The organism is Streptomyces sp. NPDC111606 (assembly GCF_055656945.1).
Window position 1 is genome coordinate 568,620 of the sequence record NZ_JBVKBY010000004.1, and the last position, 57,671, is coordinate 626,290.

The following is a 57,671-nucleotide window of genomic DNA, read 5'->3' on the forward strand; positions in this document are numbered from 1 at the left end:
CCTGGCTGGACGGCATCAACTCCGGGAAGGGCACGGTCCGCCAGTTCGTGGCGGTGCCGCTCGGGCTGGGCGCGACCGTCGAGGGCCAGGTGACGGGCGAGGAGGTCTGGGGCGGCGTACAGCTGCAGTCGTTCCCGCTGAAGGAGCCGCAGCTGGCGAGGTGGCGTCAGGAGGAGAAGGTGCGGGCGGAGCGGGCACGGGCGTTCATGCCAATGCCGTCCGGGGCCTACGGCGCCGCCATGCCCATGGCGGCGGCACCCGCCCAGGGTGCGGTGCCGGCGCCCGCCTCCGCTCCGGCGGGCGGGACGCGCCGGGCCGCCGCGGCGATGGGCCTGGGCGTCGGCGGTTCGATGCGCCAGGAGGTCTACGAGGACGACCGCCCGCTCTCGGACTGGGCCGAGACGCCCGCGGGCCGGGTGTTCGTCCATCTGGTCACGCCCCCGGAGTGGCGCCGCATCACCGGCGAGGCTCCCCCGCCGTCGCCGGTGGACCGGGCCGCTTACACACGCGCGGGGCTGCCCTGGTTCGACTACTACGACCAGGACGCCGAGGATCTCGCCCCCACGGACACGCTGGGGGCGGTGAAGCCGGTCGGCGACTGGCTCGGCGACGACCACGAGCCCTGGCAGGCACCGTCGCCGGGCCAGGTGAAGCCGCTCAAGGACGCGCCGGGAAAGCCTGTGCAGGACGGCGACTGGTAGCCGGGAATCGACAACTCCCGGCTGACAGAGGGCGAGCGGGAGCCAAGCGGAAGCCTCACCCCTCATTGCGCCCTGCGCAACGCGCGTTGCCATTCTTGCGCTGGGCGGCTGATCCACGCCAAGGTTGCTGTCGCGACCACGACGACCGACGACCTGAGGTGTGGACATGGGCAGTGGTGGGCTGAGCAGGCGGCGATTCGTCGGAACCCTCGCGGGATCGGCCGCCGTCGTGACACTCCCGGCGGCCACGGGGTGTGACGACGCGCCCGCCCCCGCGGACACGTCCGGCACCGCGGCTCCCGAAGCCACCGGCCCCGGGACGCGTCCGAGCGCCCAGGCCGAGAGCCGCAAGCCGTCCGGCCCGCGCCCGCTCCACCTCGGCACCTACACCTCCGTCGACGGCGGCGGGGAGGGCATCGGCCTGGCCACGTACGACCCGGAATCGGGCCGAATCACCGGCACCGGCACCATCGCCGGAGTCGGCGACCCGTCGTATCTGGCGGTGCACCCGAACGGCCGGACGCTGTACGCGGTCAACGAGCGTGACGACGGCGCCGTGACCGCCGTCCGCCTTGCCGACCGCAAGATTCTGGGGAGCCGCAGCACCGGCGGCGCGGCGCCCTGCCATCTGTCCGTGCATCCGAGCGGACGCTGGCTGCTGAGCGCCAACTACGGCACGGGCAGCGTGACCGTGCACCCGATCGACGCCTCGGGCGGGCTCGGTGAGCGGACCGACCTCGTCACGCACTCCGCTCCGGCACCCGGTCCGGGCCAGGACGGCCCGCATGCGCACCAGTTCGTCACCAGCCCCGACGGCGGCCATGTGCTCGCCGTCGACCTGGGCACGGACACGGTGTACTCCTACCGCCTCGACCAGAAGGCCGGCACGCTCACCGAGGTCGCGCGGGCGCGGTCCGAGCCGGGTGCGGGCCCGCGGCATCTCACCTTCCACCCGGGCGGACGGTACGCCTATCTGGCCAACGAGGTCGACAACACCGTGGCGGTCTGCGCGTACGACCCCGGCACCGGGCGGCTGAGCATCGGCACGGCGCAGTCCACGGGCACGGGTTCGGGCACCAGCTTTCCGGCGCAGCTCGTGGTGACGCGGAACGGCCGTTACGCCTATCTCGCCAACCGGGGCCACAACAGCCTCACGCGCTATGCGGTGGAGGCGGACGGCGCCCGGCTGAGGCTGCTCGACACGGTGCCGGTGTCCGGGGACTTCCCGCGGCAGATCGCCCTCTCGCCGGACGGCACGCTGCTGTTCACCGCGAACCAGCGGTCGAGCACCGTCAGCGTCTTCCATGTCGACGAGGGCAGCGGTGAACTGAAGCTCGCGGGCGAGCCGTTCGCGTCACCCGTCGCCGTCTGTGCGCTGCCGCTGTAGGGCACGCGGGCAGGAGGCGGCGCTGGCCTGGGCGAGCAGGATGTGCATGCGCTCGGTGAGCTGCGCGACGTCGTCGGCGGGCCGGTGGAACGGCAGCCGTACGTCACCGTGGGAGCTGGCACGCTCGATGCGCAGCGTGAGTCCGTGCCGGTCGACGGCGAGCGGCTGGACGCGGACGGCGCCGTGCAGGCTGTCGGACTCCACGAGGCGGGTGAGCCGTTCGACGGCGTCCGGGTGGCAGTCGGCGAGGTGGGTGAGCAGCCGGGCCTCGGCGGTGGCCAGCGGGTCGGGCGCGGCGTCCGCGAACTCGTCGAGGTCGACGACCACGGGGCCGGTCGGCTGCCGCAGCACCACGCGGGTCGCCTTGAACGCGAGTCTGCCGTCCTCGGGCGTGAACCAGCCGGACATCCACAGCCGGGTGCGGATCCGCTTGCGTACGGGCACGGGCGCGACGTCGGCGAACTCCAGGACGGCGGAGGGCTCTCCGCGGGGCGCACAGATCGCCGCCGTGACGAGCACACTGTCCTCCGGCACCTCCAGCAGGACGCGCCCCTCCTCGGTCACGGTGTGCGCGCCCACGAGCTCCTCCCGGCAGCTCTCCGCGGTCACCCCGCAGGACCACGCGCCCGCCAGCACCGACCGTGCTCGTTCCGCCGCGGAAGGTGCCGCCGTCCAGGCTTGGCTGTCACCCATCCCGTACCTCCTTAGGTAAGCCTCACCTAACCTATCGAAGATCGAGCCGTGCGCCAACCAGCCACGGCGTTCCGGTGCGATCTCTTTGGACGCGCGCGGGGCACTCAGCGGGCGATGACACCCAGCAGGGCGCGGGCGCACAGGTCGCGCACCTGCTCCCGGGAGAGGTCGGAACCGCGCAGCCACTCCAGACAGACGGCTGTGGTGAAGGCCAGCCAGCCGCGCACGGCGAGCCGGACGTCGGGCCGCTTCTCGAAGACCGGGCCGAACTCGGGGTCGGCCGACATCGCCGCCAGGATCTGCTTCTCCTGTGCGGCCAGGGCCTGTTGGTAGACCTTGCGCACGGCCCGGTCGCCGGCCGCGTCGGCGCGATGGAAGGCGCGGTAGCCGTGTGCGTGCGCCTCGACGTACTCCAGATACGTGTCGAGGCTCGCGGCGAGCTGCTCGCGGACCGGGACTCCGGGCACGGCGGCCGTCATCCGCAGCATGCGCTCGCTCTCCCGCTCGACGACGGCCGCGAAGAAGTCACGCTTCGTCGGGAAGTAGTGGTAGAGCAGCCCTCGCGAGACGCCGGCGATCTCGGCGACCTGCTCGATCCACACCTCGTCGTACGGACTCTCCGAGAACAGCCGCGCCCCGACCGCGAGGAGCTGCTCACGGCGCTCCTCCGTGCTGAGCCGGCGGCGGGTGCGCTCGCCCTGGTTCGCGGCCATGCCCGCACTCTACTTGACGTGGGTTCAACAGCGGGATCAGACTGAAACGCGTTATTGAACCCACGTACAACGAGCTCAACGTGCCGCTGGATCAGGGGAGATCGAGGGAGATCGCGTCATGGCGGAGACAACGACCGGGTCCGGACTTCCGAGGGGATTCCGCAGTGCCGAGCACGGCTGGCCGGAGCTGTCCCGCATCCCGCACCCCCCGTACCGGCTCCCGCTGCTCGGCGATGCGCTCGGCGCCGGCCGGCGTACGCCGTTGCAGGATTCCCTGCGCTTCGCGCGGCAGTTGGGGCCGATCTTCCGGCGCAAGGCCTTCGACAAGGAGTTCGTGTTCGTGTGGGGCGCCGGCCTCGCGGCCGACATGGCGGACGAGTCCCGGTTCGCCAAGCATGTGGGGCTCGGCATAGCCAACCTGCGGCCCGTCGTCGGGGACGGCCTGTTCACGGCGTACAACCACGAGCCGAACTGGCAGCTGGCACACGACGTCCTCGCGCCGGGCTTCAGCCGGGAGGCCATGGCGGGCTACCACCCGATGATGCTGGCCGTCGCCGACCGGCTCATGGACTCCTGGGACCGCGCCGCCGACGCGGGCCGGGCGGTGGACGTGCCCGGGGACATGACCAAGCTGACCCTGGAGACCATCGCCCGCACCGGGTTCGGGCACGACTTCGGCTCCTTCGAACGCGCCCGTCCGCATCCCTTCGTGACGGCGATGGTCGGCACGCTCAGCTATGCGCAGCGGCTCAACACCGTGCCGTCGCCCTTCCTGCTGCGGCGTGCCGCACGGCGCAACCAGGCCGACATCGACCACCTCAACCACACGGTCGACGACCTGGTCCGGGCCCGCACGGCGGGTGGCGGCGGGGGCGGGGATCTGCTGGACCGGATGCTGGAGACCACCCATCCGGAGACGGGCGAGCGGCTCTCCGCGCAGAACGTCCGCCGGCAGGTGATCACTTTCCTGGTGGCCGGCCACGAGACCACCTCGGGCGCCCTCTCCTTCGCCCTGCACTATCTGTCCCGGCACCCGGACGTGGCGGCTCGCGCCCGCGCCGAGGTGGACCGCGTCTGGGGCGACACGGCGACGCCGGGCTACGACCAGGTGGCACGGCTGCGGTATGTGCGCCGGATTCTCGACGAGTCGCTGCGGCTGTGGCCGACGGCGCCCGCCTTCGCCCGGGAGGCGCGCGAGGACACCGTGCTCGGCGGCGCCCATCCGATGCGGCGGGGCGCCTGGGCGCTGGTGCTGACGGCGATGCTGCACCGTGATCCGCAGGTGTGGGGCCCGGACGCCGAGCGGTTCGATCCGGACCGCTTCGATCCGCAGGCCGTACGGACGCGTGCGTCGCACACCTTCAAGCCGTTCGGAACGGGGGCGCGGGCGTGCATCGGGCGCCAGTTCGCGCTGCACGAGGCCACGCTGGTGCTGGGTCTGCTGCTGCGCCGGTACGAACTGCCGGCCGACCCGGGGTATCGGCTGCGGGTGACGGAGCGGCTGACGCTGATGCCGGAGGGGTTGCGGCTGCACGTGGAGCGACGGATGCCCGGGACCACGCGCACCGAGCCCGTGCCGTCCGGGACCGTCGAGAGCGTGACGTCAGACGTCCGCTGTCCAGTGCACGGGGCGGCCGACTGACGCGGGCAGCCGTGTGCCGGCGCTGCCCCGGGCCGCGTTGAGCTGGGGCTGGGTCAGGAAGAAGGCGTCCGTCAGATCGGCGTCCGTGAGGTCGGTGTCGCGCAGGTCGGCCCCGATGAGGTCCGCGCCGCGCAGATCGGCGCCGGTCAGGTCGGCGGCGATGAGGTAGGCGCCGCGCAGGTTGGCACCCCGCAGGTCGGCGCCCTTGAGCCGGGCGCCCATCAGGTCCGCGCCCCGGCGGTTCTTCTTGCGGCCGCCGCCGATGCCGGCCCTGGCCAGCTCGCTGGTCTTGAGCAGGAGCACGTTGACGTCCTGGCGGTGCGCGGCCACGTCCAGCGCCGCGAGGTCCTGCGGTGTCCCCCGGGTGAGCTCCTCGGTCCTGTCCAGGATCCGGCGCAGGTCGGCGTGGAGGGGGCGGGCGGCGGACAGGGTGAGTGCCTCGGTGAGGTACCAGAGCAGTTCGTGGAGCTGGCGGACGACCGGGAAGACGTCGAACATCTGCCGGGCGTGCTCACGGGAATCCGTCCGCCAGTCCTGTCCGCCGAAGGTGACCTGCGAGACCTTCTGACCGGCGCCGAAGCAGTCGTAGACGGTGCAGCCGCTGAATCCGGTCTGCCGGAGCCGGTCGTGGATGCCGCACCGGTGATCGTCACGCAGGTTGTGGCAGGGCTTCCCGGCCGCCTTGTCGACCGCGAAGTCGGCGGACGCGGCGAAGGGAAGGGCCACACAGCACAGCCCGAAGCAGCTTGTGCAGTCACCGTGCAGGTCGGCCCGGTCGAACATCTGATCTTGCATACCGTTCAGCATACGGAACGAGACTCAGCAGGTGAGTTGCTGCGTGACTCAGCCGCCGAGGCCCGGCAGATCGAGGCCGCCGAGCCGCTCGGGGTCCGCCAGGATGTACATGTGCGTGATGCGGCCGTCGGCGACGGTGACGCCCATGACCGACTGTGGTCGCCCTTCGGGCGCGTGGACGACCCCGATCTCCCCATTGACCAGCACGAGCTGCGCGTAGCGCGCGAACTGAGCGAACAGCATGGCCTGTTCGGCCACCGGCTTCGCACCGCGCACCACCTTCGACGCCGCCGCACCACGGACCAGCGGCCCGGAGTCCGCGCGCAGCACGACATCCGGGTCGAGGACCGCGAGCAGCGCCTCGAAGTCTCCCGCGCGGGACGCCGCCATGAAGGCCTCGAGGACCTGCCGCTGTCTGCCGAGGTCGGGCTCGGACGACGGAGTCGCGCCCCGCACCCGGCGCCGGGCGCGACTGGCCAGCTGGCGGGTGGCGGCCGAGGTGCGCTCCACGATCGGCGCGATCTCGTCGAAGGGCACCGCGAACATGTCGTGCAGCACGAACGCGATCCGCTCGGCGGGCTCCAGCGCCTCCAGCACCACCAGCAGGGCCAGGCCCACCGCGTCGGCCTGGAGCACCTCCTGCTCCGGGTCGATCGTCGACAGCGGTCTGATCACGGGGTCGGGGACGAACGTGTCGTCCAGGGGCTCTTCGTGGCGCCGCGTGCGCGAACGCAGCATGTCCAGGCAGACCCGGCCGACCACGGTGGTCAGCCAGCCCCCGAGGTTCTCGATGGCGCCCGCGTCGCTGCGGCTCAGCTTCAGCCAGGCCTCCTGGACGGCGTCCTCCGCCTCGGCCAGTGAGCCGAGCATGCGGTAGGCGACCGCCTCGAGACGGCCGCGGTGCTCCTCGAAGCGGCCCGCCAGCGCTTCCGTGCCGTTCACCGTGCCCCCGTCTCCCGCAATCGGTCCGGCGGAACTACCGACCGAACAGTTCGAACGCGACCGCCGGCTTTCCGCCGAACCGCTCCCCCAGCGCCTCGGCGTTCGCGGTGAGGAAGCCGCGGGCGTACGATTCCGGGTCCTCGCTCGTCAGCACCTCGATGTAGGTGCGGTGTTCGAGCAGCGAGCGCACCGCCCGCTCCAGTCCCGCCGTCGCGTCCACCGCATGCGTGGGGGTGCTGGAGCCGGCGACGGCGACCCAGCGCACGCCGCCCCAGGGCTCCAGGCCCTGCTCGATCAGCTCCGGGAAGATCCAGCGGTTGCCCGCGTCGCCGGCCGCGTCCAGCGTCGCGCGGCCGACCGCCACATGGTCCGGGGTGTTCCAGGCGACGCCGCCCCAGGTGTCCCGGTGGTTGAGCGTGATCACCAGCTCGGGCCGGTACCGGCGGATCGCGGCAGCGATGTCGCGGCGCAGGTCGATGCCGTACTCGATCACGCCGTCCTCGTGGTCGAGGAACTCCACCGCCGACACGCCCACGACGGCCGCGCTGGCCCGCTGCTCGCGCTCCCGCAGCGGTGCGCACTTCGCGGGTTCCAGGCTGTCGATGCCGGCCTCACCGCGGGTCGCGAGGACATAGGAGACCTCGCGACCGGCGTCGGTCCAGCCGGCGATCGCCGCCGAGCAGCCGTACTCGAGGTCGTCCGGGTGGGCGACGACGGCGAGCGCGCGCTGCCAGTCGTCCGGCATGGGCTTCAGCTGAGTGATCGTCGGCTCGGTCATGTCCGCACACTAACGCGTGACACCGACATCACGCTTCGTCACGGGTGAGCGCGAGCAGCCGGTCCAGGACGCGGGGGCCGCCGGCCCGTACGCCGTCGTGCTCGAACTCGTCCGTCACCCAGGTCCGCAGGCCACGGATCGTGCGGGCGGTGGCGAGCGAGTGCGCGGTGTCGACGTACATGTCGTCGTGGTAGACGGCGGCCGCGACGGGCACCTCGTTGGCGGCGAGGCGCGCCGAGTCGTACAGGGGCTTCCAGTCGGTGCGGGCGGCGAGGAGTTCGGCGGTCTCGCGCAGCGGGCGCAGCGCCGGGTCACAGTCGAACATCCAGGGGTGGATCGTCTCGCCGGTGAACAGCAGCGGTGCGTCGCCCGCGAGGGTCTTGGCCGCGTCGAACTGCGGGAACTCGGCGCGGACGCGCTCGGCGGACCAGTCGGTGGGGCGCGTGTCCTGGCCGTAGATCGCCTCGTGGACGAGGGCGTACAGCGGGTGGCTCGCGTACGACAGCAGGCCCTGGACCTCCTCCTGGAAGGCGTCCGAGAGGGCGGATCCCTGCGGGGTGCGGACGAAGGCGTCCTCCAGCAGGTAGTGCAGGCGGTGGCTGCCCTCGCTGCCGCCGAGGAGGATGCCGAGGGACTGGAAGGCCTCGGCGGTGAGGCGGTAGCCGTTCGGCAGGACCACGTCGTTCGCGAGGAGGTGGTCGGCGATTCGGCGGGCGCGCTCGACGTCCTGCGGGTAGCGGGCGTAGTGCGCGGCGACCTTGCGCTCGATGCGCGGGTAGGCCGCGCGGTAGACGTCGTCGGCGTGCGCGTCGAGGGAGGGCAGGCCGCCGGTGACGATCGCGGCGGTCAGGCCCTCGGGGGCGGTGGAGAGGTAGTTGACCGTGCAGAAGCCGCCGAAGCTCTGGCCGAGGACGGTCCAGGGGGCGCCGCCGGTCACCTCGCGGCGGATCGCCTCGCAGTCGCGGACGATCGAGTCAGCACGGAAGTGCGTGAGGTAGTCGGCCTGTTCGGCGGGGGTGCCGCGCAGCGGGAGCGTCTGGCGGTTTGCCGGCGCGGAGTGGCCGGTGCCGCGCTGGTCCAGCAGCAGGACGCGGTACTCCTTGAGCGCGCGGCCGAGCCAGGCGCCCTTGCCGACGAAACGGTTCGCCCCGAAGCCGGGGCCGCCCTGGAGGTAGACCAGCCACGGCTGGTCCTGGTGCGCCTTGTCGCTGGCGACCACCTCACGGGCGTAGAGCTCGATCGTCTCGCCCGTCGGGGCGTCGTGGTCGAGGGGCACGGTGAAGTGGCGGTCGGTGAGGACGACGCCGGGCTGGCGATAGCTGACGGTCAACAGGGCTCCCGGGACGGATGGTTTTCGGGCCGCGTCCCAGTTCAACACATGTTCGTCCGCCGACCGAGCCCTGGGATCATGAAATCGTACTGAACGACCGATCAGTGGCCCCGGCTCCGGAGCGCCTCGGGATCAGCGGGCCGACAGGCTGGAACGCCGCACCACCAGCTCGGGCTGGAGTACGACACGCCGGTGCTCGTGGCGCTTCGTCCCGGTCTCCTCCTCCGTCTCCTCCAGCAGCATCTCCGCCGCGAGGGTGCCCATGGTGACCGCGGGCTGCCGTACGGAGGTGAGGGGGACGGCCGCGGCGGCCGCGAACTCGATGTCGTCGTAGCCGACGATCGCGAGGTCGTCGGGGACGCCGACGCCCGCTGCGTACATGGCCTGCAGGACACCCAGGGCGAGCAGGTCGTTGGCGCAGAAGACGGCGGTCGGGCGGTCGGCGAGACCGAGCAGGCGGGCGCCCGCGTCCCGGCCGGCGGCGACGTCGAGCCGCTCGGTGGGCAGCTCGCGCAGGGAGTCGGGGCCGAGGCCGGCCTCCTCGAGGGCGTGCAGGGCGCCGGTGCGGCGGTCGCGAACCTGGTTGAGGCCGGGCGGACCGCTGACGTACGCGATGGAGCGGTGGCCGGCGTCGACGAGATGGCGTACGGCCAGCGCGCCGCCCGCGACGTCGTCGACCGAGACCGAGCACTCGGTGGTGCCCTCGGCCACCCGGTCGACCAGGACGAAGGGGATGTTGTGGCGGCGAAACGTTTCGATGTTGCGTCCGGTGGCGTCGGCCGGGGTCAGCAGGACGCCCCGAACCCGCTGTTCGGCGAAGAGGGACAGGTAGTCGGCCTCCTCGCTCGCGCTCTGCGCGCTGTTGCAGACCATCACGCCGAGCCCGGCGTCACGCGCGGTCCGCTCGGCGCCGCGCGCCACGTCGACGAAGAACGGGTTGCCCATGTCGAGCACGAGCAGCCCCATGATCCGGCTGCGTCCCGCCCGCAGCTGGCGCGCGGACTCGCTGCGGACATAGCCCAGCCGGTCTATCGCGGACTGCACCCGCGCCCGGGTCTCCGTCGCGACCGCGTCCGGACGGTTGATGACGTTGGACACCGTGCCGACGGAGACTCCGGCGGCACGTGCGACGTCCTTGATACCCACCGACTGGGCCATCGGGCAGGGACCTCCAGAAAGACTCGTAAGACGTGGGGCGGCGGGAAGGCCTTCACATTACCGTCATGCCGCCCACATCGGCTGCGATCAGGCAGGCAGGCGGAAGTTGAGGTTACGCAGCGCCGACGGCGTCGTACCGCTGGACTTCTCCTGGTACATGATCGACAGATAGTGGTCCTGAGCCACGCGCGTCTCGTCGATCACGACCTCGCCGAAGGCGTTCAGCCCGGCGGTGACACCGTCGTACAGCACCGTCCAGTCCGTGTATCCGGAGGCCTTGGAGGCACCGGCAATCCGGCAGAACGGGAAGATCGCGTACGCGTTGTCGTACTTGTCCAGGATCAGCTTGGTGCGCTGGCTGGAGTTCAGCGGGACGGGGATCTCGGTCTTCTGCCAAGTGCCCGAGGCGTTCTTGCGGACGTGGAAGGCGCGGCCGTTTGCGGTGCGGTCGGCGACGTAGTTCGTGGTGCACTGCCCGAAGCGGCCGGGGACGTAGCTGATGATCGCGTGCGGCAGGCCCGCGGAGTCGGTGAACTGGCTCTCCTGGTTCATCAGGGAGTGGTCGGGGTTGAGTGCGTCGATCACCAGTCCGCTGTCGGTGACGGCGACCTTGTCGGAGCCGCCGGTCGTGCCGACGACGGCGCCGGCGTCGTTGCGCCAGGTGCGGCCGCCGTCGTCGGAGTAGACGTAGCCGGTGTCGTGGTTGGTGATGCCGCCGCCGTTGCACATCACGGCGCCGTTCTGCTCGCGCCAGGTGAAGAAGGAGTGCAGGCGTCCGCCCCGGTCGTAGTCGATGCCGTGCAGGTACATGTTGCGGGCGGTCGAGGAGCCGTGCTCGCTGGTGTACGTGCCCGTGGAGCTGGACCACTCGCCGAGGTCGGTCCAGGTCGAACCGTCGTACTCGGCGAGGGCGTTGCGGCCGTTGCCGGAGACGGCGACCCGGTAGCTGAGCTGGAGTCCGCCGTCGGGGGTGGAGATGAACTGCGGGTAGGTGAACTGCGAGGTGAGCGCGAGGCCGTCCAGGGTGGACTGAGGTGCGCCGAAGCGGCTCGCGGTCCAGCTCAGGCCCGCCGGGTCGTCCATCAGCCCGGCGACGGACTTGACGTAGGTGAAGCCGTCGCTGTGCGAGTCCATGTTGAGGTGAAGACGGCCGTCGACCTTCGATATCCCCATCGAGATGACGTTGTGGGAGTCGTTGTAGCGCAGGGTGTGGCCCACCTTGACCGTGGACCAGGTGGTGGCGCCGAGCGCGCGGCGGCCGACGACGGCGCCCCGGTCGGCGGTGTACCAGACGGCGTACTGGTAGCCCTTGTAGGTCAGCAGGCCGTTCTTCTGGAAGGCGTTGTTGTTGACCAGGCCGTCGTACGACACGAAGAAGATGGCCTGTGTGTCGAGCGTGGTCGTGCCGGTCAGGGTGAGGGACGGACCGGGGTCGGCGGCGCGGGCCGTGCCGGAGGCGAGGGCGGGGGTCATCACGGCTCCGGCGAGGGCGGCGCCCAGCAGGGTGCGTCTCTTCATCTCGGGGACTCCGTTGTCGGCGAGGAGTGGGGAGAGGTGGGTCAGGCGAGGTGGAACACTTCCGTGAGCGGCTTCATGGCCTCGTCGGGCCGGGCGCCGTCCAGTGATGCGAAGAACGGCGCCATCTCCGCCTGCCAGCGGGCGTTGACGTCGGTGGCTTCCATGCCGGCCACGGCGGCCGCGAAGTCCTCGGTCTCCAGGTAGCCGACGAGCAGGCCGTCGTCGCGCAGGAAGAGCGAGTAGTTCCGCCAGCCGGTGGCCGAGAGCGCTTCGAGCATCTCGGGCCACACGGCCGCGTGCCGCTCGCGGTACTCGTCGAGGCGGTCCGCCCTGACCTTCAGCAGGAAGCACACGCGCTGCATCAACAACCCTCCGGATGTCAGAAGTTGAACTCGTCGATGTTCTTGGCGTCGAACACGGTCGGCTTGCCGAGGCTGATCACGCCGTCCTTGCCAATGGTGTACTCGCCCATGTCGCCGGCCTTGAAGGTCTCGCCCTCCTTGCCGGTGATCTGGCCGGAGACCAGGGCGACGGCGGTACGGGCGGCCAGTTCGCCGAGCTTCGAGGGGTCCCACAGCTCGAACGCCTCGACGGTGCCGTTCTTGACGTACTTGCGCATGTCGTTCGGGGTGCCGAGGCCGGTGAGCTTGACCTTGCCCTTGTACTTGGAGCCGGAGAGGTACTGGGCGGCCGCCTTGATGCCGACCGTCGTCGGGGAGATGATCCCCTTCAGGTTCGGGTACTCCTGGAGCAGGCCCTGAGTCTGCTGGAAGGACTGCTGGGCGTCGTCGTTGCCGTAGGCGATCTTGACGAGCTTGATGTCCTTGTACTTGGGGTCCTTGAGCTCGTCCTTCATGAAGTCGATCCAGGTGTTCTGGTTCGTCGCGGTCTGCGCGGCGGACAGGATCGCGATCTCGCCCTTGTAGTCGATCTGTTCGGCGAGCAGCTGCACCTCGGTGCGGCCGAGGTCCTCGGCGGACGCCTGCGAGACGAAGGCGTTGCGGCAGTCGGCGGTGGTGTCGGAGTCGTAGGTGACGACCTTGATGTCGTTCTTCATGGCCTGCTTCAGCGCGGTGCACAGGGCGCCCGGGTCCTGCGCGGACACGGCCATCGCGTCGACCTGCTGCTGGGTGAGCGTGTTGACGTAGCTCACCTGCCCGGCGGTGTCGGTCGCGCTGGACGGACCGACCTCCTTGTAGCTGGAGCCCAGCTCCTTCAGCGCGGCCTCGCCGCCCTTGTCGGCGGAGGTGAAGTAGGGGTTGTTGACCTGCTTGGGCAGGAAGCCGACGGTCAGGCCCTTCTTCAACTCGGCGTTCGGGTCGGCCTTGCCGGCGGTGGCGGCGGAGGCGCCCTCGTTCTTGACGTCCTCTTTGGTGGTGCCGCCGCAGGCCGTGATGGCGAGAGCGAGAGAAGTGGCGGCGGCGAGGGCCGCGGACGCACGGCGGAGGGATGACTTGCGCATGGTGGGAGTCCTTTACGAGGAAGGGCTGGAGTTACGAGGTCGGTGTCGAGGCGGCTCTACGGCCCGCCCTCGCTACGGAGATCTGCCGTGCGACCCGCGGGCCGAGCACGGAAAGCACGAGCAGGACGCCGGTGACGACGATCTGCGACTGGGCGGAGACGTCCTGGAGGCTCATGACGTTCTGCAACGCCCCCAGCAGGAACACCCCGGCGATGGCACCGCCGAGCGTGCCCTTGCCTCCGTCGAAGTCGATGCCGCCGAGCAGCACCGCGGCCACGACGGAGAGTTCGAGCCCCGTGGCGTTGTCGTAGCGGGCGCTCGCGTAGTGCAGCGCCCAGAAGATGCCGGTGAGGGAGGCCATCAGCCCGGTCACCGTGAACAGGATCAGCTTCTGCCGCTTGACGCGGATACCGGCGAAGCGCGCCGCCTCCTCGCTCGCGCCGGTGGCGAAGACCGACCGCCCGAACGGCGTGGCGTGCAGCGCGACCACGGCGATGGCGAGCAGGACGAGGAAGGGCAGGAACGCGTACGGAATGAACGTGTCGCCGATCCGCCCGGAAGCGAAGTCCAGGTACGGGGACGGGAAGTCGGTCACCGCGTCCGAACCGAGCACGATCTGGGCGATGCCCCGGTAGGCGGCGAGTGTGCCGATCGTGACGGCGAGGGACGGCAGGCCCAGCCTGGTCACCAGGAGCCCGTTGATCAGACCGCACACCACACCGAGCAAGAGGCAGATCGGAATGATCGTCTCGATCGTCATGCCCTGGTTCCACAGCGCACCCATCACGGCGCCCGAGAGACCGGCGGTCGATGCGACCGAAAGATCGATCTCGCCAGAGACGACCAGCAGTGTCATCGGCAGGGCGATCAAAGCGATCGGAAGGGTGTTTCCGATCAGGAACGACAGGTTGAGAGCGTTGCCGAAGCCATCGACCGTGGTGAAGGACAGCAGGAGCACGACGATCAGAAGGGCGCCGACAACCGTGTCCCAGCGAACGGCGCGCGCGAGCGACGAGTCAGCCATGGCGGGCGTTCCTCTTCTTCAGGGCGTTGGCCACGCGCAGCGCGACCACACGGTCCACGGCGATGGCGAGGATGAGCAGGATGCCGTTGATGGCCAGCACCCAGACGGAGCTGACACCGAGGGCGGGCAGGACGCTGTTGATGGAGGTCAGCAGCAGCGCGCCGAGCGCGGCACCGTAGACGCTGCCGGAGCCGCCGGTGAACACGACGCCGCCGACCACGACCGCACTGACGACGGTGAGTTCGTAGCCGTTGCCGGTGCCTGAGTCGACGTTGCCGAACCGGGCCAGGTACAGGGCGCCCGCGAGACCGGCGAGCGCACCACAGAAGGTGTACGCGGCCAGGATCCGCTTGCGCACCGGGATGCCGGCGAGGCGTGCGGCCTCCGGGTTGGAGCCGAGGGCGTACAGTTCGCGGCCGCTGCCGAAGTGCCTGAGGTAGTACGCGGTCGCCACCAGCACGGCGAGGGCGATCAGCGCCAGCCACGGCACCGCGGAGATGCCGCCGGAGCCGAAGTCGACGAAGCCGTCCGGGAGGTCGGCCGCGGTGATCTGGCGGGAGCCGACCCAGATGGAGTCGATGCCGCGGATGATGTAGAGCGTGCCGAGGGTGACGACGAGGGCGGGCACCTGGCCGAGGCTGACGAGCAGGCCGTTCAGCAGGCCGAAGCCGATGCCCATCACGACCGCCAGGAGCACGGCGACGACCGGGTTCCCGCCGCCCTGGAGGTATGTTCCGGCGGCGAAGGCGCTGATGCCGAGCGTCGAGCCGACCGACAGGTCGACGTTCCTCGTGATGACGACCAGGGACTGGCCCGTGGCGACCAGGACGAGGATCGTCGCGTTCAGCAGCAGGTCCTTGATGCCCTGCTCGGTGAGGAACTCGCTGTTGCCCAGCTGGGTGACGACGATCATCACCACGAAGACGACCAGGATGGCGAGTTCACGCATCTTGAAGACGCGGTCGACCAGGCGGGTGCCGCTGGACTTCGGTACGTCGGTGACAGGGGCCTGCTTGGGAGTGATCACCGTCATGCGGCGGCCCTCCCCGTTGCTGCGGCCATCACGGTTTCCTCGCTGGCTTCGGAGCGCGGGATCTCGGCGGTGAGGCGGCCCTCGTGCATCACGAGCACGCGGTCGGCCATGCCGAGGATCTCGGGCAGGTCGGAGGAGATCATCAGGACGGCCACTCCATCGGCGGCCAACTCGCTGAGCAGCCGGTGCACTTCGGCCTTCGTACCGACGTCGATGCCCCGGGTGGGCTCGTCGACGATCAGCACCTCGGGGCCGGTGGCGAGCCACTTGGCGAGGACGACCTTCTGCTGGTTGCCGCCGGACAGGGTGTTGACCGTGTCGGCGATCCGCGCGTACTTGACCTGGAGCTTGACGGCCCAGTCGAGGGAGCGGCTGCGTTCGGCGCCGCGGTTCATCAAGCCGGCCTTGACGGTCGTACGCAGCCCGGTGAGGCCGATGTTGCGCTCGATGGACATGTCCATCACCAGGCCTTGAGCGCGTCGGTCCTCGGGGACGAGGGCGAGGCCGCAGGCCATGGCGGTGGAGGGGGCGCCGTTGGTGAGGGCCTTGCCGCCGACGGAGACCTCGCCCGCGTCCCAGCGGTCGATGCCGAACACGGCCCGCGCGACCTCCGTACGGCCCGCGCCGACGAGCCCCGCGAGACCGACGATCTCACCGCGACGCACGTCGAAGGAGACATCGGTGAAGACGCCCTCGCGGGTCAACCTGCGTACGCTCAGGGCCACTTCGCCCGGCTTCACGTCCTGCTTGGGGTACAGCTCGTCGAGGTCGCGGCCGACCATCCGGCGTACGAGGTCGTCCTCGGTCATGCCGTCCAGCGGCTCGCTCGCGATCCAGGCGCCGTCGCGCAGGGTGGTGACCCGCCGGCAGATCCGGAAGATCTCCTCCAGCCGGTGGGAGATGAAGAGGACGGCGGCACCCTGTTCGCGCAGGGTGCGTACGACGCCGAAGAGCCGGGCGACCTCACTGCCGGTGAGGGCGGCAGTGGGCTCGTCCATGATCAGGACGCGGGCGTCGAAGGAGAGCGCCTTGGCGATCTCGACGATCTGCTGGTCGGCGATGGACAGGCCGCGCGCGGGCCGGTCGGGGTCGAGTTCGACGCCGAGGCGCTGCATCAGGGCGAGGGTCGCGGTGTGCGTGGCCTTGTGGTCGATCCGGCCAAGTGCGCGCCGCGGCTGACGGCCCATGAAGATGTTCTCGGCGATCGACAGGTCGGGGAAGAGCGTCGGCTCCTGGTAGATCACGGCGATACCGGCGTCGCGGGCGTCGCCGGGGCCGTGGAAGACGACGGGCGCGCCGTCGAGCAGCACCTGGCCGGCGTCCGGCCGGTGCACTCCGGCGAGCGTCTTGATCAGGGTCGACTTGCCCGCGCCGTTCTCCCCGGCGAGGGCGTGCACCTCCCCGGGAAACAGCTCCAGGGAGACGTCCCGCAGGGCGCGGACCGCGCCGAAGGACTTCGAGATGTCCCTGAGCGCCAGAACCGGGGCCGGACCCGTGGTGGACGGGTGGGTCATGAGGGCTCCTCGACGACGTCGGCGGGACGGCCCTCCCGACGTCGTGAAAGGTTTCAACTTGGTTGCCGGGACGTTAGGCACGGAGCGCATGTCACGTCAATGGGTCCGTGTCGAAAAACTTTCGATGAACGAAGGTCACGGGCGAGTCACAACAAGAAGCCGTGGCCGTGGGGCTTGACACCCCTTCGGGGGCCTCATACGTTCCCGTCTTGAATCGTTTCACGACGAAGCTTTTCAGATGTCCACCGGCCGACTTCCGTCCCGACGTCACAGGAGCCCTCAGTGACCGAGCTCGCCGCGGTGAAGGCCGCACTCAAGACCCAGGCAGTCGAAACGCCGTCGTGGGCGTACGGGAACTCGGGGACGCGGTTCAAGGTGTTCGCCCAGCAAGGCGTTCCCCGGACCCCGCAGGAGAAGCTCGACGACGCCGCTCAGGTGCACGCGTTCACCGGTGTCGCCCCGACCGTCGCCCTGCACATTCCGTGGGACAAGGTCGACGACTATGCGGCGCTGGCCAAGCACGCCCAGGACCGCGGCGTGAAGCTGGGCGCGATCAACTCCAACACTTTCCAGGACGACGACTACAAGCTGGGCAGCATCTGTCATCCGGACGCGGTGGTGCGGCGCAAGGCCGTCGATCATCTGCTGGAGTGCGTCGACATCATGGACGCGACGGGCTCCGCCGATCTGAAGCTGTGGTTCGCGGACGGCACGAACTATCCCGGTCAGGATGACGTGCGCTCGCGGCAGGACCGCCTGGCCGAGGGTCTGGCGGAGGTGTACGAGCGGCTCGGGGACGGGCAGCGGATGCTGCTGGAGTACAAGTTCTTCGAGCCGGCCTTCTACACGACGGACGTGCCGGACTGGGGAACGGCTTACGCGCACTGCCTGAAGCTCGGACCGAAGGCGCAGGTCGTCGTCGACACCGGGCATCACGCGCCGGGCACCAACATCGAGTTCATCGTCGCGACGCTGCTGCGGGAGGGGAAGCTCGGGGGGTTCGACTTCAACTCGCGCTTCTACGCCGACGACGACCTGATGGTGGGGGCCGCGGATCCGTTCCAGTTGTTCCGGATCATGTACGAGGTGGTGCGTGGGGGCGGGTTCACGTCCGATGTGGCGTTCATGCTCGACCAGTGCCACAACATCGAGGCGAAGATCCCGGCGATCATCCGGTCCGTGATGAACGTGCAGGAGGCCACGGGGAAAGCGCTGCTGGTCGACCGGGCTGCGTTGGCCGAGGCACAGGCCTCCGGTGATGTGCTGGGCGCGAATGCGGTGCTCATGGATGCGTACAACACGGATGTGCGGCCGTTGCTGGCCGAGGTGCGCGAAGAGATGGGGCTCGATGCGGATCCCATGGGTGCGTATCGCCGTTCCGGGTGGGCCGAGAAGGTTGTGGCTGAGCGGGTTGGTGGGCAGCAGGCCGGTTGGGGGGCGTGAGCGTCTGCCGGGTTCTCATTCGTCGCGGTCTGCGGGCCGTTGTGGCTGGTCGCGCAGTTCCCCGCGCCCCTAGGTACGTGCACTCCCCCTCTCTGTATAAGGACTGACGTTCATGGCACCCCATCCCGAAGCCGCCGCCCTCCTCGCCCGGTCCCACCGCCTCGGATCCGACCCCCGGAACACCAACTACGCCGGTGGAAACGCGTCCGCCAAGGGCGTCGACACCGACCCCGTAACCGGCGGTGACGTCGAGCTGATGTGGGTCAAGGGGTCCGGGGGTGACCTCGGCACGCTCAGCGAGAGTGGGCTGGCCGTGCTGCGGCTGGACCGTATGCGGGCGCTCGTCGACGTCTACCCGGGCGTCGAGCGGGAGGACGAGATGGTCGCCGCCTTCGACTATTGCCTGCACGGCAAGGGCGGGGCGGCTCCGTCGATCGACACCGCCATGCACGGGCTCGTGGCGGCCGCGCATGTCGATCATCTGCATCCCGACTCCGGCATCGCTCTCGCCTGTGCCGCCGACGGGGAGAAGCTGACCGCCGAGTGCTTCGGGGACAGCGTGGTGTGGGTGCCGTGGCGGCGGCCCGGGTTTCAGCTGGGGCAGGACATCGCCGCCGTCAAGGAGGCCAATCCGCAGGCCATCGGGTGCGTGCTCGGTGGGCACGGCATCACCGCCTGGGGTGACACCTCCGAGGAGTGCGAGCGGAACTCGCTGCACATCATCCGGACCGCCGAGGCGTTTCTCGCCGAGCGCGGGAAGCCGGAGCCGTTGGGTCCGGTGATCGAGGGGTACGCGGCGCTCGGCGCCGTCGAGCGGCGGGAGCGGGCCGCGGCGCTGGCGCCGGTCATCCGCGGCATCGCCTCGCAGGACCGCCCGCAGGTCGGCCATTTCACCGACGCCGAGGTCGTCCTCGACTTCCTCGCGAGTGCCGAGCACCCGCGGCTCGCCGCGCTCGGCACGTCATGCCCCGATCACTTCCTGCGCACCAAGGTGCGGCCGCTCGTCCTCGATCTGCCGCCCACCGCTCCCCTCGACGAGGCGATCGCCCGGCTCAAGGAGCTGCACACCGCGTACCGCGAGGAGTACGCCGCCTACTACCAGCGGCACGCCCTGCCCGAATCCCCCGCCATGCGCGGCGCCGACCCGGCGATCGTGCTGGTCCCGGGCGTCGGCATGTTCAGCTTCGGCAAGGACAAGCAGACCGCCCGGGTCGCCGGCGAGTTCTATGTCAACGCCATCAATGTGATGCGCGGGGCCGAGGCGGTCTCGACGTACGCGCCCATCGAGGAGTCCGAGAAGTTCCGTATCGAGTACTGGGCGCTGGAGGAGGCCAAGCTTCAGCGGATGCCGAAGCCCAAGGCGCTCGCGACGCGGGTCGCGTTCGTGACCGGCGCCGGCAGTGGGATCGGGAAGGCCATCGCGCACCGGCTCGTCGCCGAGGGCGCGTGTGTGGTGGTCGCCGATCTCCATGCCGAGAACGCCCAGGCCGTCGCCGAGGAGCTGGGCGGGCCCGACAAGGCCGTGGCGGTGGCGGTGGACGTCACGTCCGAGGAGCAGATCGCCGACGCCTTCAAGGCGGCCGTGCTGGCCTTCGGCGGAGTCGATCTCGTCGTCAACAACGCCGGCATCTCCATCTCCAAGCCCCTCCTCGAGACGTCGGCCAAGGACTGGGACCTCCAGCACGACATCATGGCCCGCGGCTCCTTCCTCGTGTCGAGGGAGGCGGCGCGCGTGATGATCGCTCAGGAGCTGGGCGGTGACATCGTCTACATCGCCTCCAAGAACGCCGTGTTCGCCGGGCCCAACAACATCGCCTACTCGGCCACCAAGGCCGACCAGGCCCACCAAGTGCGGCTGCTGGCGGCCGAGTTGGGTGAGTACGGCATCCGCGTCAACGGCATCAACCCGGACGGCGTGGTCCGCGGGTCCGGGATCTTCGCCGGCGGCTGGGGCGCCCGGCGGGCCGCCGTGTACGGGGTCGCGGAGGACAAGCTGGGTGAGTTCTACGCCCAGCGGACCATCCTCAAGCGGGAGGTGCTCCCGGAGCATGTCGCGAACGCCGTCTTCGCGCTCACGGGCGGGGACCTGACCCACACCACGGGACTGCACGTCCCGGTCGACGCCGGCGTCGCGGCCGCCTTCCTGCGGTGAGTGCGCCCGTGAAGTCGTACGCCGCGGTCGACCTCGGCGCGTCCAGCGGGCGTGTCATGGTCGGCCGCGTCGGCGCCGACCGTCTGGAGCTGACCGAGGCGCACCGCTTCCCGAACCGGCCCGTGCGGGTGCCCGAGGGACTGCGCTGGGATGTTCTCGCCCTGTACGCGGGCGTCCTGGAGGGGCTGCGGGCGGCCGGCCAGGTCGACTCCGTCGGCATCGACAGCTGGGCCGTCGACCACGGCCTGCTGGACGCGGACGGGGCGCTGCTCGGCAATCCGGTGCACTACCGGGACTCCCGGACTGAGGGGGTCGCGGAGAAGGTGTGGGCGACCGTCCCGGCGGCGGAGCTGTACGCGGCCACCGGGTTGCAGTACGCGCCCTTCAACACGCTGTATCAGCTGACGGCGGCCCGGGCCTCGGCTCAACTGCAATACGCCGAGCGGCTGTTGCTCGTCCCGGACCTGCTGACGTACTGGCTCACCGGCGAGCAGGGCACCGAGCTCACCAACGCCTCCACCACCCAGCTGATCGATCCCCGCACGCGCGACTGGGCCCACGGCATCGCCGCCCGGCTGGGCATCGACCTGAACCTGTTCGCACCCCTGCGGCAACCCGGCGATCCCGCCGGGGTGTTGCGCGACGAGGTGCTTCAGGAGACCGGGCTGAGCGGCCCGGTGCCGGTGACGGCGGTGGGGTCGCACGACACCGCGTCCGCCGTGGCCGCCGTTCCGGCCGGGAGCGGCGAGCGCTTCGCGTACATCTGCACCGGCACCTGGTCGCTGGCGGGGCTGGAGCTGGGCGCACCCGTGCTCACCGAGGAGAGCCGGGCCGCCAACTTCACCAATGAGCTGGGGCTGGACGGCACGGTCCGGTATCTGCGGAACATCATGGGGCTGTGGTTGCTCCAGGAGTGCGTACGGGCCTGGGGGGACCCCGACCTGGGTGGGCTGCTGCTCGACGCGTCCGAGGTGCCGGCGCTGCGGTCGGTCGTGGACGCGGGGGACGCGGCGTTTCTGGCGCCGGGACGGATGCCGGAGCGGATCGCCGAGGCGTGCCGGGCGTCGGGGCAGCCGGTGCCCGGCACGCCCGCCGAGATCACGCGCTGCATCCTCGACTCGCTCGCCCTGGCCCACCGGCGCGCGATCAGGGATGCCGAGCGGCTGGCCGACCATCCCGTCGACGTCGTGCATGTCGTCGGGGGCGGCACCCGCAACGCCCTGCTGTGCCGGCTGACCGCCGACGCCTGCGGGCTGCCGGTGGTGGCCGGCCCGAGCGAGGCCGCCGCCCTCGGGAACGTGCTGGTCCAGGCGCGGACCCACGGGCTGGTCGGCGACCTCGCCGACGGGCGGCGCCTGCTCACCCGTACCCAGCCGCTGACCCGGTACGAGCCGCGGGGGGACACGGCGCGCTGGAGCGAGGCGGAGGCGCGGCTCCTCCGGACGTGACCGGCTCGTCCGAGGGCGACCGGCTCACCCGGGACGAGCGGGGTCTCCCCTGCGCCGCGCTGCCGCATTACCCTGCACTCATCCGATGATCGATCGCAAGGAGCCGCGATGCGTGTCGCCCTGTTCCTGACCTGTGTCAACGACACGCTTTATCCGGACACCGGGCGCGCCGTGGTGAAACTGCTGACCAGGCTGGGCGTCGAGGTCGACTTCCCGATGGCCCAGACCTGCTGCGGACAGGCGCACTACAACACCGGATACCGGCACGAGGCCGAGCCGCTCGCCCGGCATTTCTCCGATGTCTTCGGGGAGTACGAGGCGATCGTCACCCCGTCCGGATCGTGCGGGGCGATGGTGCGCGAGCTGTATCCGCGGATGGGTGAGCGGGCCCGGGCCGAGGGCCGCGGGGACACCCTCGCGGCGACCCTGGCGCCGGTGGTGCCGAAGACGTACGAGCTGACGGAGTTCCTGGTGGACGTGCTGGGGGTGACGGACGTCGGGGCGTACTACCCGCACAAGGTGACCTATCACCCGACCTGCCACGGCCTGCGCGGGCTGGGGCTGGCCGACCGGCCCCGGCGGCTGCTCCAGGCCGTCAAGGGGCTGGAGTTGGCGGAGTTGCCGGGCGCGGACGAGTGCTGCGGATTCGGCGGGACCTTCGCGCTGAAGAACTCCGATGTCTCGGCGGCGATGGGCACGGACAAGGTGCGCAACGCCGAGTCGACGGGCGCCGACGTGCTGTGCGCGGCCGACAACTCCTGTCTGATGCACATCGGCGGGACCATGACCCGGCTGCGGACGGGCATGCGGCCGGTGCACATCGCGGAGATCCTGGCGAGCACGGAGGAGGAGCCGGCGGCATGAGTGGAACGTATCTCGGGATGCCGGCGTTTCCGAAGGCCGCGCATGAGGCCGTGCACGACACGACCCTGCGCGGCAATCTGCGCCACGCCACGCACACCATCCGCGCCAAGCGGGCCAAGGCCGTCGCGGAGGTGTCCGACTGGGCGGCGCTGCGTGAGGCCGGGAAGCAGATCAAGGACCATACGCTGCGTCATCTCGACCGGTATCTCGTGCAGTTGGAGGAGTCGGTCACGGCGGCGGGCGGCACGGTCCACTGGGCCGCCGACGCCGACGAGGCCAACCGGATCGTGGCCGACCTGGTCAAGGCGACCGGTGAGTCCGAGGTCGTCAAGGTCAAGTCGATGGCCACGCAGGAGATCGGGTTGAACGAGTCCCTGGAGGCGGAGGGTATCCGCGCCTACGAGACCGATCTCGCCGAGCTGATCGTGCAGTTGGGCAAGGACCGGCCCTCGCACATCCTCGTCCCGGCGATCCATCGCAACCGTGGTGAGATCCGGGACATCTTCCGGGCCGAGATGGGCGAGTGGGGCCGCCCGGCTCCGGACGGCCTGACGGACACTCCCGCCGAACTCGCAGAGGCGGCCCGGCTGCACCTGCGCGAGAAGTTCCTGCGGGCCAAGGTCGGTGTCTCCGGCGCCAACTTCATGGTCGCCGAGACCGGCACGCTGGTCGTCGTGGAGTCCGAGGGCAACGGGCGGATGTGTCTGACCCTGCCCGAGACGCTGATCTCGGTCGTCGGCATCGAGAAGATCGTGCCCACCTGGCGGGACCTGGAGGTGTTCCTGCAGACTCTTCCCCGCTCCTCCACCGCCGAGCGCATGAACCCGTACACGTCCATGTGGACCGGCACGACGGACTCCGAGACGGCTGACGGGCCGAGGAACTTCCACCTGGTCCTTCTCGACAACGGCCGCACCGACACGCTCGCCGACGAGGTCGGCCGCCAGGCCCTGCGCTGCATCCGCTGCTCGGCGTGCCTCAATGTCTGCCCGGTCTACGAGCGGGCCGGCGGTCACGCCTATGGCTCGGTCTACCCCGGGCCCATCGGTGCCATCCTCAGTCCTCAACTCCGGGGCGTGAGCAGCGAGATCGACGCCTCGCTGCCGTATGCGTCGTCGCTGTGCGGTGCCTGCTACGAGGTGTGCCCGGTCGCCATCGACATCCCCGAGGTGCTGGTGCATCTGCGGGAGCGGGTCGTGGAGGGCGGCCAGGTGATTTCCAACGGCAACAAGGTGGTCCTGAAACCCGCGAAGGGGCATGCCGCCGAGCGGGCCGCGATGCGGGCGGCACGCTGGGCGTTCAGTGACCCGGGCGCCCTGCGCACCGGCCAGCGGCTCGCCGCACGCACCCGCCGCCTGCATCCGCGCTCGCTGCCGGGCCCGGGCAGGGCGTGGAGCGGGACGCGGGATCTGCCGGCGGTGCCCGCGGAGCCGTTCCGGGACTGGTGGCAGCGGACGCAGGGCGGAAAGGGCGGTACCAAGTGAGCAGCAGGGAACGGATCCTGGGCCGGGTGCGGCGGGCGCTGGCGGACGTACCGCACGACGAGAAGCCTTACGAAGAGGCGGTTCCACGCGGCTACCTGCACGAACACGGGGTGCGGAGCGCCGAGGAGACGGTCGGTCTGCTGGCCGAGAACCTGGCGGACTACCGGGCGATCGTGCACCGCTGCACGGCCGCCGATCTCGCGGCGACGGTCGCCGGGATGCTCGCGGCGCGGGGCGCGCGGACGGTGCTCGTGCCGCCGGGGCTGGAGCCGGCGTGGCTGGCGGCGTCCGACGCCGAGCGGATCCCGGACCGGACCGAGAGCACCCCGCACGAACTGGACCGGGTCGACAGCGTGGTCACGGCGTGCGCGCTCGCCATCGCCGAGACCGGCACCATCGTCCTCGACGGCTCCCCCGACCAGGGCCGTCGCCGCATCACGCTCGTCCCCGACCACCACATCTGTGTCGTACGGGTCCCCGAGCAGGTCGTGTCGTCGGTGCCGCGGGCGCTGGAACGCCTCGACCCCATCCGCCCGTTGACGTGGATCTCCGGCCCCTCGGCCACCAGTGACATCGAGCTGGACCGGGTGGAGGGGGTGCACGGCCCGCGCACGCTGGAGGTCGTCCTGGTCGGCGAGGACGCCGGCTGAAGGCACCGCCTCAGAGGCCGCGCTGCTCCAACGGCCGCACGGCGGGCCCCTGGACGACTCGGCCGTCGGGGGCGAAACGCGAGCCGTGGCAGGGGCACTCCCAGGTCCGTTCCGCGCGGTTGAACGCGACCAGGCAGCCCAGGTGGGTGCACTTCGCTGAGACGGCGTGCACCTTTCCGTCGTCGTCGCGGTGGACGGCGCAGCGCTTGCCGGACACATGGACGATGGCGCCTTCTCCGGGCGCGATGTCCTCCACCGAGTTCGTCGACGGGCCGGGGAGGTGGTGCACCCGGTCCCCGACGAAGTGGCGGGCGACGTCGGCCTGGTGCTTGACGAAGTCCTTCCCCTCGCGGACGACGGACATCACCCGGCGCGGGTCGTAGAGGTCGCTCCACAGGTTCTCGCGACCGGTGATCAGGTCGCAGAGCAGGCGGCCCGCCATGATGCCGCCGCTGAGTCCCCAGCCGCCGAAGCCGGTGGCCACGTGGACATGGCGGCTCGCGGGGTGCAGGGGGCCGACGAGCGGGACGGAGTCGGTGGAGTCGTTGTCCTGCGTGGCCCAGCGATGGGTGAAGCCGAGGTCACCGAAGCGCTCCACCGCCCAGTCCTTCAACACCTCGAAGCGCGCCTCGACATCGCCGCCCGCGCCCGGGGTGAAGTGCTCGCCGGTGACGATGAGCAGGCGTTTCCCGTCCCCGTAGGGGGCCGTGCGGACCGAGCGGGTGTTCTGCTCGGGGGTGATGTACATGCCGGTGGGCGCCTTGGCCGCGTCGATGGGGGCCGTCACGACCAGTTCCCGCCGGGGCGTCAGGCGGGTGAACAGCAGCGCCCGGTCGAAGATCGGGTAGTGGGTGGCGACCACGACGGTCCCGGCCGTCACCTTCACACCGTCCTCGGTCGTCAGCACGCAGGGCTCGCCCTCGGAGAGACCCACCACGCGGGTGTGCTCGTACACCTTCCCGCCGAGGCGTTCCAGGTCGGCGGCCAGCGCCAGCAGGTACTTGCGTGGATGGAACTGCGCCTGCCCCTCGACGCGCACGGCGCCCGCCACCGGAAACGGCAGCTCCGTTTCGGTCACGTACTCGGCGCGCAGGCCCGCCTCCCGGGCGGCGTCGGCCTCGGCCCGCAGTTCGTCGGCGCGGTCACCGTCCTCGGCGTAGGTGCAGGCCGCCGCCTCCTCCCACTCGCAGTCGATGCCGAGCTCGTCGACGACCTCGGCGGCGTGCCGGATCGCGTCCGTCTGCGAGGTCGCGTACAGGCGGGCGCCCTCCTTGCCCCGGGTGCGGCGGAGCCGGTCGTAGATCAGGGTGTGCTGGGCGGACAGCTTGGCGGTGGTGTGCCCGGTGACGCCGACGGCGATCCGGTCCGCCTCCAGCAGGGCGACGTGGTGGCCCCGCCGGGCCAGCTCCCAGGCCGTGGCGATCCCGGCGATCCCCGCGCCCACGACGGCGACCTCGACCGTGAGGTCGCCGGGCGGCGGGGGCGCGAGGTCGCCGGGCGGTGCCGTCTCGATCCAGTACGACGTGTGGGTGCGGGTCGGCTCTTCCATGCCGGCCGAGTTCCCCCAGCCCGACCCGCCACACGACGGGCACTGTCAGGTGAGGGTGGCGGTCACCTGGTAGCGGCCGGAGGGCAGCCGGTAGCCGGCCGTCCCGACCTCGAAGCCCAGGTACTCGACACCCGGCACCCGAGACAGGGGTGTCCGGCCCGCGCGCACCGAGGCCGGGTCGGACGTGGGGATGCGCAGGGTCGCCGTACTGTTCGCGGGGACCACGGCCCGGTAGGTCAGTTTCCGGCCCTCCGTCCGCCACTCGCTGACGATCTCCCCGTACGGAGAGTGGTGCGAGCCGGCGACCTGCGTGATCCGCCCGGTGGGGTCGAGGTGCGGGCGCAGGAGGAAGTGCCGGAAGCCCGGGTGGGCCGGGTCCTTCGCGATGCCCGCCATGCTCTCGTACATCCACTCCATGATCGCGCCGTAGGAGTAGTGGTTGAACGAGTTCATGTCGACCGGGCCGAAGCCGTCCTCCTTCGAGTACGAGTTCCAGCGCTCCCAGATGGTGGTCGCGCCGTTGCGCACCGAGTACAGCCAGGACGGCATGGCGTCCTGGTGGAGCAGCTTGTACGCGAGGTCGGCGCGGCCCTCGTCGGTGAGCACGGGGGCGAGGACGTTCACGCCGAGGAAGCCGACGGAGAGGGTGTTCTCGGCGTACCTCACTCGGGTGCTGTCGGGGTGGGCCTCCTTGTAGGCCTCGTCGTTTCCGATGTTCTCGGCGAGCAGCGTGACCAGTTGGCGGCGCTGGGCCTCGGTGTCGTAGAAGCCGAGTTTGAGGACCCACAGCAGGGCGGTCTGGGTGTCGTCCTCGGTCCGGCCGCCCGTGGGAGGTGCGTCTCCGAGACTGGACCGTACGGTCACCCGGCCCGTTGTCGCGTCGGTGGCCAGGTACTTGGTGGTGAAGGCGCGCTTGATGCGGGCGAAGAGGTCGTCATAGGCCCGTGCCTCGGTGGCGCGGCCCGTGCCGCGGGCCATGTCCGCCATGAGGCGCACGCTGTAGCCGTAGTAGACGTCGCTGATCAGCTGGGTGCTGGTGTCCTGGAAGGCGAGCCAGTCGCCGAAGATGGCGCCCTGCCCGGCGTACGCGTCCCCGGTGCGGCCACGGATCCAGTTCACGTACTTCGTCATCGCCGCCCAGCTGCGGTCGACGATCGTGGGGTCGCCGGACATCTGCCACACCGTCCACGGCACGACCACCCCGCAGTCCGACCAGCCACTGGCGGGAGCCGCCGCGTTGTAGCGGTTGCCGGGCGCGACCGCCGTGAACTGGGCGCCGTCCAGGCCGTAGGTGTGCTGCGAGTCGATCAGGTTGTCCTCGAAGTGGCTGAGGAAGTTGACCGCGTCGGCGTTGTAGAGCCCGGTGTTGGAGAAGAGCTGGGTGTCGCCCGTCCAGCCGAGGCGCTCGTCGCGTTGCGGGCAGTCGGTGGGCACCCAGAGGTAGTTGCCGCGCTGTCCCCAACGCACGTTGCTGATCAGCTGGTTGACGTCCTCGTCGTCGGTCGTGATCGTGCCGATGTCGCGGAGGGCGGAGGTCGCGACCCGGCCGGTGAAGCGGGTGAGGGTGACGGTGTCGGTCGCGGTGACGGAGACGTAGCGGAAGCCGTAGAAGGTCAGCGAGTCCTCGTGGGTCTCGCCGTCGGGGTCGCCCTTGAGGATGTAGGTGCTGGTGGCCTTTGCGGAGCGGAGGTTGGCGCGGTAGACCGAGCCGACGGGGCCGTCGGCGCCCTCGCTGTCGTCGTTGAGCATCTCGCCGGGCCTGAAGGCGACTTCGGTGCCTGCCGGGCCGCGCAGCGTGTAGCGGGGCACGCCGACCAGGTTCTGGCCGAGGTCGATCACTGCCGTGTCGCCGGGGTGCAGGGTCACGGCGGCCTTGGCTGCCGCGGCCGGGTCGGTGACGGTGCGGGCGGGGTCGACGACGATGCGGCCCTTGCCGTTGGGGCTGCCGTCCTGGCCGGTGACGCCCGTGCAGACGGTGACGGACTGCGGCTTGCGGTCCCACCGGGGCATCAGGCGGGCGCTCTCGCCCGGGTAGGCGACCAGCCTGACGTCGGGGAACCTGGTGGTGAAGTCGTGCTCGGTCACGCCGGCCCAGGCGGAGGCGTCGAAGTCGCCGGCCGTCCACCCCGCCAGTTCCTTACGGGCGTCGTAGGTCTGGCCGTCGTAGATGTCGTCGGCGCGGTAGGGGCCGGTGTCGGTGGCCTTCCAGTCGTCGCCGGGTGTGGTGACGACGGTCTGCTCGGATCCGTCGGCGTACCGGATCAGGAGCTTGGCCTTGAGGGCCGGGCTGTTGCCGTCGGCGGAGTAGTAGGCGCTGTTCTCGGAGACACGGCTGTTGTACCAGCCGTTGCCGAGCACGGCGGCGAGGGTGACACGCCCCGCGTGCCCCTCCTGCCCCTCGCGTGGCTCCCCCGCGACCAGGTCCGTGACGTCGTAGGTGAAGTAGTTGACGGTGCTGTCGTAGTTGGTCCAGCCCGGCGTCAGCAGTTCATGGGTCGTCGCGTCGCCCTCCGGCACGGCGACGCGGTGGCCGTTGAGGTGGGCCTCGTAGACGCCGAGTGCGGAGATGTAGAGCCGGGCGTCACGTACTTGACGTCCCGTCAGTTCCGTCTGGTGGCGGAGCAGCGGGGCGCCGGCGGTGTTGGGGCGCTTGCCGGCCATGCTGATCCACCGGGCGCCGTCCCAGCCGGCGATGCCGTCGGTGCCGAGCAGGCCGGTCTCGAAGTGGGCGGTCGGGGCGGCGGGGACGGCTCGGCCGGTCTCGTCCCAGGCCGTCACCGTCCAGTGGTAGCGGGTGGAGGCGCGCAGGGCGGGGCCCTCGTAGCGCACGGCGATCGAGTCGGGTGAGGCGACCCGGCCGCTGTTCCAGACGTCCGCCCGGGTGGGGGTCAGGCGGTCGGGTGCGGTCGCGACGAGGATCCGGTAGGCGGACTGGCGGCGACCGCGCACCGACGACGCCATGCGCCAGCCGAACCGGGGGTGAGCGGCGTCCACACCGAGGGGGTTCGTTCTGTGCTCGACCGTCAGGCCCTCGACGGCCGTGCGGTGCGAGGTGGGTGCGGCCGAAGCGGGGCCGCCTGTGGCGATCCCGCCCGCGAGGACCACCGGGGCTGCGCCCAGTGCGGTGGTGAGCACGGTCCTGCGGCGCACCCCTCTGCCCTTCGTACGGTCGACTCCGTCGTTCATGCCGTTGTCCCTTCGGCTCATCGAAGTTGGAACGATTCAGGTCGAACGACGGTTGAAGCTAGTGGCAGAAGTGACATGAGTCCATGGTGCGAGCAGCGCGAATTCTGTGCAGATTCCAACAGAAGCACTCAGCCGACGGAGCGTGCGGCGGCGAGGGAATTGAAACCGTTCAATTGGCTGGTTCCGTGCGGGCCCGGGCCCCTGCCCCGGCAGGGGTGTCGCCAAGTACACCCGGCAATACGGGTTCTGCGCCCAATGTGGTCGACTCGCCGGCTCCGTAGCTTCGTCGGCAGGGCACAGGGAGTGCCGGACGGAGAGGGATGACGATGTTCCGGAAGAGCTCGCGAGGTACGCACGACGGGGGACCCGCCGCCGAGGCACTCCGGCTGGTCAAGGTCAGCAAGACCTACGGTGCGCAGGACAGCGCGGTGACGGCTCTGGACGGGGTCACCCTGGGCCTGGGGCGGGGCACTTTCACCGCGGTGATGGGGCCGTCCGGCTCCGGCAAGACCACACTGCTGCACTGCGCGGCCGGTCTCGACCGGCCCGACAGCGGCATCGTGTGCGTGGACGGCACCGAGCTGACCGGCGGCGGCGAGGCCGAGTTGACGAAGTTCCGGCGTGGCCGGATCGGGTTCGTGTTCCAGCAGTACAACCTGCTGGAGACGCTGACCGTCGCACAGAACACGGTGCTGCCGCTCAAGCTCGCCGGGCAGCGCGTCGACCGGAAGCGCGCCAAGGAGGTGCTGACGTCCGTCGGTCTCGGCGACCGGCTGGGGCACCGTCCCGACCAGCTGTCCGGCGGTCAGCGCCAGCGAGTCGCCATCGCCCGGGCCCTGGTGACCGAGCCTCGGGTGATCTTCGCGGACGAGCCGACGGGCGCGCTGGACACGCGCAGCGCGCGCGATGTGCTGCGGCTGCTCCAGGAGACGGTGCGGGTGCACGGCCGGACGGTCGTGATGGTGACCCACGACCCGGTCGCCGCCTCCTATGCGGACTCCGTGTTGTTCCTGGCGGACGGCCGGCTGGCAGGCCGGCTGGACGCTCCGACGGCGAACGCGGTGGCTGAACGCCTGGCGCACCTCGGCGACAACGTGACGACGGGGGTGTGAGCGATGTTCATGCTGGCCATGCGGTCGATACGGCTCCGCCCCGGGCGGTTCCTGGCCACGCTGCTGTCCGCGTTTCTCGGCGCCGCGATCATCATGACGTTCAACTCGATGCACGACACGGCGGGCCAGGACGGCGTCGACTCGACCAGCGCGGAGACGCTGTCCACCGCGGCAGGCGTCGTCGGTGGCTACGGCACCCTGCTGGTCTTCTTCGCCGTCGCCTCCACGCTGACGGTCAACGTCCGCCAACGTACGGCCGAGTTGGAGCTGCTGCGCTGCTCGGGGGCGACTCCGGCGCAGCTCAAGCGGATGGTCGTCGGCGAGGCGGTGGTCGTGGCCCTGGTGGGCGCGGTACTGGCGATCGGCCCGGCGATGCTGGGCGGTCGGGCGCTGCTGCAGGTGTTCCAGGACAGTGGTCAGGTCGCCGGGTCCGTCGACCATTCCTTCGGCCCGATCGCGCTCCTGTCGGGCATCGACATCACGCTGCTCGCGTCGGCGGGCGCCGCCTTCCTCGCCGTACGGCGGGCGACGCGCGGACCCCGACGTCGGGGCGGTGCACGGAAGTTCCTCGCGTATGGCGCGCTGGCCACCGGGGCGGCCGCGGCCTCCTCCACCTTCGCGTTCTCCGCGACGGACGCCGCTCTGATGGCGGCGCCGGCCTACGGGGCGATCCTGCTGTCGGTGGGCTTCGCGCTGCTCGCGCCGCAGCTCCTGGAGGGCGTGCTGGACCGGCTCCCGCTGAACGGGGCGAGCGGCTGGCTGGCCGTACGGAATCTGCGGGAGCGGGCCGGTCATCTGGCCGGGATCCTGATGTCGCTGATCCTGTTCACGGCGGTGGCCACGGCCACCCTCACCATGCAGGCGGTGGAGAGCGACGCCCTCGCGGCCTCGGGCCTGACGAAGTCGATCGACGCCAAGAACCTGGAGACGCTCAACTTCACGGTCGTCGGCATCATCGTCGTCTTCGTCTGCGTGATGCTGGTCAACTCGCTTTATGCGGCGACAAGTTACCGCGGCCGGGAGTTCGGGCAGCAGCGGCTGGCGGGGGCGACTCCGGGGCAGGTGCTCGGCACGGTCGGCGTCGAGACGCTGATCCTGACCGTCTCCGGAGTCCTCCTCGGCATGGTGGCCGCGCTGGCCGGGATCGTCCCGTTCACCGTGGTCCGCACCGATGGGGTGCTGCCGGGCCAGGCCTACGGCACGGCGGTCGCCGTGGTCGCGGTCGCGGCGGCGGTGACCCTGGGCACGAGCCTGGCCACGGCCCGGCGGATGCTGCGCACTCCGGCGGTGGGGGCGGTCGCGGTGGCGTCATGACGCCGGGTACGACCAGGACGACAGATATGACGAGGGGCGGTCACCACGGTGGCCGCCCTTTCCTGTGTCACTGCTTCCTGTGTCACTGCTTCCTGTGTCACTGCGCGGCGGTCGCCCTGTGTCACTCCACGCCGGCCGCGTCCAGCAGCGCGATCACGGTCGCGGTGACCAGCCCGTCCAGCGTCTCGACCTTCGCACCCGCCCGGGCGCTGGCCCCGTCGAAGACCAGCATCAGCTGGCGGGCGAGCAGCTCGGGATCCCGCGCCCCGCCCTCCTGCGCACGCGTACGCAGGAAGTTCCGCATCCACTCCTTCGCCCCGTGCGCGACCACGCTCGCCGGATGCTCGGGATCCTTCAGCTCGACCAGGGCCGCGAGGTAGGGACAGCCGTGGTAGTCGGGTTCGGTGGACGCCTTCTCCAGCCGCTCGAAGACGTGCAGGATCCGTTCCCGGGGCGTACCGGCGTCCTGCATGCCGGGCGCCAGCTGGGCCTCGTACGCCGGAAGCCGTCGGGCCAGGCTCGCCGCGAGGACCTCGTCCTTGCTCGCGAAGAGCTGGTACATGGACCGCTTCGAGACTCCGGCGGTCCGGCACAGCGCCTCGACCCCGATGGAGACTCCGTCGCGGTAGAAGAGCTCGGACGCCGCGTCGAGGAGCCGGTCCTTGGTGGACGCTTTGTCTGTCGTGGCCATACGGCGAGGCTACCGCGCACCCGGCCCGGACGGAAACCGATCGGTCTCCAGTGACGAAGACCTCGGAAGGGCTTCGGAAAGGGCATCGGATCACTGGTGACAGCGGAGGTGAACAAGCGCTTAGATAGTGCCTGGACAGACATCTCCCACCCAGCCGGAGGCTCCGTTGTTCACATCCGTCGACGACGTCTCCGCACGTCTGGCCGAGACCGGCTATCTCGCCTCGCCCGCGGTCGCCACGACCGTCTTCCTCGCCGACCGCCTCGGCAAGCCGCTCCTGGTGGAGGGCCCGGCCGGGGTCGGCAAGACGGAGCTCGCCAAGGCCGTGGCCGAGGTCGCCGGGGCGCGGCTCGTGCGCCTGCAGTGCTACGAGGGCGTCGACGAGTCCCGGGCGCTGTACGAGTGGAACCACGCCAAGCAGCTGCTGCGCATCAGCGCGGGCCGCGACGAGACGTGGGACGAGACACGCACGGACATCTTCAGCGAGGAGTTCCTCCTCACCCGGCCACTGCTGACGGCCATCCGGGGCGACGACCCGAAGGTCCTGCTGATCGACGAGACCGACAAGGCGGACGTCGAGGTGGAGGGCCTGCTCCTGGAGGTACTCAGCGACTTCCAGGTGACCGTTCCCGAACTCGGCACGATCACCGCGACGCGCCGCCCGTTCGTCGTCCTCACGTCCAACGCCAGCCGTGAGCTGTCCGAGGCGCTGCGCCGCCGTTGCCTCTTCCTCCACATCGGCTTCCCGGACGAGGAGCTGGAGCGCAGGATCGTACGGCTGAAGGTTCCGGGGCTCGACGAGACGCTGGCCCGCTCCGTCGTCCGGGTCGTGGGCGCGCTGCGGGCGATGGACCTGCGCAAGGTGCCGTCGGTCGCCGAGACCATCGACTGGGCGCGCACCCTGCTGGCGCTGGGCGCCGACACCCTGGACGAGACGGTCGTGCAGGCCAGCCTCGGCGTGCTCCTCAAGCACCAGGACGACGTCCTCAAGGCGACCGCCAAACTCGATCTGGACGCCCTGTGACCACGCCCGCAGGCGTGGCGGAACGGCTGACGTCCCTCGTCTCGGCACTGCGCGCGCACGGTATCCGCATCGGCACCGGCGAGACCGTCGACGCGGGGCGGGCGATGGAGGTCCTCGGCCTTGCTGACCGGGAGCTCCTGCGCGAGGGGCTGGCGACGACGCTGTTGCACGGAAACGGGCAACGACCGGTGTTCGACCCCGTCTTCGACCTCTACTTTCCGCGTGGTGTCGGCGCGCCGGAGAAGAAGGCGGCGGGGCGGGAGGACCTGCGCGACCGCCTGGCGGCGGCCCTGGCCGCCAACGACCAGGCCCTGATGGGCCGGCTGGCGGCCGAGGCGGTCGACGGCTTCGGTGGCTACGGCTCCTCACCGGAGTCGGATGGCTGGTCGTCGTACCAGACGCTGGAACGGCTGCGCCCGCAGACCCTGCTGGCCCGAGTCCGCGACACCGTCCGCGGGCAGGGCGGGAGTTCGGGGTTCACGGACCGGCTGCTGGAGGACGAGATCCGGCAGCGCATCGAGGCGTTCCGGGCGCTGGTGGCCGCGGAGGCGCGGCGCCGGGTCGCCGAGCGGCGCGGGCGGGACGAGATCGCCCGGCGGGCGGTGGCTCCGACCGCCGACCGGGTCGACTTCCTCTTCGCCGGGAAGGCTCAACTGGCCGAGCTGCGCAGGGCGGTTCAGCCACTGGCCCGCAAGCTCGCGACCCGGCTTGCGGCACGCCGGCGCCGCGCCTCCCGGGGCAGCATCGATCTGCGGCGGACACTGCGCGGTTCGCTGTCGACGGGTGGCGTGCCGATGAAGCCGGTGCTGCGCCGGCGCCGGCCCGTCCGCCCCGAACTGGTGCTGCTGTGCGATGTGTCGGGGTCGGTGTCCGGCTTCTCGGACTTCACGATGCTGCTGGTACAGGCGCTGCACGACCAGTTCAGCAAGGTGCGCGTGTTCGCCTTCGTCAACCGGATCGACGAGGTGACCGGGCTGCTCCAGCGCGGGACCGCCGACCCGGAGGGGCTCAGCGCCCGCATCGAGACGGAGGCCACGCTCACGGGCTATCACGGCAGCAGCGACTACGGCATGGCGCTGGGCGAGTTCGCGGAGCGGTACGCCGACACGGTCGGCCATCGCACGACCGTGTTCGTCCTCGGTGACGCCCGCACCAACCATGGCGACCCGAACCTGCCCGCCGTACGGCAGATCTCCGAACGCGCCCGACGCGTCTACTGGCTGAACCCGGAGCAGCGCTCCCGCTGGGGCACGGGCGACTCCGCCGCACCCGCCTACGCCGAGCTGGTCGAGATGTACGAGTGCCGCACCGCCCGGCAGCTCAGCGCGCTGGTGGCCCACCTGCTGCCGGTGTGACCTGGGCGGAGATCAAGCGGCGATCAAGCCGCGAGTTGCGGGTACAGAGTGGCCGGGTCGGCCGCCAGGCCCGCCTTGACCTGCCGCGAGATGTCGTCGGCCAGGACCTCGAGGGCGTCCGACGCGATCCCGTCCAGGGCCTGGGCGGCGACACTCTCGGCCGTGGACTTGGGCGCGTCGATGCCGGCGGCCATGTCGGTGTCGACGTATCCGACGTGCAGGCCCGTGACCTCGATGCCGCGCGGCTTCAGGTCCAGGCGCAGTGAGTTGGTCTGCGACCAGAAGGCGGCCTTGGACGCGCTGTAGGAACCGGCGAGACCGATCCACGACAGCACGGAGTGGACGTTCAGGATGTGCCCGCCCCCGTTGCGTTCGAGGACGGGGACGAAGGCGCGCGTGACCAGGAGCGGTCCGTAGAAGTTGGTCTCGAACTCACGGCGGACGTCCTCGACGGGGGAGTCGAGGAAGTTCGCGTTCACCGACGCGCCCGCGTTGTTGATCAGCAGGGTGACGTCGTGCGCCTGCTCGGCCGCCGCCGCGACGGACGCGGGGTCGGTCACCTCCAGGGCGAGCGGCACGGCGTCGGGGTGGGTGACGGTGCGCGGGTCGCGGGCGGTGGCGTACACCTTCTTCGCGCCCCGCTCGTACAGGGCTGCGACCAGGGCACGGCCGATGCCGCGGCTGCCGCCGGTGACCAGGGCGACGGAACCTTCGATGGCGGTCATGGGACTCTCCAGGCTGTCTCGGACGTGGAAACCGATCGGTTTCCGACTGTGGGACCCAGCGTAAACCGATCGGTTTCATCCGGGCAAGGCCGGGGGCGACCCCGAGAAAATCAGGGTTCATCCCGGATATCCGCTTCCGGTGGGCGTCCGTAGGCTCGCCGGAGATGGAGGGGGATCCCATGAAGGCAGTGATTCAGGACCGGTACGGCTCGGCGGACGTGCTGGAGTTCAGGGACATCGACAGGCCGGTGCCGGCCACGAACGAGGTGCTGGTGCGGGTGCACGCGGCCTCGGTCAACGCCTACGACTGGCACTTCATGCGCGGGGATCCCTTGATCGGCCGCGGCATGATGGGACTGCGCAGGCCCAAGGCGCGCGTGCGGGGCCGGGACTTCGCGGGCACGGTGGAGGCGGTGGGCGCCGGGGTCACGGGGCTCGAGCCGGGCGACGAGGTGTACGGGGAGGCCGACGGCGCGTTCGCGGAGTACGTGTGCGCGCGGGACAGCGAGGTCGGCCCGAAACCGGCCAACCTCAGCTTCGAGCAGGCGGCGGCGATACCGCTGGCGGGGAACACCGCCCTGATCGGCCTGCGCGACGTCGCCCGGGTGCAACCGGGCCAGACGGTCCTGGTGAACGGGGCGTCGGGCGGGGTGGGCACGTTCGCCGTGCAACTCGGCAAGGCGTACGGCGCGGAGGTGACGGCCGTGTGCAGCACGCGGAACGTGGACCTGGTCCGCTCACTCGGCGCCGACCGGGTCGTCGACTACACACTGGAGGACTTCACCCTGGGCGAGAAGCGGTACGACGTGGTGCTGGACCTCGTCGGCAATCGCTCGCTCGGGGAGTTCCGGCGCGTCCTGACGCCCACCGGGACGCTCATCCTGTCCGGCGGCGGGGTGTACGAGGGCGGCAGCGTCGTCGGCCCCATGGCGCTCTTCCTCAAGCGACGGCTGGCGGCGCCCTTCGCGCGCCCGCAGCAGCTGCTCGAGATCTCGGCCCGGCAGAGCAGGGCCAACCTGGCGGCCCTGCGCGAACTCGCCGAGTCCGGCAGGATCGCCCCGGTCGTCGAGCGGACGTATCCACTGAGTGAGGCTGCCGAGGCGCTCCGGTACGTGGAGGTGAAGCACGCGCGCGCGAAGATAGTCGTCACCGTCTGACGTACCGGGCGCCGAGTCGGCGGCCGCGCGCTACTTCTGCTTCGCGTACTCCCTCGCCGTCTGTCCCTGGAAGTCGTAGACAACGACCTGCTCGTCGCCCACGACCCAGGCGTCGTGTCCGGGCGTGCAGACGAAGACGTCGCCGGGGCCGACCTCGCTCTCGCCGCCTTCGTCCATGACGATGTGCATGCGGCCCTGGACCATGTAGCAGTTGTGGTGCATCTGGCAGGTGTCGGTGCCCGCGATGGCGGCCACGGACTCCGTCCAGCGCCAACCGGGCTCGAAGGTCGCCACGGCGAAGTCGAGGTCCGTCATGTGGACGGCTTCGAGGTGACCGCGGGGGAAATCGCGCCGCTCATCCGGCTTGTCTATGGGCTTCACTTCCAACATGACGGGCTCCCTTCCGGCCGCTTCTCACCGCGACCGCGGCCGGTCTCCCCGGCGAACCCTGCGCACCGCCGTCGGCGGCCGGCCCCCTACCACTCCATCGTCCGCCCGGCCATGCGGGGCCGCCATTCGAGGGAACCCCGCTCAGGCCCGCGTCCCACAGAGCTCGGCAAAGCGCTCGGCATCGACATTGCCCCCGGAGATGATCACGCCCACCCGGCGCGGCAGCGCGCCTGCCCGGCCGGTGAGCAGGGCTGCCAGCGGGGTGGCACCGCTCGGTTCGACGACGATCTTCAGACGCTCGAAGGCGAACCGCATCGCGTCCCGGATCTCGTCGTCGCCGACCAGGGCGATCGCGTCGACGAGCCGCCGGTTGACGGAGAAGGTGAGTTCGCCCGGGGTGTGCAGGGCCTGGCCGTCGGCGATGGTGTGCGGTACCGGGATGCTGATGCGCCGCCCCGCCTCCAGGGATCGCTTGGTGTCGTCCCCGGCCTCCGGTTCCACGCCGATCATCCGGATGTCCGGGTACAGGCCCTTGGCCACCGTGGAGCTGCCGGCGATGAGCCCACCGCCGCCGACCGGCGTCAGCAGCGCACCCAACTCCCCTACCTCTTCGAGGAGTTCGAGTGCCGCGGTGCCCTGCCCGGCCATGATGTGCGGGTGCTCGTACGGCGGGATGACGGTGAGGCCGCGCTCGGCGGCCAGGGCCTCGGCGATCTGGACCCGGTCGCCGGTGTAGCGGTCGTAGGTGACGATCTCGGCGCCGTAGCCGACGGTCGCCGCACGCTTCGACGGCGGCGCGTCCTCGGGCATGACGATCACCGCGGTGGTGCCGAGCTCCCGGGCGGCGAGGGCGACGGCCTGCGCGTGGTTCCCGGAGGAGTATGCGGCGATGCCACGCTCCAGCTGCTCCGGCGTCAGACGGGAGGCCGCGTTGTAGGCGCCGCGGAACTTGAAGGCGCCGACGCGCTGGAAGTTCTCGCACTTGAGGAAGACCTCCGCGCCGACGAGTTCGTCGAGCGTGCGCGAGCGCAGCACCGGGGTGCGGTGCGCGACGCCCTTGAGCCGGGCGGCGGCGTCGCGGACGTCGTCGAGGGTGACCGGTGGAGTAGTGGTCGTCACGCGTGTCCTCCAGAGGGTGTCGTGTCGGTCGCGGCCTCGTCCGTCGCCGCCCCGGCCTCGGTGCGCGCCTGCGCCAGATAGCTGTAGGCGGACGCGCGGGAGATGCCGAGCCGTGCCGCGACCTGTTCGATCGCGCGCCGCACGGCGAAGACGCCCCGCTCGTCCAGGCCGCGGAACAGCTCCAGGCGCTGGGCGCGTCCGAGACCGGCCCAGCTGCCGTTCTGCCGGAGCTGGTGGGCGTCGAGGATGGCGTCGACGACGGAGTCGATGTCGTTGCCGAAGGTGGTGACCGGTACGTCGGCCGAGGTGGCGCCGATGCCGGCGAGGGCTCCCAGCAGGGCGTGGGTGTCGTGGACGGCGGTGACGTCCAGGTTGACGCAGAGGGCGCCGAACACGGCACCCGTGGAGTCCCGCAGCACCATGGTGGACGCCTTGACCAGCTTGCCGCTGCGCGCGCGGGTGACGTAATTGAGCTCGTCGCCCGCACTGTCGCCGCCGGCGAGGACCCGCATGCCGATCTCGCTCATCGCCCCGCCCACGGCCCGCCCGGTCACCGAACCGGCCACGGCGACCACGGACTTCTCCGGCCGCCGGTAGTCGTGCAGGACCACCTCGCACATCGGCCCGAACGTCGCCGCGAGCCCGTCGACGACCGGCCTCAGCGCGGCCACGATCGCGTCCCGCTCCGCTTCGAGGGCCTGCTCGGCCGCCATCGCGCACTCCTTTGCCGCAAGGGCTCGGCAGCCTGATCCCCCGAGCCGCTTCTAGACTACATGTCCAGATGCTGTACTCAGAGTCTAAATGTCAGGTCGACCGGGACGAGCGAGTCGACCGGATGCGGCTCAGTAGGGCCGGCGAGGAAGGTCCAGCATCAGGCGCAGCTGGTGCGCCGCAGCGACCCTGCGCCCGAGCCCGGGCTCTGCCGGGAATCCGCGGCGAGCCGCGGGAGCGGCACCCTCCCCCAACTGCGGCCGGAAGTCACCTGTGGGCACACCCGCCCCGTTGATCGAACGGAACATCGCCGCTTCGATGACCCCTGGCCGGGGGCACTGTGCCTCCGGCGCCGCGAGCGAGGGGGGTCGGGAGACCGTGCGTACCGTGCGTCACCCCAGAAGAGTCACCGGAAGAGTCGGCGGCCGTCGAGGCGGTCACCGGGCACAACCGATCGGATTACCGGGTGCGGCGGCGCTGTTGAGCGTCGTCGCACTCGTCGTCTCGGCGGCGCCTGCCGACGCCGTGACGCAGGCGCCGGCACCGCCGCCGAGCCCGGCGGAGGTGATTCCGGGGCAGGAGACCGAGACCCCGGCGCTGGTACGGGGCATCCGGGAGCAGGCCCCTGCCACCGGCAGTGCCGCAGCCGCGGCCCGCGCCTATCTGGACGGCAGGCAGGGCCGGTACCGGATCCCGGAGGCGAACCGCGATCTGGTGCCCGCCGGGACCACCGCCGCCGACGGCCGCGAGACCGTCCGGCTCCAGCAGCGGCACCGGGGGGTGCCCGTCCTGGGCGGCCAGTACGTCGTCCGTATGCAGCGGCAGGACGGCGAGCGGGTCGTCACGGGAACCTCGGGCAAGTACTTCACCGAGCTGAGCACCGGCACGACGCCCGAGGTCGGCGAGGCACTCGCCGTCGAGCGTGCCGTCGACGCCGTCCGCACCGAGCTCGGCGACAGGAACTTCGCCGCGCCGCCACCGCACGAGGGGGCCGGGGAGGCACGCCAGCTCGAAGGCACCGCGCGCGGCCTCGTCGTACTGCCCGCCGGGACAGGCGTCCTCACCCGGCACGTCACCGTGCACGGCACCGACCCGGCGACCGGTGCGCCCGTGCGCCGCGAGGTCTACGTCGACGCGCGCGCCGGGTATCCGGTCCTTCAGTACAGCGGTATCAAGACGTTCGGCACGCCCCGCGCAACAGCCGGGCAGGCCGCGGCCGACAGGCGCCAACGGCTGGCGCTCGCCGCCGAGAAGGGCACCGGGGTCAGGCTCGACGGCACGACCGTCGAGCTCGACATCGACCGCGACGACAACCGTGGCCTGTACGTCCTGCGCGACCGCTCCCGTATACCCGTCGGCGACTCCGGCAACGTCCTGTCGACCTGGGATGCGCGCGGCAAGTGGTACACCGACGTCGGCGGCGTGTGGCCCGAGGGCATCCAGGAGTTCGGCTCGCCGACGCCCGCTTTCGGCTCCGAGGCCACCGACTCGGGCGCCGTGGACGCCCACTGGGCCGCCGGGCAGGTCTACGACTACTTCAAGGACAAGCACGGCCGCGACAGCCTCGACGGCCGGGGCATGACCGTCAACTCCCTGGTGGGTGTGACCAGTTACGGGCAGCCGTACGTCAACGCCTTCTGGGACGGGCAGAAGATGGTGTACGGCAACGGTGACGCCGAGTACCGTCCGCTCTCCGCGGCCATGGACGTCGTCGGCCACGAGATGACGCACGGCGTGATCGAGCATTCCGCGAACCTCGTCTACGCCGGCCAGTCCGGCGCCCTGAACGAGGCCATCGCCGACTACTTCGGCAACGCCATCGAGGCGGACGTGTACGGCATCCCCGCGACGGACCCCGACTCGGGCCTCCTGGGCGAGCGGCTCTGCCGGACCAAGTCCCCGCGGGAATGCGCGCTGCGCGACCTCGGCGACGGACGCACCACGGCCAAGTCGTTCCTCGGCGTCGGCTTCGCCACCGACAGCGGCGGTGTCCACCTCAACTCGACCATCATCGGCGGCGCGCTGTGGGACGCGCGCGAGGACCTGGGCGCCGAGACGATGGACAAGATCGTCTACCGGGCGCTGACCGAGTACCTCACGCCGCTCGACGGCTTCACCGAGGCCCGGGCCGCCGTGCTCGCCGCCGCCCAGGACCTGTCGATCCCGGCGGCCGGCCGCAAGACACTGCAGCGCGCCTTCACCGCCCACGGCATAGTGCCGGGCTGGGAGTCGGCCCTCGGCATGGACGCCGACGTCCTTCTCGACCGGATCAACACCAGCAACACGCACCTGGGCGGGGGCGGCGGCTGGTGGGCGGCGTCCAAGTCCGACGAGGACGGCACGGAGCCGTACTCGGTGTGGGCCGGGCGCGCCGACGGCGAGGGCCCGCCCAGGCTGATGAGCCCCAACGACGGCCGCTACCACGTCAATCCGGCCACCGACGGCAGGACCGTGGTGTGGCAGGCGTACGGCGCCGACGGCGTCGACGTCCTGGCCAGGCCGCTCGCGGGCGGACCCGTCAAGAAGCTCTGGCACGGCCGGACACCCGGCAGCTCGGTGGACGTCGACGGTGACCTCGTGGCCTTCGACTACGTCACCTACGGCGGGCGCCGGGCCGTGGCCTATCTGAGCATCAAGGATCCGGCGAACGTGGAGACGATCGGCGGGGGCACCTACTACCGGGCATGGGCGCCGTCCGTGAGCCACGGCAAGGTCGCCTACCAGGAGAGGCGACGGGTGCGCGCCGAGTACGCGGTGAGCACACGGGTCATCGACGCCGCGACCGGCGAGAACACCGCCGTCCAATCGGCCACGGACGGCATCGGTCTCGGCCCGACGGCCATCAACGGCACCCACGTCTTCTGGCTCCTCGACGACGACGCCACGAACGGGACGAGGGCAGTGCGCCGCGCCGCGCTCGACGGTTCCGGCGTGGTGGACCTGAGCCCGGAGTCGGGGCCGAACGCCCTGAACGCCTACGACCTGACGGTGTCCGAGGACAGGGTGACGGTCGGCAGCTACCTGGCCGACGCCCCGCTCAGCAACGAATCGGCGCCCAAGCTCCACCAGTTCACCGCGGCCGGCGCGCCCGATGATCCGGCCACCCGCAAGGGCCGCGTCTCCTGCAACCGGGGCGAGCAGTCGTCCGCGGCCGCGGTGGGCGGCAGCCGGCTGGTGTGGCTGGACTCGACGACCGGCACCACCGATGTCGTGACCCGCGCTCGGCCGGCGGGCCGCTGCGACTGACCTTCGACGGACAGTCCGGAAGGAGCAGTGCCAAAGGGACCGTTGGCCCGCCCGATGTCTGACAGGGCGGGCCAACGGCCCCCGCGCAGGGGGCCGACAGCACGTACGGCCCTTGAGCAACAGCTCCCGTCAAGCAGCCCCGTCTGCCGCCGCCCGCTGCCATGCCGCGTCCCGCAGCAGACGTAGTCCGTTCAGGCCTACGAGGACCGTGGAGCCCTCGTGGCCCGCGACGCCGAGCGGCAGCGGGAGCGTGCCGACCAGGTCCCAGGTGACCAGGCCCGCGATGAACACCCCGGCGACGACGAGGTTCTGCACGACCAGTGTCCGGGCCCGGCGGGAGAGGGCGACGGTGGTGGGGACGGCCGCCAGTTCGTCGCGGACGATCACCGCGTCGGCGGTCTCCAGGGCGAGGTCGGAGCCCGCGCGGCCCATGGCGACGCCGATGTGGGCGGCGGCCAGGGCGGGTGCGTCGTTGACGCCGTCCCCGACGACCATCACCTTGCGGCCGGCTGCCTCCATCTCCTTGACCGCGGCCAGCTTGTCCTGCGGCAGCAGCCCCGCGCGCACGTCCTCGATGCCGGCCTCGGCGGCCAGGTGGGCGGCGGCCCGGGGGTTGTCGCCGGTGAGCAGGGTCGGGGCGGCGCCGGTGAGTGCGGTGAGGGACACGACGGTGGCGGCGGCGTCGGGGCGCAGCCGGTCCGCGATGCCGAGCACCCCGGCGGGGGCGCCGTCGACGACCACGAGGACGGCGGTACAGCCGGACTGCTGAAGTTCTTCGGCGAGCGCGTCGACCGGGCTCGCGTCGTCGGCGTCATCGGCGTCGGCGAGCAGGTGGGCCGGAGCGCCCACTTCGACGGTCAGGCCGTTCACGACGGCCTTCACTCCGACCCCGGGTGCGGACATGAAGTCCCGCACGTCGGGCAGTTGGAGGCGCCGCTCATGCGCGGCGTCCAGCACGGCCCGGGCCAGCGGGTGTTCGCTGGGGTGCTCGGCGGCCGCGGCGAGCGTCAGCAGCTCGTCCTCGTCGAGTGCCGAGCCGGGCAGGGGCCGTACGTCGATGACGCGCGGCGTGCCCTCGGTGAGTGTGCCGGTCTTGTCGAGCGCGACGGCGTCGACCTGGCCGAGGCGTTCCATGACCACCGCCGACTTCACCAGCACCCCGTGCCGGCCGGCGTTGGCGATGGCCGACAGCAGGGGCGGCATGGTGGCCAGGACCACCGCGCACGGCGAGGCGACGATCATGAACGTCATGGCCCGCAGCAGCGCCTCCGAGAACTCCTCGCCGAACCCGAGCGGGACCGAGAACACGGCGAGCGTCGCCACGACCATGCCCAGCGAGTAGCGCTGTTCGACCTTCTCGATGAACAGCTGCGTGGGGGCCTTCGTCTCGGACGCCTCCTCCACCATCCGTACGATCCGGGCGATCACGGAGTCGGAGGCGTCACGTTGGACCCGGACGCGCAGCGCCCCGGTGCCGTTGAGGGTGCCCGCGAACACCTCGTCTCCCGGCAGCTTCGGCGCGGGCAGCGGCTCGCCGGTGATGCTCGCCTGGTCCACCTCACTGGCACCGTCCAGCACCCGGCCGTCGGCTCCGACGCGCTCGCCGGGCCGTACGAGCACGGTGTCGCCCACGGTCAACTCCGCGACGGCGACGCTCCGTTCGGTGCCGTCGGCGGCGATCCGGGTGGCCGTGGCGGGGGCCAGGTCGAGCAGTCCGCGCACGGAGTCGGCGGTGCGGGCGGTGGCGAGGGCCTCCAGGGCGCCCGAGGTCGCGAAGATGACGATCAGCAGGGCGCCGTCCATCACCTGCCCGATCGACGCGGCGCCGAGCGCGGCGACGACCATCAGCAGATCGACGTCGAGCGTCCTGTCCTTGAGTGCCTTGAGCCCCTCCCAGCCCGGCTCCCAGCCGCCCGTGGCGTACGACAGTGCATAGAGCGGGCCCCACGCCCAGGCGGGCGCTCCGGCGAGTTGCAGGGGCAGCGCGAGCAGGAACAGTGCGGTGGCCGCGACGGCCCAGCGGACCTCCGGCAGTGCGAGGAGCCGGGTACGCCGCCGCGGCACGGCCCCGGCACGCGCGGACACGGCCCGCTCGGCCGACGGCGGGGTGAGCGTCGAAGTCATGCGCTCAGGATACAGGAATAGATGAACACCCCTTCATGTCTTCATGTCGGGCGGGCTTCTTCCCGGAGGGACGTCCCTTCTCGGACGGACGCACGACGGCGGCCCGGCAGCCTGCACCCGAGGTAGATCGCGAACGAGATCGTGGTGACGTACGGGCTGATGGGGATGCTGCTGCCCAGGGCCAGCAGGATTCCGCCCTCGATGGAGGCCACCGCGAACACCACGCTCAGGAGGGGCAGCAGCACCGGTGAGGCCGTGAGCCGGGCAGCGGCGGCCGCCGGTGTGACGACGAGTGTGAGGACCAGCAGCGCGCCGACGATCTGCACGGACAGGGCGACCGCGAGGCCCAGCACGATCATGAACGCGAACGACAGCGCCCGTACGGGCACCCCCCGCGCCTCGGCCACCTCCGGGTCTGCGCCGGCGAAGGCGAGCGGCCGCCACATCACCGCCAGGGCGACGAGCACCACGGCCGACGTGCCGAGCAGCCAGGACATCTGCGGGGTGTCGACGGCGACGATCTGCCCGGTGAGGAGGCCGAACTTGTTCGCCGCCCGGCCCTTGTAGAGGGCGAGGAAGAGCACGCCGAGCCCGAGGCCGAACGGCATGATGACGCCGATCACGGAGTTGCGGTCCCGGGCACGGGAGCCGAGCAGTCCGATCGCCCCGGCGGCGATGAGCGAGCCGACGATCGAGCCGGCCACGATGTTCACACCCAGCAGCAGCGCGGCCGAGGCACCGGCGAACGACAGCTCGCTGATCCCGTGCACCGCGAACGGCAGGTCCCGCATGATCACGAACACGCCCACCAGACCGCCGACCAGACCGAGCGCGGCACCGGCGACGAGGGAGTTGCGGACGAGGGCGAGCAGTTCGCCGTAGTGGTCGAAGGTGAAGACCTGCTGCCAGATCCCGTCGGCGGTGGTCATGGCCGTACTCCCTGCGGCAGTTCGGGGTGGTGCGGCGACTGCCCGACTTCGTCGGGAACGGCGACGACCGTCACGCGGTCCCGGACCCGGATGACGTCGACCGGGGTGCCGTACAGCTGCGACAGCACCTCGGAGGTCAGCACCTCGTCGGGGGCGCCGACGCGGTGGCCGCCGCGGGCGAGGTAGAGGACGCGGTCCACCAGTCCCAGTACGGGGTTGATCTCGTGGGTCACGAACACCACGGCGGTGCCGTGGGAGCGGCGCCGGGCGTCCACCAGTTCCGTGACGGCCCGTTGATGGTGCAGGTCGAGGGAGAGCAGCGGCTCGTCGCAGAGCAGGATCCGCGGGTCGGTCACGAGCGCCTGCCCGATGCGGACGCGTTGCCGTTCGCCGCCGGAGAGAAGACTGACGGGGACATCGGCGTACGCGGCGGCACCGACCGCGGCGAGGACCTCGTCCACGCGGCGGCGTACGGCGCCCGTGCGCAGCCGGGGTCCGAAGCCGTGTCCGTCGATGCCGAAGCGGACCAGGTCCCGGGCGCGCAGCATCGCGTGGGCGGACAGGGTCGCCTGCTGCGGTACGTAGCCGATGTGGCGGCTGCCGTTGCGGGGCGGACGACCGAGGACCGTCAACGTACCGGCGGACAAGGGCCGTTGACCTAGGAGGGCGCGTACGAAGCTGGTCTTGCCGGCCCCGTTCGGCCCGAGTACCGCCAGGAACTCGCCCGGCCGCACGTCGAGTTCGAGGTCCTGCCACAGCACGCGCTCGCCGTAGGACAGAGCCGCCCCGCGCAGGCTGATCAGCGCGGCGTCGGCGGCCGCGGTGGACCGCGTCACCGGGCCAGCGCGCTCGCGAGCGCGTCGACGTTGGCGGTCATCCAGCCGAGGTAGTCCTTGCCGTGGGGCAGGGTCTCGGTCACGGGGACGACGGGGATTCCGGCGGCCGTGGCCGCCTGCTCGGCCTTCTCGGTCTGCGGGCCGGAGGTCTGCTCGTTGTAGACCAGCGCCTTGACCTTCTTGCCGGTGAACAGCGCCAGCGTCTCCCGCAGGGTCCTCGCGGAGACGTCGCCGCCCTCTTCGATGGCCTCGCTGAACTCCTCGGGAGTCGCGTTCTCAAGTCCGGCGGCCTCGATCATGTACAGCGGCACGGGCTCGGTGATGGCCACGCGCTCGCCGCCGTGGTCGGCCTTGATCCGGGCTTCCTTCTGCTCCAGCGGCTTGAGCTCCGCCTCGAAGCTCTTGGCGTTCCTGGTGAAGGTGGCGGCGTCGGCCGGGTCGGCCTTGGCCAGGGCGGCGGCGATACGGTCGGCGAGCCCGGCGACCGTGGGGAAGTCGTACCAGACGTGCTCGTTGAGCTCCCCGCCCGCCGGGGCGGTCTTCCCGGAGACCTTGACCGCGTTGACCACCTCGGCGGAGGAGCCGCCGCTCTTCAGCATGCGGTCGACGAAGTCGTCGTAGCCGCCGCCGTTCTCGATCACGACCTTCGCCTTGGACAGCGCCAGCTGGTTCCGCGGGTTGGCCTCGTAGGAGTGCGGGTCCTGGTCGGGGTCGCTGATGATCGAGGTGACCTGCACTTTTCCGCCACCTATTCGCTCCGCGACGTCCCCGTAGACGTTCGTCGAGGCCACCACCGGCACGACGGATGCGGCAGCGGGACCCTGCGCGGTGCCGGTGCCGCTTGCGGAATCCTGCGAACCGCCGCAGCCCGCAAGGAGGATCAGGCATGCGCCGGTTGTCAGCGGCACAAGCGGAAGACGACGGTACGAGGACACAGGCATGGAACCCTCCGAGGGCAAGGCGAATGGTCCGCCGAGCTCCACCCGTCCCGGCTTCGGGTCCACGCTAGATGAAAACGGATGTCAAAAACGTCTGACGGCCGTCCGAGCGGGCAACCCTTACCCAGAACTCACCTTCGGCGTCAGGGAGCGGGGACCTCGTCCAGGAGCTGAGGGCCGTTGTTGCGGACGCTGTTGACGGCCGGGGAGACGGGACGGGCGTCCAGGTGGCCGTCCGCCGGCGGGGCGAGCAGGGCGCGGAGGTCGTCGGTGTCCTGGTGGTGCGGGTCCAGCCAGGCGTCGTAGTGCTCGGGGGTGAGGGCGAGGGGCATGCGGGGGTGGATGCGGCCGGCGGCGTCGGTGGCCTCGGTGGTGATGATGGTGCAGGTCAGCAGCCAGGCGGCGGGGTCGTCGGAATCCTTGATCTCCGGGTCGCGCCAGAACTCGTACAGTCCGGCGAGAGCCAGGACCTGTCCGTCCTCCGGATGGATGAAGTAGGGCTGCTTGCGGACCTTGCCCGACTTCTTGTCCTCGACCGCGTCCCACTCGAAGAAGCCGTCGGCCGGCAGCAGGCAGCGGCGTTTGGCGAACGCACGGCGGAAGGCGGGCTTCTCGTGCACGGTCTCCACCCGCGCGTTGATCAGCCTCGCGCCGATCTTGGTGTCCTTCGCCCACGAGGGCACCAGCCCCCACCGCAGCGGCCGCAGCCGGCGCCGTACCGGCTCGTCCTCGCCGGCGCCACGCGGTGTGCGCTCGAGAACGGCCCAGACCTCGTCGGTCGGGGCCACGTTCCAGCTGGGCGCGAGGGTTTCCTCCGGATGCCACTCGGACACCTGGAACAGCTGGGCGAGGTCCTCGGGACTGCGGCTGGAGGCATAGCGTCCGCACATACGGCCACTGTGCCACGGTGCGGTCCGGCGGTCCTCACGAGCGGGTCGGTGGCTGTGGGGGCGAGTTCTTGATCATGGTGGTCGCCGGCGCACCAGCGGCCTGGTCAGCCGGTCGGAATCGGTGTTGGCCTGCCAGGCGAAGAGGTCCTTCGGCACCCAGCGCCCACACTCCCTCCCGAGGGCTCAGGTCGCGAGGGGCTGTTGGATGCTGTCGCCCCGGTTGTTGATCGCGATGTGGGTGCCGATGCGCCGGAAATCGTTCATCACGCCGAACATGCTCTTGTCCGACGGCAGGAGGGCCGGGAGCGCGGCATCCTGTGCCAGCTGGGCTCGGAGCATCTCCTTGTAGGCGTTGTAGACCCTCGCCGTGTAGCCGGGCTCGGTCGCCGCGTTCATCCGGTGGTCGTTGGTGACCGCGATCGAGGCGAGGTCCATGAGGTAGCAGTCGAACAGGTCCGTGACGTCCTTGTCCTTCGCGTTGTCGTCCCCGTTCGCCGCGTCCCGCGCCAGTACCTGGCCCATCTCCATGACGATCTCGCGGTAGATCCGGTGCCTCGTGCTGCTGGGGAAGGCGGCCATGATGTGGTCCGCCTGCCCGGCGCCCTCCGTGCTCATGGTGCGCGGCGTCTTCAGATCGGACAGTCCGGGCACCGCCAGCGGCACTCCCCGGAACATCAGCTCCTCGTCGGGGATGCCCGTGTTCTGGGACGCGAGCGGATGCAGACCGATCTCATGCGAGAGCATGCCCATCACGTAGCCGATGTCGTACTTCTCGAAGTAGTAGCTGGCGAGCTCGATGTCGACGCCGTCCGCGCCCCGGTCCCGCACATTGGCCGGCGTCTCCGTGGTGCGCACCAGCAGGGTGATACGGCACGGACGATCGTCGATGTAGCTCCGGATGGTCGCGTGCTTGCGCAGCAACTCGATGATGCGGACGGCCTTGTCGCGGTATCTGTCGTCAGTCAGCTTCAGGTTGGTGAACTCGAAGTTCCCCGACTTGAAGGGGACGAGGGTCGGCTCGGTGGCCGTGGGCGTCGTGTTGGGGTCCGCCGGCATGTGGGGCGGGACTTCTGTGATCGTCGGGTCGGTGTGGTCGGTCGGTTGGGGCAGGGAGACGGGGTCCACCCACACGGACGCGCGCGACACCGGCGTGGTGGCCGCGCGGGCGTCGTCCCAGGACTGCTCCGGGTGCGGCTCAGCCGGTGGGGTCACGTCCCCGATGAGCGCGCCGAGCAGTTCCAGGTGCCGGCCGCGTAGACCGGAGGCAGCGAGGGAGGAGTCCTCGGGGCGGGTGTTGAGGTCGCCCAGGAGGCTGCCCGGGATGTGCGGGCGATGCGGGGAGTCGGTGTCACGGTACTCGTCACGCAGGCCCAGCTGATGGGTCAATTCGTGGACCAGCTGCACCGGGTCGGCGTCCGCCCACCAGGTGTTCTGATCCATCGCCCGGTCCCGGCCCGCCAGGTCCACCGTCAAGTGCGGGGCGTCCCCAGGGTCGACGTACTCGACGGTCACGTGTAGACGGTCACCGTTGGACAGGCCGTATGCCGGGGCGTTGAGGAACTCACGTACTCCGGCGTCCAGTTGATCACGTACGTGTGCGACCTGCCCGTCCGTACCGCGCATCGCGACGCGGACGGTGACGTCGGTGACCTGCTCGCCCTGGTACGAGAACCGCCGGGCGTCGAAGCCCGAACGCACCACGAAACGGGGGCGGTTGTCGCGCAGCGCATTGTGCCGCGACGGGGCCGACGGTGGCGACGGGCTCGCCGGCGCGCTGTCCGGGCCGATCTGCGGCAGGCGCGGCCGGGCCTCGGCCGTGCTGGTGCTCTGTTCCGGCGCTGCGGTCTGGATGCTGTCGCCCTTGTTGGTGAAAGTGAAGCTGGCACCGAGGCCCAGGAAGTTGCCCGTGACCTTCCACCAGACCTTGTCCGGCGGCAACAGCGGGCGGACGGGGCTGTCCTCCGCAAGCTGGGCGGCGAACATCTCCTTGTAGGCGTTGTAGACCTTGGCCGTGTTACGGGGCTCCCAGGCCGCGTCCTTGCGTTTGTCGTTGGTGATGGCGATGGTGGCCAGGTCCATCAGGTAGCAGTCGATCAGGTCCGTGACGTCCTTGGCCTTGGCTCCCTCTTCACCGTCCTGCGCGTCATCCACGAGGACCTGGGCCATCTTCGCGACGATGTCCCGGTAGATCCCGTGGCGGGTGCTGCTGGGGAAGGCCGCCATGATGTGGTCCGCCTGACCCGCGCCCTTGGTACTCATCGTGCGCGGGTTCTTGAGGTCCGCCAGGCCCGGCACGGTGAGCGGGACGTCCTCGAACATCGACTCCTCGTCAGGGATGCTCGTATCCCGCGAGGCATGGGGATGCAGGCCGATCTCGTGGGCCAGCATGCCCATGATGTAGCCGATGTCGTACTTCTCGAAGTAGTAGCTCGCCAGGTTGATGTCGACACCGTCGTCGCCGCGGTCCGTCACATCCGCCGGGGTCTCCGTGGTGCGCAGGTGGAGGGTGATGCGGCACGGGCGGTTGCCGATGTAGTCCTTGATCGTCTCGTGCTTCCGCAGCAGCTCGATGATCCGGATCGCCTTGTCGCGGTACTTCTCATTCGTGTGCTTCAGGTTCGTGAACTCGAAGTTCCCCGACTTGAACGGCGTGACCATCGCATTCGGGTCCGCCGGCATGTACGCCGGGACCTCGGCCGAACCATCGGCGGGACGGGGCAGCGAGACCGGATCCACCCACACCGACTCACGGCGGGTGGGGGTGCTCGCGGTACGTGCGTCCTCCCAGGTCTGATCGTCCGTGGTCTCGTCGGGCGCCGGAGATATGTCGCCGATCAGCGCACCCAGCAGAGCCATGTGCCGGCCACGCAGACTGGAGGCAGCGAGAGAGGCGTCCTCGGGGCTTGCGTTCAGGTCGCCGAGGAGGCTGCCGGGGATGTGCGGGCGATGCGGGGCATCGGCGTCACGGTACTCGTCACGCAGGCCCAGCTGATGGGTCAGTTCGTGGACCAGGTGCACCGGGTCGGCGTCCGCCCACCAGGTGTTCTGGTCCATGGCCCGGTCCCGGCCCGCCAGGTCCACCGTCAAGTGCGGGTTCTCGGACGGATCGACGTACTCCACCGTCACGTGTAGCCGGTCGCCGTTCGGCAGGCGATATGCCGGTTCGTTGAGGAACTGCCGTATGCCCGTGTCGAGTTGGTCGCGGACATGTGCGGCCTGTCCCTCCGACCCACGCATCGCGACGCGGACGGTGAGGTCGGTTGTCTGCTCGCCCCGGTACGAGCACCGCCGCGCGTCGAAGGCCGACCGCACCACGAAACGCGGGCGGCTGTCGCGCCGGGACGGGGAGGGAGGCGAGGCTTGCTGCGCGGGCGTCTCGGAGGGCTGCGGGAGCCGTGGCTGGGCCTCGTCCGTCGCGATGGGCTGCTGAATGCTGTCGCCACGGTTGTTGGTCGCAAGGCTGGTGGCGAGCTGGGCGAAGTCCCGTACGACGCCGAACAGTCCCTTGTCGGTGGGCAGCAGAGGGCGGGCGGGGCTGTCTTCGGCCATGTGCTCGGCGAGCAGGGCCTTGTAGGCGTTGTAGACCTTGGCGGTGTTCCCGGGTTCCTTCGCCGCGTTCATCCGGTAGTCGCTGGTGATGGCGATCGAGGCGACGTCCATCAGGTAGCAGTCGATCAGGTCCGTGACGTCCTTGGCCTTGGCTCCCTCCACGCCGTCCCGCGCGGCGTCGGCCAGCATGTCGGCCATCTTCAGGACGATGTCGCGGTAGATCCGGTGCCGGGTGCTGCTGGGGAAGGCCGCCATGATGTGGTCGGCCTGGCCCGCACTGTCGGTGTTCATGGTGCGCGGCGTCTTGAGGTCGGCCAGCCCCGGCACCGGCAGGGGGATGCCCCGGAACATCGCCTCCTCGTCGGGGATGTCCCTGTTGCGGGAGGCGAGGGGGTGGAGGCCGATCTCGTGGGCCAGCATGCCCATGATGTGGCCAATGCCGTACTTCTCGAAGTAGTAGCTGGCCAGGTTGATCTGGACGCCCTCGTCGCCCAGGTCGCGTACATCGGCCGGCGTCTCCGTCGTCCGCAGGTGGAGGGTGATGCGGCAGGGGCGGTTGCCGATGTAGTCCCGGATCGTCGGGTGCTCCCTGAGCAGTTCGATGATCCGGACGGCCTTGTCCCGGTACTTCTCCTCGGTGTGCTTCAGGTTCGTGAACTCGAAGCCGCCCGACTTGAACGGTGTGAGAGTCGCAGCCTGCGGCATGTGGGCCGGGACTTCGGTGGTTGCCGTGCCGTCGGCCGGTCGGGGCAGCGAGACCGGGTCGACCCAGACGGACTCACGGAGGGTGGGGGTGCTCGCCGTACGGGCCTCCTCCCAGGTCTGCTCGGCGTTCTGCTGGGGCTGCGGAGTCGCGTTCCCGATGAGCGCGCCGAGCAGGGCGAGGTGACGGCCACGCAGGCGGGAAGCGGCGAGAGAGGCGTCCTCGGGGCTTGCGTTCAGGTCGCCCAGGAGGCTGCCGGGGATGTGCGGGCGATGCGGGGCATCGGCGTCACGGTACTCGTCACGCAGGCCCAGCTGATGGGTCAGTTCGTGGACCAGGTGCACCGGGTCGGCGTCCGCCCACCACGTGTTCTGATCCATCGCCCGGTCCCGGCCCGCCAGGTCAACCGTCAAGTGCGGGTTCTCGGACGGATCGACGTACTCCACCGTCACGTGCAGCCGGTCGCCGTTCGGCAGCCGGTACGCCGGGTCGTTGAGGAAGTCACGTACGCCTGCGTCGAGTTGGTCGCGGACGTGGGCGGTCCGGCCCTCCGGGCCCCGGATCGCCAGCCGTACCGTGAGGTCGGTGACCCGCTCCCCCTGGTACGAGAACCGCCGGGCGTCGAAGCCCGAACGCACCACGAAACGGGGGCGGCTGTCCCGGGGGCCTCGTGGGGTGGGGATGGTCGCCCCGGGGGGCTCGGCGGAAGGGTTCCGGGGCAGCCGCGGGCCCACCGCGTGCGGGCTCGGCGCCGCGTTGTCCGGCGCGGCATCCGTGTCCATCGCGGCATCCGAGTCCGTTGCCTCGCCGCCGGATTCGTACTCGGAGGAGGACACGTCGGGGTTCTGTGGGTGGTTCCCGGTACTGGTCCGGTCGCCGTTGAGTACGCCATTGTCGTCGAGAGTCCCGCCGATGGCGCCCGCGTTGTCCCGGATGTGGTCCCACAGCTCCGTCCGCTGCTGCATCCACTGCGGCATGCGCCAGCCGGGGAAGAACGTGCCGTGGGTCCCGGACGCCCGCACCCGGTGGCCGAGAGGACGCCCGATGTGCTCGTTGACCGCCTGGTAGGCGAGGTCGCAGGAGGCGCAAGCCATCTTGAACCCACCCAGGTCGAGCGTCCGCGGGTTGTTCGGGTCGCCGGGGTTGTTCCGCCAGTGCTCGACCCAGTGCCCGAGCAGGGTCAGCTCGCCGTGCTCGGAGCCGTACGACCCGAAGGCCGGGGTCGCGTCCCGGCCGCTGACGTTGAGGACGGTGGGGTTGGCCAACGCCCGCTTGACGAGGTCGAGTTCGGGTGACCCGGGGTGGTAGAGCCGGTACCAGCCGGTGGCCAGGGCCCGGAGCTTCGTACGGTCCCGCATCTCCCTCGCCATCGCAGGCCGCCTGCGGGCCAGCCACCGTTCGTCGCGCCGCCACTGCTGCTGGTCCGCCGTCAGACTCCGGCGGTCCTGCCGGAGAGCCTCCTCCTCGTTCGGGAGGTTGTCCCATTGCTGCTGCAGCTCGTCGTTCCAGGCGCCCGACTCGTACTGTTCGTCCAGCCGCGTCCCGAGCTCCGCCAACTCCTGGCCCCGCTGGTCGAGTTCCTGCTGTCGCCGGTCCAGCCGCGCCCTGCTCTGCCGGTGCTGTTCCTCGTCCCGGTTCCACTGCTCCAGCTTCCGCTGCCGCGGTGTGCCTGCCGTCTCCTGGCCGGTGACGAACCAGCGCAGTTCCTGCTCCACCAAGGCGGCCTCGTCGCTGGTCAGCGCCTTCGCGCCGGTGTTGCCCGCGATGCCGAGGGAGCCGTCCGGCAGCAGGGCGACGGCGATGTGCGGGGTGACCTGGGCGTCCGCCTCCCGGTTCTCCTTGCGGAGGGCTTCCTTCACCAGGCGGGCCACCCGGTCCAGCATCCGCAGTGTCACCTCGCGGTCCCGCGCCGAGGCGCCGGTGGGGCGAGTCTGGGTGAACGGGCCGCCGGTACCGAGCCCGAGGGCCTCGCGCAGGTCGTCGTAGTCCTCGCTCTGGAGCCGGCCGTCCTGCTCGGCCTGGTCCAGGGCCTCGGGTACACCGATGCCCGTGAGTTCGGTGAAGGCGCTGTCGAACGCCACATCCGGGAAGCCGCCGAGCGCTGTGTTGCGCTGTCGCACCAGGTCCAGCAGGGCGTCGGCCCGAGGTTCGGGCTCGGCGAGGAGGTCGGCGAACCGGGTCGCGAACTCGCTCTCCGGGCCGGTGAGTACGGCCGCTTCCTCGGGCGCGGAGTCGTCGTCGGAGTCGAGGTCCATCTCGACGTCCGAGGCCGAGTCCGAGTCCGCGCCGGTCTGCCCCGTGTCGCCCGCGTCCCCCATGTGAATGGTGGGGTTGTTTCCGGACAGCGTGCTCAGGTCGAGGGCCTCCTCCTCTGCCGGGAAGCCTGGGAGGCCCGGGAGGCTCGGGATGCCTGGGAGGCCGGGGAGATCGCTGCCCGTGGGGGACGGGGACAGCGGGATGCTCGCCGGGTCGTGCCTGTCCTGCCGCGGCTCAGGTGCCGGGGTGCGCAGGATCAGGGGGACGAAGTCGCCGCCGCGGCGGCGGAGTCTCAGGTGGGGGCCCGCTTCGCCGGACGGTCCGGCGTAGGTGTGGGCGGTGCCGTTCTCCTCGATGAGGGTGACGGTGGCGCCGGTCGCGGCGGCGGCCCACTCGGCCACGGCGCGGTCGGCCTCAGGACCCCAGGGAGCGTCGGCGAGGTGGCGGCGCAGGTGGCCGTCGCGGGCGTCCTGGCTCAGTGCGGGTGCCCCGGGCAGTCGGCGGAGCGGCGGGGGCGTGAAGAGCGAGTCGCGCTCGGCCGGTGCGCCGGGGAGACCGTTCAGGCGCATCAGCCGGTTGGGCGGCGCTCCGGCGCGGCTGCGCAGTCGGGCCGCCTCGTGGCTGTCCAGGCCCGGCTGGTCGGCCGCGTGGTGCAGGGCCGTGGAGAGCGCGGCGAAGAAGCCGTTGCCCCGGCCGGTGGGGGTGCCCTGGGTGTGGGTGGCGCCGTCGGGTGCGGTGAGGATGCCGTCGCGGTCGAGGCGGTAGCGCGGGCCGCTGCTGTCGGCGGGCGGCATCCACGGCGGGGTGGCGTGGCTGCGGTGCGCGGGCGGCTTCGCGGACTGCTGCTGCGAGGTGGGTCCGGTCGTCGTCCCGGCGGTCGTGGTGGAGCCGGTCGGGGCCGGCAGCGGGGTGGCGACGGGGGGCTGGGTGCCGGGTGGGAGGGCGGCGTGGAAGAAGCCGTCGGCGGCGAAGAGGACCGGATCGGTGGCCGGGTCGACGGCGGCCGGATCGGTGCCGTGCGGGAGGAAGAGCTGGTCGCGGCCCTCACCGGTCACCACTGTCAGCGGGGTGCCCAGGACTCGGGCGGCGAGGGCGGGCAGCAGGTCGGCGCCGCCGTGGTCGCCGGCGCGGCGCTCGGGCGGGGCCGGTTCGCCGTCGGGTTGCCCGGCGCCGTCCTGACGGGGTTCGCTCGTGAACGGGCGGAGCATTGCCGCGGTGGCCAGCGCCGCCCGCTGGGCGGGGGTCGGCCAGAGGGTCTGCGGGAGCCGTCCGAGCGCGTCGAACTCGGCCTGCTGGGCGGGCGTCAACTGCACGCCCGCGAAATTGAGTTCGCCCTGGGTGAAGGTGTCCGCGGCGTCCATGGCTAGGGCGTCGAGCAGGTCCGCGTTGCCGTCCTCGCCCAAGGCCCAGGCGAGTCGGTTGCGGGCGGCTCGGACGGCCCGCTCGGTGACCGCCGGATCGCCGGGAGCGGCGGCGAACCGGCCCGCGAGGTCGGTGCCGAGGAGATGGGGCAGCCGGCCGCGGTCATGGGCGGCGGCGAGCAGTGCGTGGAAGAAGGAGGCGCCGTCGTGCGGCATGTCGTGCAGCTCGCGCACGGTGGTGCCGTCCGGCGAGGTGAGGGTGCGCGGGCTGGAGTCGGTGCCGTCGGTGATCGTGTACGGCTCGGGCGCCTCGGAGCGCCAGTCCGGCGCGGTGTACTCCTGCTGCCGGTCCGGTACCGGGACCGAGGCCGAACCCTGGTGGTGGGCGGTGAGGCGGGAGGCCGCGAGGTGCAGCCGGTGGTGGTCCGCGGCGGCGGCGTCGGTGCGCTGTTCCCAGCGGCGTACCTCCTCGCGGGCGGCCTGCCAGGCGGCGACGGCCGGGGACTGGGCCATGGCCTGCGGCAGGACGGTGGGCCGGTCGGGGTCGTCGTCGCCGAGCACGGCCTGTTCCTCCGCGCTCAGGTCGAGCCACGTCTCGCGGGCCCGCGCGCGGGCGTCGTAGTAGCTCTTCTCGGCCGCGGCGAGGTCGCCCGCCGCGCCGGCCAGGTCGTCCCAGGCGCTGCTGACCTCGTCGGGGAACGTGGTGTCGTCCAGGAGGCCGTAGTCGCGGGCGATGTCCTCGCGCAGCCAGACCAGGGCGGTGGTCTCCGCCTCGGCGGCCCGAGGTCCGCGCTTGGCCTTGCCGAGGGCGTGCAGTGGGCGGCTGTCGGTGACGCGGTGGTCCACCTCGGCCACCGACAGCCAGCTCACCGGCAGCGCGAAGAGCATGGTGCGGTCGGTGACGACCTTGAGGTGGGTGCCGAGGGTGGTGTCCGCGGTGCCTTTGAGGACGGTGCCGTCGTTCGCGCCGCCGATCGGGATCGCGGCGCCCGGGTTGGTGACGCCCGCGTTGCTGTTGCCGGCCAGCGGCGATGTGCCGACCACGCCCTCCACGTTGTCGGTGATGCCGGCTTCCAGCGCGTCGGAGGTCTTCGCGCGCTGCATGGCCTCCATGCGCGGCTTGTTCTCCACGGTGAGCAGCCGGGCGCCGCGGCGGTGCATCTTCGCGTAGAGGCGGGAGTCGGCGGTGTGGGACTGGCCGAAGAGGCGGGCTGAGGCCTGGGTGGGCAGCGACGAGCCGTTCGCGCCGAGCGCCTCGCGGAAGCCGGCGGTCAGGCCGACCTGTGTGGTGGCTTCCTGCTGTGCCTGGGCGGGGGCGGTGCCGAGGCCGGTGAGGGGGGTGAGGCGGGCCATGCGGACGCGTTCGCTGAGGGTCCTGCCGGTGTGCCGTTTGCCGAGGTCGCTGTCGCCAAGGCCGTCGGCGCGGGCGGTGGCCAGGGTGAGGGCGTCCTGCACGTTGGCCGCGCCGCGGATGTCCACGGCGAGGATGCCGGAGCCGATCCGGTCGTCGAAGGGCAGGACATCCGAGTCGTCGGCGTCGCCGCTGCGCCAGGCCGCGATGCCGTCCGGGCGGGCCTGATCGGCCGTCAGCATCCGTACCGCGCGCTCAGGGTCCGGCACGTTCTGCTCGGTGAGTGCGCCGTCGGCGCCGTCGCCGTCCGGGGTGAGCAGGCTTGCGGGGAGGATCTCGTTGAGGCTGCCGACCGGGGCGACGGCGCGAGGGGAGAGCGGTTCGCCGGTCGCGTCCGTCATGGTGACCGTCAGGGTGTAGCTGG

41 protein-coding genes (2 of these 41 cut by a window edge) are annotated in these 57,671 nt (G+C 71.1%); 15 read left to right on the forward strand and 26 right to left on the reverse strand.

Features of this window, described 5'->3' with window-relative positions; translation table 11 throughout:
- Together ACZ7M7_RS17865 and ACZ7M7_RS17870 are read left to right on the forward strand one after the other, a co-directional pair.
- Positions 1–701, forward strand: the 3' portion of a protein-coding gene (locus tag ACZ7M7_RS17865) for a hypothetical protein (RefSeq protein WP_472117649.1). It extends 364 nt beyond the left edge of the window; 701 of the gene's 1,065 nt are visible here — the last part of the coding sequence; its start codon lies beyond the left edge, outside the window; the stop codon is at positions 699–701.
- Between the two features lie 166 nt (positions 702–867).
- The gene (locus ACZ7M7_RS17870) at positions 868–2,088 is read left to right on the forward strand and encodes a lactonase family protein (protein ID WP_472117652.1); all 1,221 of its coding nucleotides are present in this window, start codon (positions 868–870) and stop codon (positions 2,086–2,088) included.
- On the opposite strand, the gene ACZ7M7_RS17875 is transcribed toward ACZ7M7_RS17870, so the two are convergent.
- A complete protein-coding gene (locus ACZ7M7_RS17875; RefSeq protein WP_383601394.1) occupies positions 2,056–2,781 on the reverse strand; it encodes a DUF2470 domain-containing protein in 726 nt (241 codons plus the stop codon). The genes ACZ7M7_RS17870 and ACZ7M7_RS17875 overlap by 33 nt on opposite strands.
- Positions 2,782–2,885: 104 nt before the next feature.
- Complete coding sequence (locus ACZ7M7_RS17880; protein ID WP_472117656.1) at positions 2,886–3,494, reverse strand: TetR/AcrR family transcriptional regulator; 609 nt, start codon at positions 3,492–3,494, stop codon at positions 2,886–2,888.
- Between the two features lie 118 nt (positions 3,495–3,612).
- Here ACZ7M7_RS17880 and ACZ7M7_RS17885 point away from each other — a divergent pair, with 118 nt between their 5' ends.
- Positions 3,613–5,136 (forward strand): cytochrome P450, encoded by a 1,524-nt coding sequence (locus ACZ7M7_RS17885; RefSeq protein WP_472117659.1) that lies wholly within the window; start codon positions 3,613–3,615, stop codon positions 5,134–5,136.
- On the opposite strand, the gene ACZ7M7_RS17890 is transcribed toward ACZ7M7_RS17885, so the two are convergent.
- From ACZ7M7_RS17890 to ACZ7M7_RS17940, 11 genes are all read right to left on the reverse strand, one after another.
- Positions 5,098–5,931, reverse strand: coding sequence for a pentapeptide repeat-containing protein (locus ACZ7M7_RS17890; protein ID WP_472117663.1), 834 nt, complete (start codon positions 5,929–5,931; stop codon positions 5,098–5,100). The genes ACZ7M7_RS17885 and ACZ7M7_RS17890 overlap by 39 nt on opposite strands.
- A 48-nt stretch (positions 5,932–5,979) precedes the next feature.
- Positions 5,980–6,873: an RNA polymerase sigma factor SigJ gene (gene sigJ, locus ACZ7M7_RS17895; protein WP_472117666.1), complete on the reverse strand. Its 894-nt coding sequence runs from the start codon at positions 6,871–6,873 to the stop codon at positions 5,980–5,982.
- 34 nt (positions 6,874–6,907) lie between these two features.
- On the reverse strand, positions 6,908–7,651 hold the full coding sequence (locus tag ACZ7M7_RS17900; protein WP_472117669.1) for a PIG-L deacetylase family protein: 744 nt from the start codon (positions 7,649–7,651) through the stop codon (positions 6,908–6,910).
- A 28-nt stretch (positions 7,652–7,679) separates the two neighbouring features.
- Positions 7,680–8,981 (reverse strand): alpha/beta fold hydrolase, encoded by a 1,302-nt coding sequence (locus tag ACZ7M7_RS17905; RefSeq protein WP_472117671.1) that lies wholly within the window; start codon positions 8,979–8,981, stop codon positions 7,680–7,682.
- 132 nt (positions 8,982–9,113) lie between these two features.
- Positions 9,114–10,139, reverse strand: coding sequence for a LacI family DNA-binding transcriptional regulator (locus ACZ7M7_RS17910; RefSeq protein WP_383601374.1), 1,026 nt, complete (start codon positions 10,137–10,139; stop codon positions 9,114–9,116).
- 87 nt (positions 10,140–10,226) lie between these two features.
- Positions 10,227–11,657, reverse strand: a complete 1,431-nt coding sequence (locus tag ACZ7M7_RS17915) for a BNR repeat-containing protein (protein WP_472117674.1) — start codon at positions 11,655–11,657, stop codon at positions 10,227–10,229.
- Between the two features lie 41 nt (positions 11,658–11,698).
- Positions 11,699–12,019, reverse strand: coding sequence for an L-rhamnose mutarotase (locus tag ACZ7M7_RS17920; protein WP_383601369.1), 321 nt, complete (start codon positions 12,017–12,019; stop codon positions 11,699–11,701).
- A 17-nt stretch (positions 12,020–12,036) separates the two neighbouring features.
- A complete protein-coding gene (rhaS, locus tag ACZ7M7_RS17925; protein ID WP_472117678.1) occupies positions 12,037–13,119 on the reverse strand; it encodes a rhamnose ABC transporter substrate-binding protein in 1,083 nt (360 codons plus the stop codon).
- Positions 13,120–13,150: 31 nt separating this feature from the next.
- Positions 13,151–14,143 (reverse strand): ABC transporter permease, encoded by a 993-nt coding sequence (locus tag ACZ7M7_RS17930; protein WP_383601365.1) that lies wholly within the window; start codon positions 14,141–14,143, stop codon positions 13,151–13,153.
- On the reverse strand, positions 14,136–15,176 hold the full coding sequence (locus tag ACZ7M7_RS17935) for an ABC transporter permease (protein ID WP_383631454.1): 1,041 nt from the start codon (positions 15,174–15,176) through the stop codon (positions 14,136–14,138). Before ACZ7M7_RS17935 ends, ACZ7M7_RS17930 begins: the two co-directional genes overlap by 8 nt.
- Positions 15,173–16,690, reverse strand: coding sequence for a sugar ABC transporter ATP-binding protein (locus ACZ7M7_RS17940; protein WP_472117682.1), 1,518 nt, complete (start codon positions 16,688–16,690; stop codon positions 15,173–15,175). The genes ACZ7M7_RS17935 and ACZ7M7_RS17940 overlap by 4 nt, the downstream gene beginning before the upstream one ends.
- Positions 16,691–16,972: 282 nt before the next feature.
- On the opposite strand from ACZ7M7_RS17940, the gene rhaI reads away from it, so the two are divergent.
- The 6 genes from rhaI to ACZ7M7_RS17970 all read left to right on the forward strand — a co-directional run bounded on the left by rhaI (position 16,973) and on the right by ACZ7M7_RS17970 (position 24,731).
- The gene (gene rhaI, locus ACZ7M7_RS17945; protein ID WP_472117685.1) at positions 16,973–18,133 is read left to right on the forward strand and encodes an L-rhamnose isomerase; all 1,161 of its coding nucleotides are present in this window, start codon (positions 16,973–16,975) and stop codon (positions 18,131–18,133) included.
- A 112-nt stretch (positions 18,134–18,245) separates the two neighbouring features.
- Positions 18,246–20,285 (forward strand): bifunctional aldolase/short-chain dehydrogenase, encoded by a 2,040-nt coding sequence (locus tag ACZ7M7_RS17950; protein WP_472117688.1) that lies wholly within the window; start codon positions 18,246–18,248, stop codon positions 20,283–20,285.
- Between the two features lie 56 nt (positions 20,286–20,341).
- On the forward strand, positions 20,342–21,733 hold the full coding sequence (locus ACZ7M7_RS17955; RefSeq protein WP_472118040.1) for a rhamnulokinase: 1,392 nt from the start codon (positions 20,342–20,344) through the stop codon (positions 21,731–21,733).
- Positions 21,734–21,841: 108 nt separating this feature from the next.
- On the forward strand, positions 21,842–22,597 hold the full coding sequence (locus ACZ7M7_RS17960) for a (Fe-S)-binding protein (protein WP_451168932.1): 756 nt from the start codon (positions 21,842–21,844) through the stop codon (positions 22,595–22,597).
- A complete protein-coding gene (locus ACZ7M7_RS17965) occupies positions 22,594–24,081 on the forward strand; it encodes a LutB/LldF family L-lactate oxidation iron-sulfur protein (RefSeq protein WP_472117692.1) in 1,488 nt (495 codons plus the stop codon). Before ACZ7M7_RS17960 ends, ACZ7M7_RS17965 begins: the two co-directional genes overlap by 4 nt.
- On the forward strand, positions 24,078–24,731 hold the full coding sequence (locus ACZ7M7_RS17970; protein WP_472117696.1) for a LutC/YkgG family protein: 654 nt from the start codon (positions 24,078–24,080) through the stop codon (positions 24,729–24,731). The genes ACZ7M7_RS17965 and ACZ7M7_RS17970 overlap by 4 nt, the downstream gene beginning before the upstream one ends.
- A 10-nt stretch (positions 24,732–24,741) precedes the next feature.
- Here ACZ7M7_RS17970 and ACZ7M7_RS17975 read toward each other — a convergent pair whose 3' ends face one another.
- Both ACZ7M7_RS17975 and ACZ7M7_RS17980 read right to left on the reverse strand, forming a co-directional pair.
- A complete protein-coding gene (locus ACZ7M7_RS17975; RefSeq protein WP_472117699.1) occupies positions 24,742–26,280 on the reverse strand; it encodes an FAD-dependent oxidoreductase in 1,539 nt (512 codons plus the stop codon).
- Positions 26,281–26,325: 45 nt separating this feature from the next.
- Positions 26,326–29,466 carry a family 78 glycoside hydrolase catalytic domain gene (locus ACZ7M7_RS17980; RefSeq protein ID WP_472117702.1) on the reverse strand — a complete coding sequence of 1,047 codons (3,141 nt, stop codon included), beginning with the start codon at positions 29,464–29,466 and terminating at the stop codon, positions 26,326–26,328.
- Between the two features lie 320 nt (positions 29,467–29,786).
- On the opposite strand from ACZ7M7_RS17980, the gene ACZ7M7_RS17985 reads away from it, so the two are divergent.
- Entirely contained in the window at positions 29,787–30,578 is a 792-nt protein-coding gene (locus ACZ7M7_RS17985) for an ABC transporter ATP-binding protein (RefSeq protein ID WP_472117706.1), read from the forward strand.
- 3 nt (positions 30,579–30,581) lie between these two features.
- Positions 30,582–31,892, forward strand: coding sequence for an FtsX-like permease family protein (locus ACZ7M7_RS17990; RefSeq protein ID WP_472117709.1), 1,311 nt, complete (start codon positions 30,582–30,584; stop codon positions 31,890–31,892).
- Between the two features lie 121 nt (positions 31,893–32,013).
- Here ACZ7M7_RS17990 and ACZ7M7_RS17995 read toward each other — a convergent pair whose 3' ends face one another.
- Positions 32,014–32,583, reverse strand: a complete 570-nt coding sequence (locus tag ACZ7M7_RS17995; protein ID WP_472117712.1) for a TetR/AcrR family transcriptional regulator — start codon at positions 32,581–32,583, stop codon at positions 32,014–32,016.
- Between the two features lie 166 nt (positions 32,584–32,749).
- On the opposite strand from ACZ7M7_RS17995, the gene ACZ7M7_RS18000 reads away from it, so the two are divergent.
- Together ACZ7M7_RS18000 and ACZ7M7_RS18005 are read left to right on the forward strand one after the other, a co-directional pair.
- Positions 32,750–33,607: an AAA family ATPase gene (locus ACZ7M7_RS18000; RefSeq protein ID WP_369275104.1), complete on the forward strand. Its 858-nt coding sequence runs from the start codon at positions 32,750–32,752 to the stop codon at positions 33,605–33,607.
- Positions 33,604–34,962 carry a vWA domain-containing protein gene (locus ACZ7M7_RS18005; protein ID WP_472117716.1) on the forward strand — a complete coding sequence of 453 codons (1,359 nt, stop codon included), beginning with the start codon at positions 33,604–33,606 and terminating at the stop codon, positions 34,960–34,962. The genes ACZ7M7_RS18000 and ACZ7M7_RS18005 overlap by 4 nt, the downstream gene beginning before the upstream one ends.
- Before the next feature lie 23 nt (positions 34,963–34,985).
- Here the strand turns inward: ACZ7M7_RS18005 and ACZ7M7_RS18010 are convergent, their stop codons facing one another.
- On the reverse strand, positions 34,986–35,687 hold the full coding sequence (locus tag ACZ7M7_RS18010; RefSeq protein ID WP_383631485.1) for an SDR family oxidoreductase: 702 nt from the start codon (positions 35,685–35,687) through the stop codon (positions 34,986–34,988).
- A gap of 179 nt (positions 35,688–35,866) precedes the next feature.
- Here ACZ7M7_RS18010 and ACZ7M7_RS18015 point away from each other — a divergent pair, with 179 nt between their 5' ends.
- Positions 35,867–36,844, forward strand: coding sequence for an NAD(P)-dependent alcohol dehydrogenase (locus ACZ7M7_RS18015; protein ID WP_451168940.1), 978 nt, complete (start codon positions 35,867–35,869; stop codon positions 36,842–36,844).
- Between the two features lie 30 nt (positions 36,845–36,874).
- Here the strand turns inward: ACZ7M7_RS18015 and ACZ7M7_RS18020 are convergent, their stop codons facing one another.
- The 3 genes from ACZ7M7_RS18020 to ACZ7M7_RS18030 all read right to left on the reverse strand — a co-directional run bounded on the left by ACZ7M7_RS18020 (position 36,875) and on the right by ACZ7M7_RS18030 (position 39,066).
- Positions 36,875–37,234 carry a cupin domain-containing protein gene (locus ACZ7M7_RS18020; protein ID WP_383601319.1) on the reverse strand — a complete coding sequence of 120 codons (360 nt, stop codon included), beginning with the start codon at positions 37,232–37,234 and terminating at the stop codon, positions 36,875–36,877.
- Positions 37,235–37,375: 141 nt separating this feature from the next.
- Positions 37,376–38,353 (reverse strand): pyridoxal-phosphate dependent enzyme, encoded by a 978-nt coding sequence (locus ACZ7M7_RS18025; protein WP_383601316.1) that lies wholly within the window; start codon positions 38,351–38,353, stop codon positions 37,376–37,378.
- Positions 38,350–39,066, reverse strand: coding sequence for a helix-turn-helix transcriptional regulator (locus tag ACZ7M7_RS18030; RefSeq protein ID WP_472117721.1), 717 nt, complete (start codon positions 39,064–39,066; stop codon positions 38,350–38,352). The genes ACZ7M7_RS18025 and ACZ7M7_RS18030 overlap by 4 nt, the downstream gene beginning before the upstream one ends.
- Before the next feature lie 478 nt (positions 39,067–39,544).
- Here ACZ7M7_RS18030 and ACZ7M7_RS18035 point away from each other — a divergent pair, with 478 nt between their 5' ends.
- Positions 39,545–42,310 carry a M4 family metallopeptidase gene (locus ACZ7M7_RS18035; protein WP_472117724.1) on the forward strand — a complete coding sequence of 922 codons (2,766 nt, stop codon included), beginning with the start codon at positions 39,545–39,547 and terminating at the stop codon, positions 42,308–42,310.
- A gap of 129 nt (positions 42,311–42,439) precedes the next feature.
- On the opposite strand, the gene ACZ7M7_RS18040 is transcribed toward ACZ7M7_RS18035, so the two are convergent.
- The 6 genes from ACZ7M7_RS18040 to ACZ7M7_RS18065 form a co-directional block, all read right to left on the reverse strand.
- Positions 42,440–44,434 (reverse strand): heavy metal translocating P-type ATPase, encoded by a 1,995-nt coding sequence (locus ACZ7M7_RS18040; RefSeq protein ID WP_472117727.1) that lies wholly within the window; start codon positions 44,432–44,434, stop codon positions 42,440–42,442.
- Between the two features lie 41 nt (positions 44,435–44,475).
- Positions 44,476–45,363, reverse strand: coding sequence for a metal ABC transporter permease (locus ACZ7M7_RS18045; protein ID WP_472117730.1), 888 nt, complete (start codon positions 45,361–45,363; stop codon positions 44,476–44,478).
- The gene (locus ACZ7M7_RS18050; RefSeq protein ID WP_472117733.1) at positions 45,360–46,199 is read right to left on the reverse strand and encodes a metal ABC transporter ATP-binding protein; all 840 of its coding nucleotides are present in this window, start codon (positions 46,197–46,199) and stop codon (positions 45,360–45,362) included. Before ACZ7M7_RS18050 ends, ACZ7M7_RS18045 begins: the two co-directional genes overlap by 4 nt.
- Complete coding sequence (locus tag ACZ7M7_RS18055) at positions 46,196–47,140, reverse strand: metal ABC transporter solute-binding protein, Zn/Mn family (RefSeq protein WP_472117735.1); 945 nt, start codon at positions 47,138–47,140, stop codon at positions 46,196–46,198. Before ACZ7M7_RS18055 ends, ACZ7M7_RS18050 begins: the two co-directional genes overlap by 4 nt.
- 140 nt (positions 47,141–47,280) lie before the next feature.
- On the reverse strand, positions 47,281–48,027 hold the full coding sequence (locus ACZ7M7_RS18060; RefSeq protein ID WP_472117738.1) for an SOS response-associated peptidase: 747 nt from the start codon (positions 48,025–48,027) through the stop codon (positions 47,281–47,283).
- A gap of 183 nt (positions 48,028–48,210) precedes the next feature.
- Positions 48,211–57,671: the 3' portion of a WXG100-like domain-containing protein gene (locus tag ACZ7M7_RS18065; RefSeq protein ID WP_472117741.1), read on the reverse strand. 9,376 nt of this gene lie beyond the right edge of the window; the window shows 9,461 of its 18,837 coding nt (coding positions 9,377–18,837); the start codon falls outside the window, past its right edge; the stop codon is at positions 48,211–48,213.

Coding starts and splice junctions, on each gene's coding strand:
- ACZ7M7_RS17870 (WP_472117652.1), top strand. CDS start 868: ATGGGCAGTGGTGGGCTGAGCAGGCGGCGATTCGTCGGAACCCTCGCG.
- ACZ7M7_RS17875 (WP_383601394.1), bottom strand. CDS start 2,781: ATGGGTGACAGCCAAGCCTGGACGGCGGCACCTTCCGCGGCGGAACGA.
- ACZ7M7_RS17880 (WP_472117656.1), bottom strand. CDS start 3,494: ATGGCCGCGAACCAGGGCGAGCGCACCCGCCGCCGGCTCAGCACGGAG.
- ACZ7M7_RS17885 (WP_472117659.1), top strand. CDS start 3,613: ATGGCGGAGACAACGACCGGGTCCGGACTTCCGAGGGGATTCCGCAGT.
- ACZ7M7_RS17890 (WP_472117663.1), bottom strand. CDS start 5,931: ATGCAAGATCAGATGTTCGACCGGGCCGACCTGCACGGTGACTGCACA.
- ACZ7M7_RS17900 (WP_472117669.1), bottom strand. CDS start 7,651: ATGACCGAGCCGACGATCACTCAGCTGAAGCCCATGCCGGACGACTGG.
- ACZ7M7_RS17910 (WP_383601374.1), bottom strand. CDS start 10,139: ATGGCCCAGTCGGTGGGTATCAAGGACGTCGCACGTGCCGCCGGAGTC.
- ACZ7M7_RS17915 (WP_472117674.1), bottom strand. CDS start 11,657: ATGAAGAGACGCACCCTGCTGGGCGCCGCCCTCGCCGGAGCCGTGATG.
- ACZ7M7_RS17920 (WP_383601369.1), bottom strand. CDS start 12,019: ATGCAGCGCGTGTGCTTCCTGCTGAAGGTCAGGGCGGACCGCCTCGAC.
- rhaS (WP_472117678.1), bottom strand. CDS start 13,119: ATGCGCAAGTCATCCCTCCGCCGTGCGTCCGCGGCCCTCGCCGCCGCC.
- ACZ7M7_RS17930 (WP_383601365.1), bottom strand. CDS start 14,143: ATGGCTGACTCGTCGCTCGCGCGCGCCGTTCGCTGGGACACGGTTGTC.
- ACZ7M7_RS17935 (WP_383631454.1), bottom strand. CDS start 15,176: ATGACGGTGATCACTCCCAAGCAGGCCCCTGTCACCGACGTACCGAAG.
- ACZ7M7_RS17940 (WP_472117682.1), bottom strand. CDS start 16,690: ATGACCCACCCGTCCACCACGGGTCCGGCCCCGGTTCTGGCGCTCAGG.
- ACZ7M7_RS17950 (WP_472117688.1), top strand. CDS start 18,246: ATGGCACCCCATCCCGAAGCCGCCGCCCTCCTCGCCCGGTCCCACCGC.
- ACZ7M7_RS17955 (WP_472118040.1), top strand. CDS start 20,342: ATGGTCGGCCGCGTCGGCGCCGACCGTCTGGAGCTGACCGAGGCGCAC.
- ACZ7M7_RS17960 (WP_451168932.1), top strand. CDS start 21,842: ATGCGTGTCGCCCTGTTCCTGACCTGTGTCAACGACACGCTTTATCCG.
- ACZ7M7_RS17965 (WP_472117692.1), top strand. CDS start 22,594: ATGAGTGGAACGTATCTCGGGATGCCGGCGTTTCCGAAGGCCGCGCAT.
- ACZ7M7_RS17975 (WP_472117699.1), bottom strand. CDS start 26,280: ATGGAAGAGCCGACCCGCACCCACACGTCGTACTGGATCGAGACGGCA.
- ACZ7M7_RS17980 (WP_472117702.1), bottom strand. CDS start 29,466: ATGAACGACGGAGTCGACCGTACGAAGGGCAGAGGGGTGCGCCGCAGG.
- ACZ7M7_RS17985 (WP_472117706.1), top strand. CDS start 29,787: ATGACGATGTTCCGGAAGAGCTCGCGAGGTACGCACGACGGGGGACCC.
- ACZ7M7_RS17990 (WP_472117709.1), top strand. CDS start 30,582: ATGTTCATGCTGGCCATGCGGTCGATACGGCTCCGCCCCGGGCGGTTC.
- ACZ7M7_RS17995 (WP_472117712.1), bottom strand. CDS start 32,583: ATGGCCACGACAGACAAAGCGTCCACCAAGGACCGGCTCCTCGACGCG.
- ACZ7M7_RS18010 (WP_383631485.1), bottom strand. CDS start 35,687: ATGACCGCCATCGAAGGTTCCGTCGCCCTGGTCACCGGCGGCAGCCGC.
- ACZ7M7_RS18015 (WP_451168940.1), top strand. CDS start 35,867: ATGAAGGCAGTGATTCAGGACCGGTACGGCTCGGCGGACGTGCTGGAG.
- ACZ7M7_RS18020 (WP_383601319.1), bottom strand. CDS start 37,234: ATGTTGGAAGTGAAGCCCATAGACAAGCCGGATGAGCGGCGCGATTTC.
- ACZ7M7_RS18030 (WP_472117721.1), bottom strand. CDS start 39,066: ATGGCGGCCGAGCAGGCCCTCGAAGCGGAGCGGGACGCGATCGTGGCC.
- ACZ7M7_RS18040 (WP_472117727.1), bottom strand. CDS start 44,434: ATGACTTCGACGCTCACCCCGCCGTCGGCCGAGCGGGCCGTGTCCGCG.
- ACZ7M7_RS18045 (WP_472117730.1), bottom strand. CDS start 45,363: ATGACCACCGCCGACGGGATCTGGCAGCAGGTCTTCACCTTCGACCAC.
- ACZ7M7_RS18055 (WP_472117735.1), bottom strand. CDS start 47,140: ATGCCTGTGTCCTCGTACCGTCGTCTTCCGCTTGTGCCGCTGACAACC.
- ACZ7M7_RS18060 (WP_472117738.1), bottom strand. CDS start 48,027: ATGTGCGGACGCTATGCCTCCAGCCGCAGTCCCGAGGACCTCGCCCAG.